This is a genomic window from Bacillus sp. C1, assembly GCF_054570475.1.
The window spans coordinates 57,672-115,342 of record NZ_JBTMZT010000008.1; the positions used below are offsets into that span (position 1 = coordinate 57,672).

Below are 57,671 nucleotides of genomic sequence, written 5' to 3' on the forward strand. Positions count from 1 at the left end.
ACACCGAAAGAAGCAGAAAAACAAATGGAGGAACTTGGATTCCACACTGTGCAAGGTGGCGAGCATACAAACTGGGGAACGTGGAATAGCTTATGTTATTTTGATTTATCGTATATTGAATTTTTAGCAGTGCAACATGAAGAAAAAGCAATACAAGCGGATAATCCACTCGTTCGAGAAACTGTAGAGAAATTGCAGAAGGGAGAAGGAATCCTTCAAATTGCTCTTCGCACGGATCATATCGAAGAGCTAGCTGTAAAGCTTGTGGAAAAAGGATTGCAAGTAAAAGGGCCACTCGAAGGAAAGCGGATGAGAAATGATGGACACCTTATAGAATGGAAAATGTTATTTGTGGAACAAGAAAGAGAAAATCCGAAATTTCCTTTCTTTATACAGTGGGAAGAATCTGATGAGAATAGAAGGTTAGATTTACAAAACGTAGGCGTCATTGCCCCGCACAGTAACAATACAAAAGAAATACAGAACATATATTACGCTGTGAAAAATGTGCGAGAAATTGTAGAGAGATGGAAGGAGATTCTTGAAGTACAAGTAAGCCATTCCGAAGTTCATAAGGAATGGAATGCACGTTGTCAAAGGATATTACTTAAAAATGTAAACATCCAATTTTGCGAACCAATCGGTGAAGGTTTTGTCCAGGAACAGTTAGTGAAGTATGGGGAATATCCTTTTGCGATTGAACTGCAAGGAGTGAATAAGCAGAAGAGTGAAAAACAAGTGTTAGGTAGTACGTACATATATTAACCGGGGGAATCTATATGAAAGATGTATTAAGAGCATTAGAAAAACAGTTAAATTGGCCTCGCATTGTAAAATGTACTGCTATCCCAAAAGGTTTTTCATTTGATGAAAAATATAAAATTGAGCTCGAAAATGATCAGCATTATTTTATAAAAGTATGCGATATTTCAACGAGTGAACGTAAGCGTGAAGAATATGAATATATGAGTCGTTTTCAATCATTCGGAATACCAATTCCCAAACTACTTCATTTTGTAAATATGATTAACTTAAATCGATGTGTACAAGTGTTTGAATGGATTGAAGGAGAAGATGGGGAAGATATACTTCGTACATTGACTGAAAAAGAGCAATATTTAGCGGGCAAAAGGGCGGGAGAAGTATTAAAGACAATTCATACCGTAAAGAAAAATAATGTAGAAGAGTCTTGGGAAACGTATCGGTGGAATAAATACGAGAGATACTTGCAAGCATTAGAAGAATATAAGACTGATTTTATCAATCTAAAGTCGGTGTTAAACTTTGCGGAAAATCATAAACATTTATTGCGCGGTCGTCCGATCGTATTTTTACATGATGATTTTCATCCAGCGAATATTATGATTCATCGGAAAGAATTTCGAGCTGTCATTGACTTTGCGAGATTTGATTTCGGAGATCCGATCCATGACTTTTACAAAATGTCTTTGTTTACAGTTGATATAAGTATACCATTTGCAGTTGGACAAGTTCACGGGTATTGCGGCGGGGAACCATCCCTTCACTTTTGGAAATTATATGCATTGTATGCGGCGATGATTTTTCCGGCGGATATTGTATGGGCAAATCGAATCACACCTAATTTGCTAGATGGAATGAAAATGAGGTTAAGAAGGATTGCAGAAGAACATAATGATTTTACGTCTTATATCCCAAGTTGGTATAAATCTTTTAATAAAGATATAATAAATATAGAATAATAGGAGGTGCCCATATGGATAAAATAGCAGTTATTTCAGATATTCATGGTAATATGCCTGCGCTAGAGGCAGTTCTTGAAGATATAAAATCAAGAGGGATAGAACAGATTATTTGTTTAGGTGATTTAGTAGGAAAAGGGCCACAGTCTAGTGATGTAATTGAGCGGATTCGGAAAGAATGTGAGCATGTTGTAATGGGAAACTGGGATGATTTTATCACAAAACCGACCGAATTTGAGACGCTGAAGTGGCATCAAAGTCAGCTGACAGAAGACCATGCGGATTATTTAAGAGGGTTACCATTTTCAATTGAGTTTATCATGAGCGGAAAACTCATTAGAATGTTTCATGCATCACCTCGAAGCTTATACGAAAGAATTCAGCCGTATGCTTCAAGAGAAGAACGCATAAGCATGTTTGAAAATAGTAATCTTACAGAAAATATAGAAGGTGAAAGAAAGCCAGATGTCGTTTGTTATGGAGATGTTCACCAAGCATATGTGCAAAGTTTTAGGGGGAAAACATTATGTAATGCTGGGAGTGTAGGGAATCCGCTTGAGATTACACAAGCTTCCTATTTGATTTTTGAAGGGGTATACGGCCAAAAAGAAGCAGCGAGTTTTTCCATTCAACTTGTTCGCGTTCCATATGATATTGAACTCGCGATACAGTTAGCGAAAGAAGTTGACATGCCGGAACTTGATGCATATATTCAAGAATTGACTACAGCTAAGTATCGAGGGTTCAAAAAATAGATTTATGTATTTGAGACGGTGTAAAAAGCGCTTCTAAAATAAAGAGTCATTTACAAAAGGGGTGAGTTTCTTTGTGGGAAGAAACAAATGCAGAAATTCTTGAAGTTGCATTTTCAAGGTATGTTTTCGGCAATGAGTTCACACAAGGAAATTATAGGAGAAGAATAAAAGTAACAATTCAATTCACCTTGAAAAACGGAGAAAAAGTAATTGCTACAAGGAAAGTTTGGACATATGCAAAAAATAGATGGATGTTTGAAAAGGGAAAGTGGGTATCTATTTTTTATAAAACGGATAATCCTAAAAATTTCAAATTAAAATATAACATTTAAAAGTGAATATTACCGTGTATGTATATATTTATTTTTAAATGTATCGTATAATTATTTTATACATAGAATTTTCTGGGAAATTAGGAGGTTATTGTATGAATAAAAACTTTAGGATCTTAATGAAAATCACACCGCCTCTAAGTATATTCTTCATCATAATTGGCGTAACCCTTGGAGTAATAGGAGCGTTGGATCATAATATAAAAACAATAACTGGATCACTATTTATCATTGCACAAGCTGTACTTGCTCTTGTATATACGAAGAATTTTAAGAAAATATGGGGGCAATAAAATCAAAAAGACTGGACTCATATCCAGTCTTTTTGATTAAGTACAGACTTATTTATACGCAAGCATTCTGTTCGTAAATTTGTTAGTTAATTTTCTGCTTATCCTGGCTATACACTTCAATTGTATACAAATCATTTTCAATCCATTTTTGTGCTTGCTTTGTTGTAAGTAAAGCATCAATTTCTTTTTCAATCTTCTTCCCGAATTCTTTAGCTTTTGAATCAGTATTATTTATAGGAGTATATATAACAAACGGAATAGGTTGGTCCAATTCTATATAAGCTCGCATTCCAAAATCTTTGTATCCTTTTTTCTGGAACAATTCCTCATAGATATAACTGTAAATATTGCTCCATCTGTTCTCTATTTTTACGATGTCCATATTTCTTTGACTAACGTTAATCGTATACGGTTTAATGTCTTGGTTCTTGAACTGAGTATTAATCTCTTTTTTTAACTGACGTACATTTACAGTATCAGCTATTTCTAGATATACGATTCTTGTTGTGTCCTCCATGGAAGCACTAAGAAAGTCTTTTTCATTCACCGAATTTACAACAATGTCCATCACTTTTGCATCTTCACTTTTTGGTTCTTCTAGTTCACTTTGTTGACAAACATATAATAAAAAGATTAAGGAAAGAAGCGAAAATAACCTTGTTCCCTTTTGCATCTCAATCCCCTTTCTGTTTATTCTTTTTATATTATTGAATAATATAAATCTAGTGTATAACCTTGATTCATCTAAAGTAATGAACCACTTTCAATTTAGAATTCTGCAATATAAATAAGAATCCTCTTTATTGTAAATGAATGTTTAAAGGCTTTGCTTCAGTCAAGAGGGAGAGCAACTAGCAAAAAGCAAAAAACGACTGGTGGGAGCTAATAATCAGTGAGGAGGAAAAATCCCCACTGGTTCATGTCTTACTTTATCTTTCACAAACCTTAAGAGCAGCGTGTAAACGAGAAATCCCTTCCTCAATTTGATTCATATCTACTTTCCCATATGATAAACGAATATAACCATCTTTTGCTCCGAAAATACTGCCAGGCATAAAGGCTACTTGTTGTTTTAAACTTTGCATAATCAGCTGTTTTTCGTTAATAGGGTCTTTTAATTTTCCCCATATGTAAATTCCACCATTTGGGTTTGAAAAAGAAATTTCATCTTGAAGATAGGAGTTTAAAGCATCGACAAGTGTATTTCTTTTGTGGGCTAATTGAGTTCGTAATTGTTTCATATGCACATCAAAAGGGACAGTTTCAAAAAATTGTTGCATGAGCCACTGAGGGAATATGCTCATTCCTAATTCCATTTGGTGCCGTGCATCTGACAACCTTTCTATTACTGACTGCGGGGCGACAAGCCAACCGATTCGAATCCCGGGCGCAATCATTTTGGATAACGAATGAACATAGATGACAGTTCCGTTCTCATCAATGGACTTCAAAGTTGGACAAGGCTGCCTGTTTTTTAGTGTTAGTAAACTGGATGGATCATCTTCAACGATTGGAATGCGTAAGTCTGCACAGAGTGATAACAATTTTTTTCTCCGATTCGGATGAAGCATTGTACCTGTTGGGTTTTGGAAATTTGGATTTAAAAAAATCATTTTAATTCGGTGCTTCCGATATAGCTCTTGTACGTCCTCTGGGTTGATTCCATGTTCATCAACAGGCAATGGAAAAATCCGAATCCCTGCTGATTGAAAGAGAGGTAATGAATAACAATGTGATGGGCTTTCAAAAGCAACTGCATCACCGGGATTTAATAAACATTGAACGATAAGATGAAGTGCTTGTTGTGCCCCAGAAGTAATCATAATCGACTGTTCGGTCGCTTCAATCTTTAAGTAATCTTTCATATATTGCGCTGCCGCTTGTCTTAATGGTAGATAGCCTTGTGGATGATCATAGCTAAGTGATTGCGTTAAAGGTTGCTTATGTAAAATATTTTGCAACTGCTCATGTGGAAATAGATTACAGCCAAGTTCTCCATTTGCGAAATCAATGATATCTTTATTTTGCTGTACTTGTTCGCGAATATGGCGAAGCAGTGGTAAATTCGGTAAAAAAGTACCGCCTTCTACGAATCCCCTCCAGTTTGGCGTTAATGTAGGAGAAACGCCCCACATATGTGTGCTCACACGTGTGCCTCTTCCAGTTGTGCTGTCCACAATTCCCATAGCACGCAGTTCATTATAAGCGGTTGTAATTGTACTCCGGTTCACATTCAGTTGGATCGCTAATTTTCGTTCCGAAGGGAGAAAACTACCAGGAGGAAGCTCTCCATACATAATGCGCCTTTCAATAAAATCAACAACTTGTTGATAAATTGGAATCTTACTGTCAGTATCTAACTTCCATTCCATGTATAACGTCCCCTTATTCTTTATCTAGTCTTATTATAACAAATTGGCTGGGTGAAAAAACAGCCAATTGGACGGTGTAGCATCCAGCCAATTTTACTATGCTAAAGTAGTGAAAGGGGAGATTCGGATGAAACGATGGCAAATGGAATGGCTCCTAATATCAGTTGCTTTAGTATGGGGAGCGAATTACACAATCGGAAAATATGGAGTGGCGTACATGTCATCCATTCAATTTAATAGCTTACGATTTTTAATTGCATCTCCGGTATTATTAGTGATTACATTTTTTATGGAACGGTCGTTACGTATTGAGAGAAAAGATTGGCTGAGGTTATTAGCCGTTGGAATAGTTGGCACAGCGCTGTATCAAACATTATTTATGTTATCTGTAAAATACACTTCAGCAACAAATGCATCTTTATTAATCGCAATGTCACCTATCTTCACCGGGATTTTAGCAGTATTACACAAACAAGAGCGTTTTTCGATGAAAATTCAAATCGGTTCTTTATTATCATTTAGCGGGGCAGCACTTGTATTGTTAACTGGGCAGACGAATCAATCTACATATGAGTATGCTTGGCTTGGAAACGTAATTGGATTAGTCGCGTCGATTGCTTGGGGCTGGTATCCGATTCTTGCGCAGCCGCTTATTACAAAATATTCAGCAATGCGAGTGACAGCTTGGTCTACATTCATTGGCATTGTGCCACTTGTAATATATTGTTTATGTAACACAAATACATTAACGTGGCCAACAGATACATTAAGCTGGGGGTCATTAGGTTATTCGATTTTATTTGCGACAGTCTTTGGACTAGCAATGTGGTATGTTGGTATTAGTAAAATGGGATCAACAAAAGTAATGGTCTATATGTATCTTGTACCATTGTTTGCAGTTATTGTTGCGGCTGTAACAATTGGAGAAAGAATCAATATGATGCAATTACTTGGCGGACTTGTTATATTTATCGGTTTATATGTTGTGAAAAAAGGAGCGGTAAAAAAGCCAGCTTTCAGTTTGAAAAAAGTGAGTTAATGTGAAGAAGGGGCTGTCCTAAAATAGAAAAATTCTTCTTAAGGTAGACAGATTAAAAAATCTGTTTTATCTTAAGAAGAATTTTTCTATGTCAAAGAAACGTTATCCTTCTGATTTTAAGTTAGAAGGATGACCACTTTACCGTCTAGATGCAGTGGGTAGAAAAAGGGAAGTAAACAAAAAATAACCCCAAAATCAACATGTATTGTATTTTGGGGTTACTTTACGTTTACTTTTCATCGATTAAATTTTTCAATTTGTCATTTTCATTTAAAACTAAATTTCGGTTTAAAATCACCTTTATAAGGTTCATGTTCAACGAATACAGTTATGTCTTTGCCATCTTTATCTTTACCAGTTCTTTTATACGTAAATTTATTATTATTCAGTTCGGTAAGTTCAAGAGCAGCACCATACTTATTCGTTCCAATTGAAACATGAGCTCTTATTTTATTTTCATGTACAATATCGAAGTAGCCATAATCACCGCGGCTTTTGCCTGTTTCAATATTGAAAAATTCATATTTATTAGTCTTTCCATCAAATTTTGCCAGACTTATAAAATTCGAATTATACTTTGTCACATCATTGCCATCTTCATCTAATACCTTTGTTCCGTTCCAAAGGGTGCTGCCTAAAATTTTATCTCCATCAACGTTTTTAACAATATTTCCTGTAGTAGTGTTCAACTGCTTGTCCGGATCAGTAAAAGAAAGCTCTTTTTCTTTATATGGAACATGTTCAACAAATACCTCTACATCGTTGCCCTTAGCATCTTTTCCCATTCTTTTATAAGTAAAAACATTTTTATTTAGCTTTGTCATGTCAACAATAGCTTGATAATTCATTGATTCTGAAATTAATATTCTTTTCTTCCCATCATTTGTGATAAAGAATGTTCCTTTATCGCCACGACTGTTACCTGTCTTAGCATCAAAAAATTCATATCTTCCTGATTTTACATCATATTTCGCTAGACCAATGAAGTTTGCATTCTCTTTTGTTAAGTCATTATTATATTTGTCATATACTCTTGTACCTTGCCAATTTGTACTACTAAGAGTTTTAGCCATTTCCTGTCCTTTGGTTAACCTATGTTCCTTTTTAGTCTCTTTAACACCTGACGCTTGCCCATGTTTACTATGATTTTCTTGAGCGCTAGCGCCGCTGTAACCTGTGAATACTAATGTGAATCCGAGTACTATTGATGATATTGTTTTTTTGTTCATTTTGTAGCCTCCCCATTTATATTTTGTATTTAGACTGTGTTATCTCGTCTAAACCTATAGTAGTACTTAATTGTAAACTCCCTCTAAACAATTTCTTAAAAAAAGATAAACTTATCTGTAATTTTTTTTATGTTTATCTAAAGAAAGGGGTTTTACGTGTTTCGTGCAAAATAACCTTAATCTACTGTTCCAGAATACCCGAAAAATAATTTTTTAGGTAAGCGTCAAATAGTAGGTTGATAGTAGTTGACGTTTATCCTCTAATAATTGCATGATGCAAGCGGCATTCCCGTGTTATGGACAGCTTTATTTCAAAATGAATGCATTGGAATGTAGTTACATTCATACGAGTAGCTTTAATGAATGAATGAATGAAAAAGAGACCGGATTAGTCATAAGAGTCGGTTCATCTTTTTTATCCTCTGTGATTTGCGACATTTTTGAAAATATGAAATAAGATATAATAATATCTTATTGATAGTTTCCCGTCGTTTGATCAGGGCTCATCGTTAGTAGGCGTAGATAAAAGAATGAAGAAAATGTAAAGTAAACCATACCACTGGTTCTAAAAAATACATATGCTGTGGACCTGTTAAGATACATATCGTTATGCAAAAATGATAACAAGGGGGTTAAGGAAGTGTTTCATGATTTTAAGCTTATGGGTGATCGTCCTGTTTATATTCAGTTAAAAGATTATGTAAAGAAAATGATTATGAAAGGACACTTGCTGGAGCACCAGAAGCTTCCATCTACCCGAGAATTTAGTAAATTATTGTCGGTCAGCAGAAATACTGTTCTTACTGCTTACGCAGATTTAGAACAAGAAGGTTTGATCTATGCAATTAAAGGAAAAGGAAATTTTGTAGGGAAAGTAAAAACATCCAAAACGCCATCCATTGAGTTGAACTGGAAAGAAAAGATAAATGAAGTAGCTTTGTTAGCTGATGAATTAGATTTAATGAAGCACGGTGTTCGCTGGGAAAAAGGGATGATTTCATTCAACAGCATTGCCCCAGATGAGAAGCTGTTTGATGTTGAAAATTTTAAAAGGGCTTTTCTGAATCGGATGTCCATTGAAGGAGATATCATTTTGAACTACGGCTATGCAAAAGGTTATAAACCTTTAATTGATTACCTCCTTCATTATATGGAAATGAAGGGAGTAGATATTTCCAATAAGGATATTCTGATTACGAATGGCTTTACTGAAGGGCTGGATATTTTATTGTCTGCTATAGGTAAAAAGTCCGGGCGTATTATTTGTGAAAATCCTACTCACCATGCCGCATTAAAGCTTTTTCGATTGCATGGATTTGATGTACACGGGATAGATATGAAAGAGGATGGGATTGATATTGAGCAAGTTGAGAAACGTTTATCGGAAATGGATTTTGACCTTGCATATGTAATACCGTCTTATCATAATCCGACCGGGATTGTTACATCCTCAGAAAAAAGGACTGAAATGATGAACCTTTTTTCAAAGTATCAAGTTCCTATCGTGGAAGATGGATTTAATGAGGAGTTACGTTATTCAGGTTCCCATTTAGCGCCATTATTGACTTTCGCTGGATGTGGCAACAATGTAATTTATATTAGCAGCTTTTCAAAAATTCTATTTCCAGGATTACGTGTTGGATGGGTTTTAGCAGATAAAGAATTAATCCACTATTTAGAAAGTGTAAAGAGAGCGCGAACGATTCATACATCTACGCTGGATCAGGCAGTACTGTATCAATATTTGCATGATGGGTATTTCGAGAAATATTTAAAGAAGGCGAAGTCAGTTTATAAGAAAAAATATGACATTGCTGCCCATGCTTGTCATCAATATATTCCTTTCCAAAGAATGACTGGAGATGGAGGACTTCATCTTTTTATAGAGTTAGAAAAAGGAATGGACGCGCGTACACTTTTGAAAAAATGCTATGAAAAGGGCGTCGTATTTTCTCCGGGAGACGTCTTTTATACGGATGGAAGGGGAAGTAATACGTTTCGATTAGGTTTTTCCCGTTTAAAAGAAGCGGATATTCTAAAGGGAATTAAAATAATTGGTGATACTTTGAAAAATGAAAGTGGGAGCTGAAAAAATGAGAGTTGGCGTAATTATGGGGGGCGTATCCTCCGAAAAGCAAGTATCCCTCATGACTGGGGAAGAAATGATGGCACATTTAGATAAAAGTAAGTATGAAGTTGTGCCGATTATACTACATGACAAAAAAGAGCTTATTGAAAAAGTGAAAAATATTGATATTGCTTTGTTAGCGCTCCACGGAGAATACGGAGAGGACGGTACGATTCAAGGTACATTAGAAACGCTAGGTGTTCCTTATACCGGAAGTTCTATGCTATCAAGCGGTATTTGTATGGATAAAAATATTACGAAAAAAATGATTCGCTATGAGGGTGTTCAAACACCAGATTGGATTCACGTTTCGAATAGGGAAGAACTTCAACTGGATGAATTAAACAAAATGGGATATCCGTTAGTAGTAAAACCAAATTCTGGCGGTTCTAGTGTAGGAGTAAAACTTGTATACGATAAAGATGCTTTATTATTATCGCTTGAAGATGTCTTTAAATGGGATTCTGAAGTCGTAATTGAAAAGTATATAAAAGGTGAAGAAATTACATGTTCTATTTTGGATGGGAATCTTTTACCGATTATTTCAATTCAGCATACTGCCGAGTTCTTTGACTATCATGCGAAATATGATGATGCTGCTACGATTGAAGAAATTGTAGAACTTCCAGTCACAACGCAAAAGCGCGTTGCTGAGGCTGCGATGGCATGCTATCAAGCATTAAAATGTAGTGTCTATGCTAGAGTGGATATGATGATAAAAGATGGAATTCCATATGTGATGGAAGTGAACACATTACCAGGGATGACAAAAAATAGTTTACTACCTAAAAGTGCTCATGCGGTAGGGATTTCCTATAGTAAGCTATTAGATATGATTATTGAAACGTCTGTAAAGGCGAGACGAAGTGAAGGTTTTTAATAGAAATATAATCAAAGTAAAATAGGAAGTTAAGGAGAAAGTATGATTTTTGACTTCAATTTTAAAGAGTGCGTTTTGATGAACTTTTTAAATAGACTAAACTAAAAAGAGGATATTATGTTCAATATATGAGCATATATCCTCTTTTCTTATACATATTAGATTAGTTATACAGATATTGAAAATATAGTTTAGTATGTATATAATATTCCGAAAAGTGCGTATACTCAAGGCGGAGGACGTAGCCCATAGCGGGAGGCGTAGTGAGGTCTTTAGACCGATCGTTAATATTTTTTAGGGGTGAAGTGCGATGAGGGTACAAGAGGTTCTCATAGAAAATAACAACAAAAGATACATATTACTGGATCAAGAAGGGTTCCCTGTAATGCCTGTTATGAAATATATGGTTCTAATTAACATTTTTGCACCAGAACCCGATTGTGGAATAAGAAAGGAGATTACATATTAGTCATATAAAATATGTAATCTCCTTTAATTTATTTATCTTTTTTTAATTTAGGTCTTGATAAAATCTTTTTTCAAAACGCACTCTTTTTTGTTTATTGATGCAATGTTCATGAAGCAGTACCCTAAAGCAACATGAAATATAGTCTCATTTTATTTGCGAGAGGCTATTTTTTTAGTGGCTGACTTAATAAAATCGAAAATAAAAAAGGAATATTAAGGAAGTGATCCAATACGATAAGTATAATGCTATGTGATTGGAGGAGTAGAAACATGATTAATCGAAAATGCTCACGCTGTAAGGAGATTACTGGAACAGTACATGGTGGGAAAAAGGTAAAAGATGAATTTTTATGTGAAGAATGTTTGCAAAAAGGAATAGAAAGCGGGGAAATTAATTTATCACAAGTAGAAGAAAAAACTTCGTATCTTTCTATAAAAATATTAAAAATACTGAGTGTGATCTATTTGCTAGCTTCTATTGGTACGACCTTTTTTTCAGGCTCTTTTATCCATAACACTCCCGGGCTATTTGAAGTTTCAGTCGCAGGATCGGGCGTAGTAGGAATCATTTTGATAGGTTCTATTCTTCAATCGTTGCTTATTTTTTGCGCAATTTGGGTATTTATCATTTTAGTAGAAACGGTGATTAAAATTTATGAAAATATGAAGTGAAGAGGTATATGGGAATGGTTTTTAATCCTCCAAGGCGCATTGATTACATAAAATGTGTTTTGGGGGATGTTTGTGATTGAAGTAGAAATTTCATTTTATGAAGACCTTACCTCAAGATTTAAAGGAAACGAATATGATAATAGCGTTTATCTATTATGTTTTCACCGGATTTTATGATTGTATGATTATTTCTATATTGATTACAGAACCACTACATTTAAAAATGTTTTTCAATTTATTTTAGCGTGAATGGTGTGTATATTATTTATAAGCTTTTCATGGAGATGAATATAGAATGATTTTGTGGACTAGTAAATATTTGTATGTACCTAGCAATTAGAAGTGTTGATAGATTGGGAAATAATAGAAAGAGAGGGATAGCAAAATGAAAGTCAGACATATCCAAGGGGAAGATTATGTAACGATTCATTCCGTACTTAATGAGTGGTGGGGCGGGAGAAATATGGCAGATATGCTGCCAAAGTTATTCTTCGTTCACTTTCGAGAAACGAGTTTTGTCATTGAAGAAGACGGAGAGATGTTAGGATTTTTATGTGGATTTTTGTCGCAAACGTATGAAAATGAAGCGTATGTTCATTTTATTGGAGTAAATCCAAATTATAGAAGAAAGGGAATTGCCTCAACACTTTATTCGTATTTCTTTGATGCGGCACGTGCGAATAACCGCCATGTTGTAAAAGCTGTAACATCACCAGCGAATAAAAGATCTATTCAGTTTCATCAAGAAATTGGATTTGAAATTGAAACAGGTGATGAAGAAATAGATGAAGTATCTGTGCATACAAATTATGATGGTGATGGCGGAAGTAGAGTATTGTTTGTGAAGAGAGTATAAATAATGATAAATGCTATAAAGGTTGTTTGAATTAAAACTCCTCAAATCAAGCTTCCATGCCCACTTCTAAAAGATTTTCTACATAATGTGATGCATGTCCATTCCAATCTGTTCGTTCTGAATAAAATAGTATGAAAAGATCCTTTGAAAAGAAATGGTCATGTTTCATCGCAGAAGAAGTGTGGGGGAAGGAATTGAAAAAATCTAAATCAGTAAGAGTAGAAAATCAAGTGTACTCAAATCGAGTGCTAAGATCAGAATTTGATCGTCACTAGAAAACTTGCCTTTCTGAAAGCGGCTATGTGATCTATACTGCTACAGCGGATGATGCGGAAGTAGAAGTTTTACTTTCCGATGGTTCGCGCAAACTACTAATATTCGAAAAGCACGGAGAAGTAATAGTAGGTGGCGGGGGAACGAGCCACTACAGTAAGCCACATGTTGCTATTAATTTGTAAGTTATGCTTAATGAAGTATAACTTACAGATTGAGAATCCTTTTGAATATTGTAGATGAAGAGAAGTGTTATGGTGGCTGGGATATGTTGTTTATGTTGAAGACAAATTACTTTATAAAGAAGCAATCTTGCTTTAACGATTGAATCGATGCAATATGCAAGAGCGAAAATAAAATCATTATTACTTAGAAAGAAGGTGGACGAAAGTTCACCTTCTTTCTTTCTGTTCAGTTAACGTTTTAAAGTTAATAAGTACGTATGTTTATTGTTGTAACAGGTCTTTGTTCGTTAACGAGGTGCTATCGCATTCTTTAACGGAGTATGAATAAAACAGCAGCAATTTTTTCATCATCCCGTAACTTTTTAAGTGAGAAAATCGTTAAATTAAATGAATGCTAATTTATAGATTATTAAAATGAATGGGGGAAAATTATGAAGGTCCTTATATTAGGAGGTACTCGCTTTTTAGGAAGAGCTTTAGTAGAAGAAGCGTTGAAAAGGGGGCATGAAGTTACTTTATTTAATCGTGGCACGAATAAAGAAGTATTTCCTGAAGTGGAACAACTAATCGGTAATAGGGACAGTGATGTATCAGTCTTAGAAAATCGAAAATGGGACGTTGTAATGGATACATGTGGATTTGCTCCTCATCAAATTAAAAAAATTGCTGCTGCACTTGGAGACAACATCGAACATTATACGTTTGTATCAAGTCTCTCTACTTATAAAGATTGGATTCCGCTTCATATTAAGGAAGACTATCATTTACAGCCTATGCCACCTAGTGATAAGTTGCAAGCGGTTGAGATAGGGGAAATATCTCCTTATGAACATTATGGAGCGTTGAAAGTTTTATGTGAGGAAGAAGCAGAAAAGCATTGGCCGGGGCGTGTTTTGCATATAAGGGCAGGACTTCTTGTTGGAGCATTTGATTATTCGGATCGACTCCCGTACTGGGTTCAGCGTGTAATGCAAGGTGGAAAGGTAATGGTACCGGGGCATTCAGACCGTCCTGTGCAATTGATTGACGTAAAAGATGTAGCAACTTGGGCATTCAATATGGCAGAAAACAGAATCGTAGGTAAGTTTAATGTAACAGGACCGAATGATGAATTGACGATAGAAAAACTATTAAATACTTGTAAAGCAGTAACAAATAGCGATGCTGAGTTTGTATGGGTAGAAGAGAAATTTCTACTGGAAAATAAAGTACAGCCTTGGACGGAGATGCCTTTATGGATTCCTAAATCTTTTCCGTTAGAAGGAGAAACAGAACCGTGGAAAGGTAGTTTTTTTATTAGTATAGAAAAAGCTGTTAACGCCGGGCTTTCTTTTAGACCGATTGAAGATACCATTTGTGATGTGTATCAATGGGGGAAATTGAGAGAAGATACAGAGCGAAAAGCGGGGATATTAAGAGGGAGGGAGCGGGAATTGTTAGAAATTTGGTTTCAAAAAGAGAAATTGTGATGAGGGTATATATGTATCAAGCAGTTTGTAATGAAAATTAGATTTGAAAAATTCACTTTTGCCCCGTTCTAAGATTAGGCGGGGTTTTACGTATTTCGGGATTTAAAACCAAATAAATGTAAAGTAGTTTTTTAATAAAGTTTAAATTTATATACTATTCCCAGACTAGGAGTCATTTTGATTGTATATAAAGAAAAGTCGAAAAACTCTAAATATATACTTGAATGAAGTATATATTTTTGTTAAATTTATCCTATGGACAGAACAAGCTTAATTAAAGGTCATTTAGAGATGTGTGTATTATCAATTTTGTCGAGGGGAAAAAGCTATGGATATGAAATTATGAAGGAGTTAGAAAAACACAATTTAAAATTGAAAGGAGTAGGGAGTATTTATCCTATTTTAACGAAGCTGAAAGAGCAAGAATGGGTTCATACGTATCGTGAAATGACAGAAAGCGGAAAAGTTAGAGTTTATTATGAAATGAACGAGAAAGGGAAAATACATCTTCAGAAAAAAATTAATGAGTGGCTGGAGTTACAACAGGATATAAAATCCCTATTGCAAAGTGGTTGGAAGGGAGAGGATTTAGAATGAATTTGAAATTAAATATGGAAGAAACACAATTTTTAAAGGAAGTTCTCGAAGAATTAAAACAATACAAAGTAAGCTCAAAGAACAGAAAAATGATTAAACAGCAAATTTTAGAACATATACAAGAATGCCGGGAACAAGGTCAAAATAGTATAAGTGACTTAGGAGATGCAACGACATTTGTTAAAGATTTTTTAGAAATGAATGGGATAGATCTTCATTCTGAAATAAAACAAATACGAAAATCGAAAAGTAAAAAAGGAAATTTATTTGTGATTGGATTCTTTACTTCCATTTGTACTTACTTCATTTCACAACTTCTACTCTCTATGTTTTTAACAGAGTCATTTCATCCATTACACACCAATCATTCATTTAATTATAATATCTTATATCAAATATCAGATGATTCATGGTGGAATTCTCTACTTATCATCATTAGCATGACTACCTCTGTGCTCATTTCTATGCTAGTAGTACTTTATATACGGAAAATTAATATAAGTAGGTGAAAGTTAATATGAAATTACTAAAATATAAAACTATTTTTATGTGCTTATTATGTAATGTATGTATTTTCTTTCTACTAGCCCCGAAAGTATCCGCAGAAAAAGATGTTAAGAACAAGATAGACAATTATGTAGAAACTTTTTTAGAAGAACAGGAAGTTCCTGGTGCCTCTATTGCCATTGTTCATGAAAATGATGTGTTTTATTCCAACGCATGGGGTGTAACGGGAGAGAATAAGGAAAAAGTAACTACTAAAACGCCATTTACTATAGGATCGATAAGTAAATCATTAACAGGTTTAGCAATAATGAAATTAAGTGAAGAAGGTATGATTCACCTAGAAGATCCAGTGCAAAAGTATATTCCATGGTTTACACTTCAAGATAAAGAAGCAGCTTCCAAAATCACAATAAAACAGTTACTTACCCATTCAAGTGGAATGAGTACGTATGTGGGTTTAGCAATTTCAGACAAAGGAGATAAAGGTTTTCGTGCAATAAAGGAGAACGTAAAAAGTTTATCCAACGTTAAGCTTACTGCTTTACCAGGAGAAAAACATCAATATAGCAATGCAAATTTCTTAATTCTTGGTGCTGTTATGGAAGAACTTACGAATCAAACGTATTCTGAATATATGGAGCAACAAGTTTTTGCGCCTTTAGGAATGGAACATGCAGCAGCAAACAATGACGCATCTTATAAAAATGGTTATGTGGCGGGCTATCAGTCATGGTTTGGAACGCCTCGGAAAAGTTTGGTAACGTATGACAATGGCGGGGCACCATATGGGTACATAACGGCCAGTGCAGAAGATATGGTTCAATACATAAAATTACTTAGTCAACAAGAGAATGAAACGTTTTTAACTAAAGAAACAATGAATCTTTATACTTCGCCGTATGTTCAAACGGGTGCAAATCGCTACTATGGATTAGGAATCAGAATCACAAATCCAAATTCTGATGAAAAAATGATATGGCATTCAGGTTCCACGCCTGATTCACATGCAGAAGTATTCTTTATACCGAAAACGGGCTGGGGCGGAGTCATTCTTACGAATAAAAATCATATTTTTGAAGAAGAGGCACTCTTGCACTTGAAACAAGGGATTATCAATATAGTAAACGGAGAGGAACCAAGTGATATCCCTTCTAATATTCCAATTGTGCAACTCGTTATAATGTGGATCATCTGCTTACTGCTTATCATATTCGTTTATGTGATAGTAAAGCTGAAATCGAGGAAAGTGCTTAGAAAAAGTGTTTGGTTCATGCTTGGTAGTATTTTTTTATTCTTATCTGTTGTGATCATTCCGGGACTCATTCATAGTACGGGTTCCCCGTGGCATGCGATTTATGTTTTTGCCCCTGATGTAGCTTATTTAGTAACTGGGGTCGTTATTCTTTTGGCCCTTAATGGATTCCTGTTTATTAGTATTGCTTGTAAACATAAAGTTCCTAATCATTTTAGTAGTTAAAAGGTTGCTTTCTTAATTGTAAATTTATAGTATATTAATTATATTATAAAATTTTAATCGATGATATAGTCGCAAGCTAATGTTCTTGAATGGTAGATAGATAGGGATAATGTGAAGTGGAAACCGTTTGTAGTGATTACATATTAAAGGTTCATCACTGAAACAAGGGGATGATTTTTTATAAATGAATCAATGTTAATACACGGAACGGAGAGTGGCGACTCCTGCGGGAATAGCGAGGGAAGTGAGACCCCGCAGGCTTGCCGAGGAGGCTCACTCTCGCCCGCGGAAAGCGTCCACTCGGAGTGGAGTGTAACATCTATCCACATGTCCCCCCCATCTTTTGGTATGAACTATAGTAAACAACATAAAGGTGGTATAGGATAATGGATCTTACTTTCAAACTAGACAAAACATGTTTTAATTACCGAGTTGGCGCAATATGTAAACATGATAATAAAATGTTAATGCTTCAAGATGAAGGTGAAGACTTTTGGTATGTACCAGGTGGGCGAGTGCAGATGCTAGAAAGCAGTGAAGTAGCTGTGAAAAGAGAATTAAAAGAAGAGTTAGGAGTAAATATTGATGTGAAAAGGCTCTTATGGACAGTTGAAAATTTCTTTACATATGATGAACATGAGTTTCATGAAATTAGTTGCTATTATGAAGTAGAGTTACATGAACTACCAGGAGAAGGTGAAGACTCCTTTGTATTTGAAGAAGATGGTAGAAGATATATATTCCAATGGGTGCCACTAGAGCAAGTAGGTGCTTATAATTTGAAACCTGATTTCTTAAAAAATAAAGTTAATGATCTGCCACTGTACCCGGAGCATATCATTAAGAGTGAATAAGTACAGCATAATTCCGCACTAATGATCTTGATAAACAAACAAAAAGAAAGAGTTTGTTTTGAAAAAACTGTAATCAAAACAAGCTCTTAATCTATTCTTTTATAAAAAAGTTTGATCATTTCCGTGATACTTCCCCCATTATAGTGTCAGATTGTTGGAAAAAATCATAACCATTTTCCCTCTGCAACAATAAAAATACGACCACCTATTTCGATTGAAAAATTCCCATTCATTTTTTCTGCTTTAACTTTCAATAGTGATGGTCTCCCTATGTAGTATCCTTGTTCGACACTATAATTTACTTTATTTTTATTAAAAAAGTTGTATTCCAATAAATAACCTGCTAAATTTCCATTCGCACTACCAGTTGCAGGGTCTTCTAGGTGACCTGATGTAAACATAAAAACTCTTGCATGTATATCATTTTTAGAATGTATTGTTTCTGTTGTAAAAACAAGAAGATTAGCATTTCCTACCTTCTTTAAAATTTCATTATATAGATCATGGTTTACTTGACATCGATTAACTGCATTCAAAGTCTTCAAATGCACAATAATGCTTGGGAAACCCGTTGAGACTACTTGAATTGGATAGGTGTTATGTATATCTTCCATACTAATTTGTAGCGTCTCGGCAATTGTTTCAATAGCAATTTCCGTTCCGAAAACAGGTTGATTTTGTTTCATCCAAACATATTGCTCTTCAAATACTACCGGAATTTGCCCAACTGTAAGATTTAATTTAATTTCAGCAGATCGATTATCTTGATACAAGTGTTGAATGATATAAGCAGTGCCAATCGTAGGATGTCCTGCAAATGGCATTTCTGAGTCGGGGGTAAAAATTTTCACATCATACCCACCGTTCTCTTGTAAACCTGACATAATAAAGGTTGTCTCTGAAAAATTGATTTCTTTTGCAATAGCTTGCATTTCCTCTTGTTTTATATTTCCATCAGGAATACAAACTGCTAATTGATTTCCTTCATATTTGTTTTCTGCAAAAACATCAACGATATAATATCTCATGTAAAAAGCCTCCTTTTCTGCTTATCATTTCGGTTCTCTTATTCAACATTCCTGCCTCCGATAGTCTATGTGTTTCTGTTGGATAAAAGGATAAAAATGTTCATAATCCGTTCAAAATGTACAAAGAAATAATATGAAATATTGCATTTTATATTGTTTTATAAAGATAATATGTTATTTTCTAGTTTGGAATATACAACTAGGGAGGATTTAACATGAAAAAGAATACAAAGTGTAATCCGATCATACTCGGCATGAGCAGCTTAGTATTATCATTAGGTGGGTTACAGACAGAAGTTTTTGCAGCAGAGAAAACATCTCATCATGTATTGCAAATGAAGCCAGTAGGGATAGAGGTTTCCAAAGATGAGATTGTGCATGCTACAAAGGCTGATGAAACATTATCATTTGAACAACGTTTAAAGGTGGGGGATTTTTCACAACGTCCAGCTCCAGTTGCAGAGCGTACGGCATCAAAAAAGTTGCAGGAAAGTTATTCACTGGAAGAGCTTAATAAAATGAGTGATCACGAACTGATTGATACACTAGCCAATATTCGCTGGGATCAAATTACTGATTTATTCCAATTTAATGAAGGTACGAAAGCTTTTTATCAAAATAAGGGTCACATGAAAGTGATGATTGATGAACTAGAACGAAGAGGGCGTACCTTTACGGCAGAAGATGACAAGGGAATTGATACGTTTATTGAAGTGTTACGTTCTGCTTTCTATGTTGGATATTATAATAAGGAACTTAGTTATTTAAATGAAAGAAGCTTTCATGATACATGTTTACCTGCATTAAAAGCAATGGCGAAAAATCCGAACTTTAAACTCGGTACATCGGAGCAAGATAAAGTGATATCTGCTTATGGAAAGTTAATTAGTAATGCTTCTAGTGATGTTGAAACAGTGCAGTATGCAGCAAATATTTTAAAACAGTATAATGATAACTTTTCTACGTATGTAAATGATCGTACGAAGGGACAAGCTGTGTATGATCTTATGCAAGGTATTGATTATGACATGCAGTCTTATTTATATGATACAAGTAAAGAAGCGAATGCTACGATGTGGTTTGGAAAAATTGATCGTTTCATAAATGAGGTTAGTAGAATTGCGCTTATAGGTAATGTAACAACGGAGAATAGTTGGTTAATTAATAATGGTATTTACTATGCTGGGCGTCTAGGGAAGTTTCATAGTAATTCAAATAAAGGGTTAGAATTGGTAACAAAGGCGATGCATATGTATCCACGCTTAAGTGAAGCTTACTTTGGTGCAGTGGAGCAAATAACAACAAATTATGGCGGAAAAGATTATAGTGGAAATAAAGTAGATTTACAACAAATACGTGAGGATGGAAAGAAAAAATATTTACCGAAAACCTATACATTTGACGATGGGGCTATCGTATTTAAAACAGGTGATCAAGTTACAGAAGAAAAAATTAAAAGACTGTACTGGGCAGCGAAAGAAGTGCAGGCTCAATATCATCGTGTAATTGGCAATGATCAAGCACTTGAACAAGGGAATGCTGATGATGTACTTACGGTAGTAATTTACAATACGCCAGAAGAGTATCAATTAAATCGCCAACTTTATGGATATGAAACAAACAATGGTGGCATTTATATTGAAGAGAAAGGAACGTTCTTTACATATGAGCGAACGCCAGAGCAGAGTATTTATAGTTTAGAAGAGCTGTTCCGTCACGAATTTACGCATTATTTACAAGGAAGATATGAAGTTCCAGGATTGTTTGGAAGAGGAGATATGTATCAAAATGAACGATTAACTTGGTTCCAAGAAGGAAATGCTGAGTTTTTTGCAGGATCGACACGTACAAATAATGTCGTTCCGCGTAAGAGTATTATTAGTGGTTTAGCACCTGATCCAGAGAGCCGCTATACAGCAAAGCAAACACTATTTGCAAAGTATGGTTCATGGGATTTTTATAATTATTCCTTCGCTTTGCAATCGTATTTATACAATCGTCAATTTGATACGTTCGATAAAATTCAAGATTTCATTCGGGCAAATGATGTAAAAAATTATGATGCGTATCGTGAAAAATTAAGTAAGGATACAGAGTTGAATAAAGAATATCAATCGTATATGCAACAACTGATTGACAATCAAGAGAAGTATAACGTACCACAGGTATCGGATGACTATTTAATAAAACATGCACCGAAACCTTTAACAGAAGTTAAGAAAGAAATTACCGAAGCTTTACATGTTCAAGATGCAAAAATTACAAAGCACAACTCACAATTCTTTCATACATTTGCATTGAAAGGCACATACACAGGTGGTGTAACAAAAGGCGAATCTGAAGATTGGAAAGCGATGAGCAAGCAAGTCAATCAAGCTTTGGAACAGTTATCTCAAAACGAGTGGAGTGGCTATAAAACAGTTACAGCCCATTTTGTTAACTATCGTGTAAATGCAGCAAATCAGTTCCAATATGATATTGTGTTCCATGGTGTTGCGACAGATGAAGCGAAGGAGCAAACATCTAAAGTAAGTATAAATATAAACGGTCCATATAGTGGGAAGCAAAAGGAACATATACAGTTTAAGAGTGAGGGAACTGAGAGTAAAGGTGGAAGTATTATTTCGTATCTTTGGGATTTCGGTGATGGTGCAGTAAGTACAGAAGTGAATCCTATTCATGCATATGAAAAAGAAGGAACATATACAGTAGGGTTAACAGTGAAAGATAATAATGGAATAGAAAATAAAATAAAAACTAAAGTGACTGTAAACAAAGAGGCACAGCAAGAGACAGGAGCTGAAAAAGAAAAGAATCTCTCTTTTAATACGCTCGTAAAAGGAAGTTTAATAGGATCTCATGATACAGATGTTTATACATTTGAGATTACATCTCCAAAAGAAATAGACATTTCTGTTATAAATGAGCAGCAAATTGGAATGACATGGGTACTTCACCATGAATCAGATAAGCAAAATTATGTTTCTTATGGTCAAGATGATGGCAATGTAGTGAAAGGGAAATATAAAGCGAAACCTGGAAAGTACTATTTGTATGTATATAAATTTGATAATGAAAATGGAGATTATGTATTATCAGTAAAATAAATTCATTGTTGGACAAAATATAGAGAGGCCTATAGATTGGAATAGTTTTTTAGTAATTGCTACGAGATAGGATCATTTTTGATATATACTACGGCGCGAAGTCTTTGTAAAAACAATGATATCCCTAAATATGGAATTATAGTATAATTGTAGTATAGAAGAGAAGCACAAGCATAATGGGGGATCCGCTATGATTACATTGGAGCAAAAGCTAGGGCAGTATACACACATATATGCACAATTGAAAGACAAACTAAAGTGGCAAACAAGTGATTCCCGGACAGGGATGATGATCGCGGCTATGTATGCAGGAAGTGATAAGCCATTTCATCTTGGGCGTTTTTTAGAGATTAGTAGCTATATTAAGGATCAAGTAGGGATGTTTTCATATTTAAAGTCTTATCATCGTTTTGTCGTTGCAGCGACATTAGATATTCACTTTACACATTATAAGAAAGCATTTCAGCAGTTTCTAGATTTATATGAACGATTGGTTGCTGGTGGCTTTAGCCGAAGTATATTCACTTATTTAGCAGCAGCAGCGCTTTTACCAGAAGAAAACGGACAATATGAAACACGTATTCAGCGGTCAATGCAAGTATATAAACGCATGAAAGAAGATCACTTCTTCCTTACAAGTACAGATGATTACCCGCTCGCTGTTTTATTAGCAGGACAACAAGAGAAAGTAGAAACACTTATGGATCGAGTGGAACGTCTCTATCGCAAGCTGGCAGCAGCTGGTTTTTATAAAGGGAATAATCTTCAATTTCTCAGTCATATTTTGTCTCTAAATAAAGATATGAGTGAAGATATATTAGTAGCACGCTGCAAAAATATATGGCATTTGCTGAAGCGAGAAAAGGTCAAAGTAAAACAGATGCATTACCCGGCTGTTGGGTTGTTGGCACTTTTTGAAGATGGAGAGAAAGAGGTTGCTTCTGTGCGAGCATTCATTGAGAAATTGCAAGGGGACAAGCTATTCCGTTGGCATACGGATACGAATATTTTAATTGCGATCCAACTGTTCGTAAGTCAAAAAGGTGCGGAAAGCCATGCTGCTAGCACAGGATTGCAAACGATGATAGAGGTGCTCGTGCAGGCGCAGCAGGCAGCTATGATAGCAGCAATTACTGCTTCCTCTGCAGCGGCTACCGCAAGTAGTAGTTCGTAATATGCAATTTACTGCATGAAGGAAAGTATATCGTCGCTATAGGTAAGCTTTTTTAACACGTTACCAGATCAGCACTCATTTTAACATGATAGCCCCCGCAATTACGAAAAGTTGCGGGGGCTATATTTAGTTGTTTTTAATATGCCCGAAGAACATGCAGTAAATAATCTTTCCGATTGAGTGGATTATAATCGACTCGTTTTCGCGTTGGAAAATTTGATTCGAGCTTATTATATCCGCACGGTCTAGCGAGAAAGACACCTTCACCTTCAGTAAAAGAATGGAGGCTACGCTTGAAAGTTTCCGTGTTGGCTACCGGTAATGTTCCCGTTAAGTGAAAGGAAACGTTATGCAATACAGGTTCTTTAAATGTAGCGTGTATGGCTGATAGCTTATACATTGCGGCGCTAATTGAACTTGTCGGTACGGTCAATTCAAATTCATTTACTGGTTCATAAACGGTTGTGCCAGCTTTTTTTAACGCATCCATCAATACGAGAGGTGTTAGCTTTCTGAAATCACCTGCTGTCGTAACTGGACTTGCATAGCCCGTATGAGTTAAAGTTACGACAATATCAGTGACTTCCCATCCATATAATCCTTGTTGTAACGTTTGGAAGACAGTGTCTTCTATTGCTTTATGAAAGGCTAAAGGCAATGAACCAAGTTCAACATCTAAATCGTATGTGATGCCAGATTTCGGAGCACCAGGTTCGATTTTAAAGCCAATTGTTGCATAGAAAGGGTTATCTGTTTCTCCCATTATTTCTAATGCATTTCCGATTCCAACTGGCTTTTCTACACATATAATTCTTGTATCCGAAAAAGAAACATTTAAATTATATTTTTCCTGTAGAGTTGTTTCAATCACCTCTTTTTGCACTTCACCAAAAAGTCTGATATAAATCTCATGATGAATATCGTCTTTCATTACTTTTATGAGCGGATCTTCCTCAGATAGTTCCACAAGCGCCTGATATAGGGCATGATTTTTCTCTTTTGGCCACGCTTCAATTGTTGATTCCATTTGAGGTTCGGCAAAGTGAATTTCTTTTCTTTTATTTGCCGATTCGCCGATTATATCTCCAATTTGAATATCGTTAAGCCCCCATACTTTACAAATTTCTCCCGTACTAGCAAGAGGGGAGTGGATCGTGCTACCGTTACGGAATATATGAAGCTTTTTAATTTTTCCCTTGTGCGCTAGAGATGTTGAATTACTTTGTTTTCTGGTGATATTAATATATTTTCTAACGTGTATACATCCAGAGAATAGCCGAACATAAGCAATTTTTTCGCCAGAAGCTTCTCTTTCTATTTTGAAAACAATCCCGGATAATATAGTATTGTCATAATCATTTTGAGGGATCATTACAGAAATATTTTCGAGTAACTCATTGACTCCAATTCCTGTCATTGCTGAGCCAAATAAGATTGGGTACATAGTTGCATGCTGAATTTGATCTAGCAATTCATTTTTTAAAGTAGCTTTTGTGAATACGGCGCCATCTACATAAGACTTAAGTAAAGATTCATTATGTGATGCCAATAATTCTACACATTCGTCATAATACAATTCATTTATAGTAGCGTTTAATTCGTTATACATGATAGATGCATGTTTTGTTCCTTCATCCTTTACTGTATAAAGAGGAAGAGCGGAATTTGTAAGCATTCCTTTTATTTGTTGAATCACTTTCAGTGTATGAGCACCACTACGATCAATTTTATTCACAAACAGTATCGTTGGAATACGAAGTTTTTGCAGTGTTTTCATTAAAATTTTCGTTTGGGCTTGAATGCCTTCTACTGCAGAAATGACTAAAATGGCTCCATCAAGAACGCCGAAAGATCGTTCTACTTCAGCAATGAAATCAGCATGACCGGGTGTATCAATTATGTTTACTTTTAGATCATTGATACAAAATGAAATGACAGATGCTTTAATGGTAATTCCGCGCTGTTTTTCTAACTCCATCGAATCGGTTTGCGTACTTCCTTTATCTACTTGACCAATCTCCTGAATGACATTTGTTTCATAAAGAATACGCTCAGTCAAACTCGTCTTTCCAGCGTCTACATGCGCTACAATCCCTATATTTATTGTTTTCATATATTAAAATCCTCATTTCGTTTTTCATGTTTATTTCCTCATTTCGTTTCGTAATAAATTGCCGCATTACAATCACTCTCCAGTCTTTTATAATGTTCTTATTATAGGATAATTCACATTATTTTCAAAGTGATAAATCTCCTTGTTTTTGGAAAAATAAGGAGGGATGTAAAAATATAAAACAAAATGATTGCATTTCAAATTAGTATCGGTTATATTATTTGATGTATCAATAATTGATATGTCAAATGTTTTAAAATCCTTGGTAAAGGGGGGACATAGGATGACAAATTCATGCTCAAAAGAAGCAATTATTTTATATAAACTACACTTCCTCAATAAAGAAGTGAGCTCAAAGTTTGAAGGGTGTACAGGTATGAGTCAATCTAGGCTTGAGCTTATCCTTCAGTTATATGAAGTAGATGAAATTAGCCAAAAGGCACTTCAACAAGAAGTGAATATTGATAACGCGGCGATTACGCGGCATTTAAAGCAACTTGAAGCAAATGGAATGATTACAAGACGTAAAAATCCAGATGATAACAGGATCACTTTAGTTTCTCTTACGACAGATGGACGAGATAAAATTCATGCGTTTCAAGAGGAAAAAGAACGTTTTGCAGCTTCTGCACTAAAAGGGTTAAGTGAGGAAGAACGCGACAATCTTTTAAATATGTTAAACCACATTCAAGAAAATATAAAAGAAGTTTAAAAAGGGAGAGTACATCTATGACTAACTTACAACAAACAAATGACTTTACAGAAATTTTGACAGGACGTCGTTCGATTCGTAAATATGATCCATCTGTAAAAATTAGTAAAGAGGAAATGACAGAAATCCTTACAGAGGCAACGCTTGCACCATCTTCTGTTAATATGCAGCCTTGGCGTTTTCTTGTAATTGATAGTGAAGAAGGGAAAGCAACACTTGCGCCGCTTGCGAAATTTAACCAACTTCAAGTAGAAACATCTTCCGCAATGATTGCTTTATTTGGAGATTTACAAAACTTTAATCATGCAGAAGAAATTTATGGCACAGCAGTTGAACGTGGATTTATGCCAGCTGAAGTGAAAGAAGATCAAATGCAAAAGCTTTCTGCTTATTTCTCTACCGTTTCTCAAGAGGTAATGAAAGATACTGTATTAATTGATGGAGGACTTGCTGCGATGCAATTTATGCTATCAGCTCGTGCTCACGGATATGATACATGCCCAATTGGTGGGTTTGAGAAAGATAAAATCGCTGAAGCATTTGGATTAGATAAAGACCGTTATGTACCAGTTATGCTTATTTCAATTGGAAAAGCAGCTGATAGTGGATATCAATCTGTTCGTTTGCCAATTGATAAAATTGCCGAGTGGAAGTAATTTTATAGAGAAAAATTGTTATTTTTGTAGAGATGAGAGGAGAAACAACATGATTATTATTCACGCAGAATTTCAAGTAAATCCAGTAAAAGAAGCAGCATTTTTAGAAGAAATTAGACCGTTAATTCAAGGATCAAGAGAAGAAAATGGAAATGTATCATATAACTTATATAAAGATACTGAAAAAGAAAGTGTCTTTACAATGGTTGAAATTTGGGAAACTGAAGAAGCAGTTGCTAGTCATAATAAGAGTGAGCATTTTACTTCTTTCGTGGCGCAAGCAAATCAATATTTAACTGCACCTTTAAATATTAAGGTGTATGCTGGGCAACAAGTAAAATAATCAATACCCCCTTGGTTACTCTACCATAGAGTTGCGGAGGGGGTATTTATTTCTTCTTTTTCAATGTTTTTTCTTCAGCTAAATCCACGATCTGCGCTTAAGTAAAGCGAGATAGTCCAGCTATAATTTTTTATCGTTTCATATTGTTTTGCTTGTAAACTTTGCATTTTAGCAGAGGCCTTCCAATGAATATTTCGAAAAGATTCCCGCTCATATTTCTTAATACCAACAATGGAAGATTCATCGTGAAAATAAGAAAAGTTTGTTCGATAGTCTCCGATTACTAGTTGGTGTATCTCTTGTAAACCAGTGACATGTGGATACACAATAATTTCTGTATGCAATTTATCTATAGTGGGTAAATGGACTGGAATCATATGAAAGGGATCACCAAGTATACATTTAAATTGTTCGACTTTAACAGTACCTCCAACAGAAGTCCTATTCCTCAAGCGCGTACAGGATATAGTCCAAATGATTTATTCAGAAAGTTAACGCAATAATATTTTTGTATAGAATAATTTCATTTTCAGTTGTATTTATTTGGAATACAATATACAATATCGATATACGATGTATCGTGAGCCGATATATCATATATCGATGTATCGGAGGTAGTTATAATGAGTGGAAAAGCACAAAAATATATTCCATTAACAGAGGCAACGTATTACATTTTGTTGTCTTTAGTGAAGCCTTTGCATGGTTATGGGATTATGCAGATGGTAGAAGAAATGACAAATGGGGAAGTAAAGCTTGGGCCTGGCACGTTATATGGAAATACAACAAAATTATTGAAGGAAAAACTCATTGTTGAAGTAGCATCTACAGATAGAAAGAAATGTTATGAGTTAACTCCGTTTGGGAGAGAAGTGCTGGAACTTGAATTTAAAAGGTTACAACGTTCTGTTCAAAATGGAACAAGTATTTTAAGGGTGGGAATGTAGGATGGAAATAAAAAAGAAATTTAAGTTTTTTGCGGTGTGGAGTCTAGAAAAAGAAGAAGCTTTTTTAAGAAAAATGCATCAAGAAGGCTGGGCATTGCAGAATTATAACTTTATGTATACGTTTAAGAAAACCGAACCGAAGGATGTTGTTTATAAAGCAGATTTTAAACTTGATTATCGTAATTCGTTAGCAAAGCAAAAAGAATATTTGGAAATATATGAGATGTCCGGTTGGAAGTATGTAACAAGTTTTACGAAATGGCATTATTTTTGTAAAGAAGTAGGAGAGGATAATGAGTTACCTGATATTTATTCAGAAAAAGAAACAAAGATTGAAAAACTTAGGGACCTATTTAGATTTTTGGGAGTTCTCTTTTTGATGGTTATTCCAGGCATATCTTTTAGTACTTTAGATCCTCAAGTTCCAATGTTGCTAAAAGGCGTAGCAGGATTTGTTGCTTGTATGTATATGTACATATTTGTAAGGTTATTTTGGCAAATTAGGAAGTTGAAAAACGAGATTTTTTAAAAATGCAGTAAGGGGATTGTTGAGATGATCATTTTGACCATATTGTTTATATATTTAATTTTAGGTGAGGGGATTTTTGGTAAGCTTTTATATACTAGATTGACAGAAAATATACAAATAAATCGAAATGCGCGCGTTTTGTTTTATATGAGGACAATGATTTTAATGTGGGGATTAACGATCATTATGCTAGTCACAACATATTTGATGGGTATTTCATTTACAGAATATGGGCTAAAATTACCTAATGTAAACTTTGAAAGTATGAATGATTTGGAAAAAATCGCAATTTCAGTACTCATAGGAGCGTGTATGAGTATGATAATTCAATTTATTGCTATGAAGAAAAGTGGGGATTTTCAAAGACATATTGAAAAACAAATGAGCAGCGTTTCAGAAATGCTGCCGACTAATTACCGAGAATCGCTACTTTGGATTTTAATTTGTATGACAGCAGGTATTACAGAAGAGTTGCTATTCCGTTCTTTCATGATGTATTACTTGGCACAATTGTTTCCTTGGCTATCGACAATGGGTGTATTAATGGTTTCTTCTATTATTTTTGGTGTAGCACATATTTATCAAGGCTGGAAAGGTGTAGTTGGAACAATGTTTCTAGGATTCTTATTGGGCTGGTTGTATATAACGATAGGATCTATTTATCCATCTATGCTACTACATATTATCATTGATTTGCTTGTACTCGTTCGATTATTTATATTAAAAGGGAAAGTGATTTTTCAAAGCGTTTAAAGAATAAAAATGAAACAGTTGCTTGAAAAACAAGCAACTGTTTTCATGAGAATGATTGATTTTGCGCAGGTTTAATAAATTGTTCTGGATTTTCAACAAGCCCACATACAGCACACTGGACGCGGTATGTAGGACCTTGATAGGCCATATGAAAAGCATTCAATGTTTCGTTTGAATATTCTTCTTCTACTTGACCCGTTTGTGGATTTAACTTGACTGGTTTTACTTGTTGCTCAAGAATATTAAAGCGAGAACGATTGGTTTTACAACTTGGACAAAGCATTGGTTCCATATGTATACACCTCCATTGATAGCATTTCTTGCATAGAGGGAATTTATGCAAAGATAATAGGATGTTATAGAAATTAGATAATGTTTGTACAATTGTTATGGAAAACTTTCTCAATATGAATCGCCAATTCTTATGTTTAAATTTCAGAAAAAATAAAATATAATCAAAGTATGAACTGGTTATGTCCAAACCAATCTCCTGTTTTATGCCAATATGTTTAAGGCCGAGAAATCGGCCTTCTTTTTTGTTTAACAAGGTTTTTCTTATTATTTGTCGAAATTTTAGATATAGGTTTGAGAGGGGGAAGAACCGTGAAATTAAAAATGAAATACATGATTTTGTATGTAGAGAAATATGATGAATGTCTTCGATTTTATAAAGATATTTTACGCCTGCCAATAAAGGGTGAACATGGTACATACATTGAATTTGATACTGGAGCAACGATTTTAGCATTGAATAGTAAAGAAGACGTCCGGGAGTTAACAGGATTATCTATTCCAAATGGTGCATTAGAATCTTCTAATTTTGAACTTGGATTTGTTGCGGAAGATGTGAACGAAACGATTTCAAAATTAAGAGAACAAGGTGTAAGAGTATTGGTGGAGCCAATCACGAAACCATGGGGACAGACGATTGCTTATGTTGCTGATCCAGATGGGAATTATATTGAAATTTGTAGTTCATTAGAGTAGAAGGAGAAAAAAGAATGGAATTTCCAATCCTAGAAACAGATCGACTAAAATTACGAGAACTCACGTTATTAGACGCTGAAATAATGTTTCATTATTTTGAAAAAGAATCCGTTATCCGCTATTTTGGTATGGACTCTTTTCAAAATATGAAACAGGTGAAACATACGATTCAGGCATTTCGAAAAAAATATGAGGAAGGGAGCGTCATTCGCTGGGGGATTGAGCTAAAAGGAACTGATCAATTAATTGGTACATGTGGTTTCCACTTAATAAACCAAAATCATAACCGAGCAGAGATTGGTTATGAATTAGATGATACATATTGGGGAAAGGGTTATGCATCTGAGGCGTTGCAAGCTATTCTTACATACGGATTTGAAAAGCTAGGGCTAATACGAATCGCAGCAGTTGTTTATACGGAAAATGAAGCTTCACATCGATTACTGAAAAGAGCTGGTTTTCAGGAAGAAGGATTACTTCGAAAATATATGCTGCAAAATGGTATAGCTCATGATACTGTGATCTATTCTTTATTAGAAGAAGAGTGGCAAAACTAATGAATATAAATAACTTAATAAAGGTGATTACTGAAAATACAAGTAATCGGTTTGTTATAGGGGTAGATGGTCTGAGTCGTTCAGGGAAAACAACATTCGTGAAGCGGCTAGAAGGTGAATTAAAACAAAAAAGTATTCCGTTTCATATTTTTCATATTGATGACCATATTGCGGAGCGTGATAAGCGTTATTTCGCGAAAGTGAGGAGACACAAAAACATCGTTCGAAATTTGAACGGAGATATTGGAAAGCGGAAGATTTTTATTTAAAAACAGAATGTCCAAAGCAACAAGCTGATTTGATTACGAATTGTACTTAAGTGGCTAGACATGATTAACAAAGGCTGATTTTATACAAAATCAGCCTTTGTTAAGGTTAGTCATTATTTAACTCAGTTATTTTACTTACTAAGCTCTCTTTGAGCTCCCATATAGCTTCCAATGATATTTTGATAACTTGGAAGATGTTTTGCTAGCAAGGCACCGAAGCCTTCGACGTCATTGCGCCAGTCGCGCTGTAATTCAGCTGCAACGCTAAACCAGTTCATTAATTGGACTCCTCCATGAGCCATACGCATAAGGGCAGCATCGGCAACTTGTTTACTAAACGTTCCTGATGCATCGGTTACAACGAACACCTCATATCCTGCGTTTATAGCAGATAATGCTGGGAACGCAACACAAACATCAGTCACAACTCCTGCGATAATGAGTTGCTTTTTACCTGTTGCTTCAATGGCTCTAACAAACTCTTCATTGTCCCATGCGTTAATTTGCCCAGGGCGAGCTATTTTTGGTGCATCAGGAAAAAGCTCAACCAATTCTTGCATAAGTGGGCCATTAGGTCCATCTTCAAAGCTTGTTGTTAAAATAACGGGTAAATCAAAAAACTTAGCGGTATTAGCAAGAGCTAACACATTGTTTTTGAATTCATCAACACCATAGTCACGTACTAGACTGGTAATAAGACCAGTTTGATGATCCACTAGAAGTACAGCAGCATCGTTTTTAGAAAGACGAGAATAGAGATCAGACATTTTGTAATCCTCCTTTTTAATTTAAACTTTATACTTTAAAAGGTATTTCATTTTCTGTAAATTGTAAATAATTTAAAAATATAGAAATATACGACTATTTATTCTGAATATTCAATTTAAATTCAACCATGTATATACTGATTAAGGAAAAAAGGGGGATCTATGCCCGGAATAAGATTGGAACGGGAGTAAACAAATAATAGTACTTAACCTATAGAAAAGGTGTATGGATTTTTTTGATCGATACGCCTTTTTTGTGCACGTTTAATGTATGGATGATTAAAAATTCTAAAAATATAGAAGGTTAAATTCTAAGTTTGTAGAATTTAATACATAACGAAATAAGGAGGGGAGAAAATGGAAGTATTTAATTTGGCAAGTAGACGAAGAGAGACATATGACGTTCAAATGAGGTATTCGTTACTTTTTGAATGTGCACTTGGAATTGCGGCGATTACACATAAACGACTCATTGATACGTTAGAGAAAGCAGAAAGAGAGTGGGAAGAGATACGAGAATCCTTTTCAAAGGAAATGCTAGAGCACTTACGTTTTGTGGAGAAACATAATACGTGGAAAGCATTGTTACAACTATTATACCAACAAGATTTTACAGATTTACCGGAGTTTATTCGATATATAAATGCAATACCAGAAGAGGATTTCAAGTATGTATGCCTTCCGTTTGTTGGCTATACATATCAAGAAAAAAGAAAGAAAGCAGCAAATGGAGAGATGGAAGCAGTACAAGAATTAAAAGAGATAACAAGTAATAATCCCTTTTTTCCTGATTATATAGATTTCATATGTAACGCGGATGTGCAGGTATTAAAACAACATTTGATCATTGTTATGACAGGTTGGTATGAAGCTGTCATTGAGCCTGAAATAGACAAGCTACTTGCGGCATTACAGAAAGATTATGAAACAAAGAATGAAATGAAAGAAAAGATGAAGCCGGAAGAATTTGTCGAATGGACAACAGGTGGTGTGACATATGTACCCGAGCCAAGTGTCCATCATGTTCTCCTTATCCCGCAATATACGTATCGGCCATGGAATATTGAGGCGGATATAGAAGATACAAAGGTGTTTCATTATCCAATCGCAAATGAAAGCCTGCACCCAGAAGATCCATATCAACCAAGCTATTTTCTTGTCCATAAACATAAAGCATTGGGGGATGAAGCGAGATTACGTATTGTTAAGTTATTATCCGAAAAAGATCGTACACTGCAGGAGATAACGGAGAAATTAAATATCGGGAAATCGACAATTCATCATCATTTGAAAATTTTACGATCAGCAAAATTAGTTGATATTCAATTTGCAAAGTATCGTTTGAAACGAAAAGCGTTAGAGGGAATATCGAAAGAATTGGAACTTTATTTAAAGCGATAATGAAGTACATGTAAAGTGAAGAAAATGGCTTTCATAGAACATGCTTAAGTAAGGAGAGATTATTAGAAAAGTTGGTGAAAGAGTGAAACATATATTAAAAAATCGGTCGTTTTTGTTTATGTGGATTGGTAGTGCAATTTCAGAACTAGGTGGTTCTTTTGGGACGTTATGTAATTCTATTCTTGTATATCAATTAACTGGATCGAAAACGGCGTTAGGAAGTATGTGGTTATTGTACCTGATTCCGTCACTTATTTTACAACTCATAATTGGACCTTTTATTGATAAGTGGAGCAGGAAGTGGATTATGATTTTATCGCAGTGGGCTCGTGGATTTGCTTTTTTATTTCCTCTTACCATGTTGATGACTGGCCATGTTGAAGTTTGGCACGTGTATGTAGTGCAAATTATAGTAGGGCTCATCACGCCTCTTTATGTACCGGCAAGTCAAGCAATTACACCAACAATTGTGAATAAGGAACAACTGCAAAGCGCTAATGCATATCTTGATGGAATGGCTCGGCTCATGATGTTTCTCGCTCCAGTATTAGGGGGCGTCATTATTAAAGTGGTAGGACTACAGTTCACTTTATTTTTTGTTTGTATGTTTCTTTTTATAAGCGGTGCATTGTTAGTATGTATTCAGGAACAACGGATGCAACAAGGAATTCGAAAAACATGGTTAGAACAGTTTCTTACAGGGGTCACATACTTTTTCAAACAACCGATTATTGTTTGGCTCGGGGTATTCCTTGCATTTGTCCAGTTTGGGGTAGGGGTAACGATGGTTACAAATCTACCATATATAACAGATGAGCTATCGGCAAGTTATGCTGAGTATGGTTACTTTATGGCAGGATTTCCATTAGGGTACATAGTTGGCTCTATGTTAGTAGGAAAAATAAAATATCAAAGTAGACGTGTATGGATGTTAGGGGCCTTATTAATAGGCGGATTGACGTATGTTGCGCTTAGTTTGAATGATAGTATCTTACTAGCTATTTTCATTGAAGTAATAGCTGGTATAAGTATGGCATTTTTCAATGTTCATAACACAACGATATGCCAACAAACCGTACCGAATGAAATGATAGGGAAAGTTTTTTCGGTAAGATTATTTTTAATTAGATCAGCCATGCCGCTTGGTGTACTTGCTGGAGGGATAGTAAGTGAAATCTGGGGCGTTAGGGTGTTATATTTCCTTATTGGTTCTCTTATCTGTGTAACTTCTTTAATAGGAATACTGCTCCCATATTTTAAATTTCTTGATGAAGCTATTCAAGAAAAATCAGCTTAAAACATTTTAATTGAAAGTAATTATCATAATCAATTATAATAAATGAATACGAATGTGATTTGTAAATAAAGGGAGTGGAATATATGTTTATCGAAACGAAAACAATTACAGTAAAAGAAGGAACTTCAGAACTTGTCGTGCAACGTTTTTCAGGTGAAGGCATTATTGAAAAATTTGAAGGGTTTATCGACTTAAGCGTTCTTGTTAAAAAGGCAAGAAGAGGGGACGAAGAAGTTGTAATCATGATTCGCTGGGAATCTGAAGAGGCATGGAAAAACTGGGAGACAAGTGAAGAACATTTAGCAGGACATCGAGCAAGCCGCGGTAAGCCAAAACCAGAACATATTTTGAAATCAGAGCATGCGGTCTATTATGTGAAGGCATCGAAGTCTGCATATCAGCAGTCTTAATTAGAAAAGGAAATAAAATGAGACTTCCGTTAGTGAATAAAATAACAAATGGAAGTGCCATGAAGTTTTTCGTCAATATTTTATCTATAATATATGAAAAGAGTACACCACTTGATATGTAGTGGTGTACTTTTTTATTTGGTTCTTTTCTGAAATATTGTTGCTATTAGAGATACGTTATTTTCAGAGCCAAAAGATGAGATTGCTAATATGGTTGGAGAAATTCGGGAAGTTCGTTTTAGCAATGATGTTGGAAGCTTGTAAGCAAGTGAATTTGATGACAACGGCAACATTACGGGCATAAAAAAAACAGTTGATTGAGAGCAACTGGTTCGATAAAGGTTTTATATTTGATATTCATTCAACCAAATTAATGCTTGTTCATAATTATCGAAAAATTTTACGGATTCTTTTGTATTGGATTGTTGTAAATAATTCATCATCTCCCCTTCTTCAAGGAGAACCGCAATTGCCTTACTGTGATTCAAAATGATTTCATTGAAGAACTTATCTTTTCATGCTTTTTGAACAGAAAAATGATCTGGCGTGTAACCTTTTCTATTCACTAACAATTTGTATTTCCGACCCTCGGAAATGAATTGCTGACAAACCTGCTCGAAGCCATTAAACCATTCATAAACATCATCTGTTTTAATCTTGCCAATTAGATGGGTAACAATTAAATCTCCTGAAACTGTTGTGCTGATATTCTGTTTACTCAACTTGGAATCATCTCCCTTAGTTACAATTATGCGTAAAAATCTCATAAAATCAATAAGGATAAAATTCTTACGCAATAAAGAAACATTATTTACGAAAAGAGTCTTTTATTTAGTTAGTACGTGTAAATGTTGAAACAAACACAAATAATACTAAACATGCGAGAAAGTCCTTTTTTGACGCAACCTTAAATAGGCGTTGCCAGTAGTTTGAAGAGCTATGCCTGAGAAAAATAGACATGAAATGATCATTCTATCCACATATACGGTGAATGTACATCCATCCAAATGATACAACCTGTCGCATGGTAATGCTAGATTCTATACAAGTATCTTGGAATTGTGATGACAAAACGCTTAAGTATAATTTTTTATAGAAAATGGAACAAAAGAAACTTTGATCTTGTCTATATAATGGAGTCAATGATAAAACATGAGGAAAGGTGTTTATGCTTATGCAAATAAGCTTGAGGTGTTGAGATGGAACATAAGGTTATTACAAATTGCAATCATGATGAAATTGATGATGTTATAAGAGAGCACTGGCAAGATGTATGGAATTATTCATTTATTATTACAAAAGACCCACATTTATCAGACGATATAACGCAAGATGTGTTTATAAAAGTATTTAAAAAGTGGGACTCATTTCGCAACGAGTCTTCTGTTAAAACGTGGTTATTAAAAATTACAAGGAATACAGCTTTAAATTATTTAAAGTCCTCCTATTTTAAGAGGATTTCTTTAGTAAGTTTCTTTCGAAATGATATGGAATATCCGTCAGCAGAAAAACAATTTCTTCAAAAAGAAACAATGAATGAAATTTGGGATAGTGTATTAAAATTACCACAAAAACATCGTGAAGTATTAATATTAGATGCAAAATATGAATTATCCTATGATGAAATTGCTGAAACATTAGGAGTGTCTATAGGAACGGTGAAATCTAGACTACACCGAGCTCGTACACGAGTTTCAAAAATAGTAGCGGAGGATGAATGATGAACAATGATAGAAAGCCGGATTGGTATAAAGAATTAAAAAGCGGACCAATGAAACAGCGGCAAGACGAAGATGAATTTATTTATAAAATAAAGCAATCTATATACCAAAATCAGGAGAGAGATTACCTGAAGTATAGACGACCACGTCGTATAAAGACACTCACTGTTGTAGTTGCTTTAGTTTTTACAGTTGTACTCTTTAATACGCAACAATTTTGGTTTGGAAAAAATGAACCACCTGTGCAAAGTAGCACCCAAATTGAAGTGAAGATGAAAGATGAATCTAATCAGGATCAATCACTAAAACAGTTTATGGATGAATTAAATCAATACACGAGCTTCAAAAATAAGAATGATGTATATAGCGTACTGGATGAAGAATTTGTTTTTAAGGGAGAACAATATAGTAAAAATGAATGGAAGTTTGATGATGGTATTTTTCACGATTTACAAGTAGCTCTTGCAATGGGGGGAGGATTTGTGAATGATACGAAAACGTTATATAAAATACCTGGTGGATTGGCAGAAAGTAATCAAACGAAGCAGGAACGTTATTTATACGCGACTGTTGTTGGTGAAAAAACGAAAATTTTAACTGAGCCAAAACAAGATTCACCCGTTGTATATCAAGTATCTAACGAAACTGTAAAAGCATGGATTCCGGAGAAAGTGAAGAATGATGGATATATAAAAATAACGACAATGAACGGTTATTATACAGGCTATGTGAAAGGGGACCATGTTTCAATAGATATTCAGTATTCTTTCATTTTTGAAAAACAAAATGATGGTATGTGGAAAATAAAGAGTATAGATTCTATATGGTAAAAGAGAAAGGTTCACTTCAACGAACCTTTCTCTTTATTTTTTATTCTCTTTTTGGAGAGCATCCCAAGCCTTTAAAATTTCCGCTGCAACAAGGGCTGCACTATTTGTTTCAGAATTACCACCAGGAATAATGACAGAAATAGCAATATCCGGATTTTTAGTAGGAGCATATGAAATAAATAGAGAATGATTGATAACTTTTTCTTGCTCGTTTGGAGAACCTGTTATTCCCGTCTTACCAGAAACATCAAAGGGCAAGTTTTTAAATTCTTGTATATTTTGACTCATTCCACTTTGTAAAACATCCCAGAAATTTGTAGGATAACGATTTGAACTTGTTAAGTTTGGTTTATATTCTTTTGTTCTTTTATCACCGTTTTCTATGATAGCATTCACGATTTGTGGTTTGTATTTGTCTCCTTTATTTGCAAGAGTAGCTGCATATTGAGCAAGTTGGAGAGTAGTATGTACTTCATTTGCGCCCCAAGAAGCATTCAATAAAGCTGAAATTCCACTTTCAAAATTACTAGCTGCATGTAACTTATATTGTCCGTCTTCTTCATAAGGTAAATCAACCCCAGTTTTCGAGCGAAGACCGAATTGTTTTAAATAGTTTGTCCACAAGGTTGCTACTTTTTCTAAATTCCCATTATTTTTGTTGAATAATGGAATAGCTACTTTTGCCGTCATAAATGTATTTGATGAATGAATGATAGCTTGACTCGGTGTAATTTCACCAGTTGGAGTTCCAGCAGCATTGGTGATGTTATTTTGATTATTATAATGAAAGCTCCCTTTATCTAAATACGTATCTTCAGGCTGAAAAAGCTTTTCGTTTAATCCAATTAATATCGTAAGCGGTTTTATAGTTGATGCCATATTGACATAAGAATCACCATACTTTAATTTTTGGATTGTTTTATTTTGAGCAAGTAATTTGTTGTTTTCTTTTTCAGACGATGATAAAGGTGTATTGAATATATTTGGATCAAAAACAGGCGAGTTAGCCATCGTTAATATTTCTCCAGTTTTTACATCAATTACAACAGCATAACCAGCAGTAGCATTAGGGGATTTCTGAATTTGAGATCGTAGTGCTTCTTCTGTTTTTTGCTGCAGTTTATAGTCTAGAGTTAGCTGAATATCTTTTCCTCTTTGAGGATTTTGTATGTTCCATAAGAACTTTTTATCTTTCACTTTAAAAGTGAGCGTTTTTCCTGGCTTTCCTTTTAAATCGTTTTCATATTGAAGTTCAATTCCGTTTTTACCAATAGGAACAGAATTAGAACCCTCAACATACCCAATTACTTGTGAAGCAATTTCGTGATGTGGATAAACGCGTATCAATTCATTTTTTACGATTACATTTTGAAAGTTATGTTCGTTTATAAATGTGAACTCTTTATCATTTAAGTTTGCATGTAATCGTATTTCATTTTGATTATGATGTTTACAAGTTTTTTGTAATTGTGAATGTATATCATCTACTGAAATTTTATGGTTAAACTTGGCTGAAAACTGATTTAAAAAGCTTGATAACTTCGCAACTTCTTGATTGGCTGGACAACCATTATTGACATAATACAAAGATTTTACTTTTTTATTTGTGGCTAATGCGACTCCATTTTGGTCAATAATTGTTCCTCTTTCAGCAGCAGAAGTTGTGATAGTAAACGAAATAAAATTCGTTTTGAATAAAAATGTCAAAACAACTCCTAACATGAAAAGAATCGTTACAATGATCCACTTCTTCGATTTTTTATGTAACATAAAATCCTCCCTTACCTAGACTATACTCTATATTAAAATTTATTATTTTTTTTGTAAATGTGGGAACAACTTTATCATTTGGATTGTCTATTAAGTGTAATAGCGTTTTTAGAGAAAAGAGCTGCTAAGAAAGGAGCAAGGATCATGAAAAAGAAAATGATATTAAAAGTAGGTTTATGTGTAAGTATATTGGGGGGGAGCCAATTTACTAATTCCATATTTTCAGTACAAGCTGCAGAAACAGTAGAACAAATAAATAATAAAGATCAAGAGAAAGATGTATCCATCTCACAGCTGCACCCAAAGGTATGGATGCATACAAGCATTGGAGTGGTCGATGGAACACGTATTCCGGCAAATGGTTTAATTCTTGAAACATCTAAAGGACTCGTACTAATTGATACACCTTGGAACGATGCTCTGACAGATCAATTGCTTCAAATGTTAAAAAAGCAATTTCCTACAAAAAAGGTTACAGATGCAATTGTGACACACGCACATGACGATCGTATCGGAGGAATGAAAACACTGACTAAAAAAGGCATCAAGGTACACAGTACGGCTTTAACTGCCGATTTAGCAGAGAAACAAGGTTTTGATAGACCACTTGGAGATTTGAAGAAACGCGATAATATGCGATTTGGTGATATAAACGTGGAAACATTTTATCCTGGAAAAGGACATACACAAGATAACATAACAGTTTGGTTACCAAAGTATAAAATCCTATTTGGAGGATGTTTAATAAAATCATTAGATACACAAGAGATTGTACAAACTCCAGGTTCATATGTAACTAATTGGTCAAAGGCAATTAAAAAAGTAGAAAAGAAATACAGCGATATAAATATGGTTGTACCAGGACATGGAGATCCAGGAGATAATCGATTATTTACTCATACGTTGAATTTATTAAAAAATAAAGAAAGTTAATATGACATGACAGCCATATCATATAGAGGAACAGTCTAATGTATTTATAAAAAATAAGGGAAACTGCTTATGATGGAATGTAGTTTCTCTTATTTTTTATGAAAAAGGAGACCGATTTCATCTTCATCTATTCATTTCATGTATTGAATGAAACACTACCTTTTCGGTTTCTTTGTATGGAGAGCGGATAACGTTACACAAATTTGCATATAAAACTGTAATCTGAACGGAATTTATGAAAATAAATATGGAGGATATATGAAAAAACAAACAGGAAAAAAGCAGAAGACATCGATATCGATTCGATTAAATATCTTATTTTTCGGCGTATTTATACTATTTTCGGCTATTATTGTTCAGCTAGGAAAAGTACAAATTGTTGATGGAGAGACTTATAAAAATCAAGTGAAAAAAAACGAAGACGCAACAATGAGTATTCCAGTTCCACGTGGGAAAATGTATGATCGAGAAGGGAAACCGGTTGTTGATAATAGAGCACTTCGTACGATTACGTATACAAGGTTGAAGGAAGCGAGCTCTGAAGACATTTTAAAAACTGCTACAGATATTGCAAAGATACTTGAAATATCAGAAGAAGAGATAAATAAATTAACTGAAGTAGATAAAAAAGATTTTTGGATGCAATTAAATAAAAAGCGTGCCGAAGCAAAGATTACGAAGCAAGATGAGGAAAAGTTTAGAGAAAAGGGTATAGAAGGGAAAGAGTTAGACAAGAGAATCGAAGAGTTAAGACGAAAGCGTATTACAGAGGAAGAATTAGGAGAGCTCACGTCACAAGACTTAAAAGTGTTAGCTATAAAAAGTAAAATGAGTTCTGGTTATCAAATGACACCACAAATTATTAAAAAAGACGTGACAGAGCAAGAGTATACGAGGATAAGTGAAAATTTAACGAAATTCCCAGGAATAGATGCGACCGTTGATTGGGAACGAAACTATATAAATGGTGATTTATTTCGTTCGGTACTAGGTAATATAACAAGTGCTGAAGAAGGATTGCCAAAAGAACACTTAGATTCTTATTTGGTCCGCGGATATAATCGGAACGATCGCGTAGGGAAAAGTTATATTGAACAACGGTATGAAGATGTTTTACATGGCACAAAAGAAGAAGTTAAAAATAATATGGATAAAGCGGGAAATGTTATTCAAACGGAAATAGTCTCTAAAGGAAAAAGTGGTAACAATTTAACTTTAACAATTGATATGGAGTTACAAAAGAAAGTAGAAGAAAGTATAGAAAAACATTTAAAAGCTTTTAAGAGTTCTGAACCATTACTGGATCGTGCTTTTGTTGTCATGATGGATCCAAAAACAGGACAACTTTTATCTATGGCTGGTAAAAGATTTGTAGAAAAAGATGGGAAAGCAGAAGTAGAAGATTTTGCATTAGGTAACATGGTAACTTCTTATGAGTTAGGATCAGCTGTAAAAGGTGCTACTTTATTAACTGGATATCAAACCGGAGCTATACAACCAGATACTCAATTTTATGACACGCCTATGAAATTTAAAGGCACGAGAGTTAAAAAATCATGGAATGTATCCGGATTTGGAAATGTTAATGATTTAAGAGCTTTACAAGTATCATCAAATGTATATATGTTTCATACAGCGCTACAAATAGCTGGAGTGAATTATGTACCAAATAGTTCATTGGATATTAAACAAGAAGCATTTGACACAATGCGTTATTATTTTAAACAATTTGGTTTAGGCGTCCCAACAGGAATTAATTTACCGAATGAAATAACTGGACAAACGAGGCAGAAAGATAGCCAACCTGGATTTTTATTAGATTTTTCGATTGGACAGTATGATACGTATACTCCATTACAATTGGCACAATATATTTCAACCATTGCAAATGATGGATACCGAATGCAGCCTCAAATTGTCCAAGAGATTCGAGAACAAACAAGTAAAAAAGAAGACATTGGGAAAGTTATACAATCGATAGAACCCGTTGTGTTAAATCGAGTGGATGTGAAATCGGAATATATCGATCGAGTAAAAGAAGGCTTTAGATGGGTATTTCAAGAAGGCGATGGGACGGGTGTGAAATATTTCAAAAATGCTTCGTACAAACCGGCTGGGAAAACAGGAACAGCTCAGACTGTATATGGAGGAGATAATAAAATTGGAAGGAATGAAAAGGGCGAACGTATGGAGTGCTACAATTTGACATTAGTTGGATATGCTCCATATGATAATCCAGAAATCGCATTTTCTGTAGTAGTCCCTTGGGTTCATAATGATAAAGGTGGTATTAATTCGTTAATTGGAAGGGATATATTAGATATATACTTTGATTTGAAAAAGCAGCGTATGAATGGTGAAGCTACTAATATAGTGAATTCTAGTCAGCAACAGTAAAATATCATTCTTTATCGGGAAGGGAATGTTTACTAGGATTCAAGTTATCTTATTTATCCCGCATTATCAGGCCGTAAAAATCTGATTGCATGGACGTATTAAAGTTTCATGTTATATAAGAAGCTTTTTGAATAAAAGAATGAAAGCATGTGGAATAGCAGATCGTACAGTTGCTATTCCACATAATTTTAATGATAACTGTATTACCAATATATTTAAAAGTAGGCTCTGTTTTAAATCAATGTTGAAATTTGATATAATTTCGTGAATACGCGATGATGTTGCTATAGTCAATGTAATATAGCCTATGCTTATACAAAAATAGCGGATTGTAAAGAAAGAGAGACAATATTTGTAAAGGAGATTGAGGTATGACAGAATTTTGGGAATCAAGTTTTATAGAAAATCAAATGATGTGGGGATTTGAACCTTCAGACTCCGCAATCTTAGCAAAGGACTTTTTCCTTGAAAAGAAAGTTAAGGATATATTGATTCCTGGTATTGGATATGGTAGAAATGCAAAGGTTTTTATTGATAACGGAATAGATGTAACAGGGATTGAGATTTCAAAAACAGCAATTGAATTGGCAAGGCAACATGAGCTTAATACTCGTGTTTTTCATGGTTCAGTAACCGATATGCCTTTTGATAACAAACTTTATGATGGTATATTTTGTTATGCGCTTATTCACTTATTGAATAAGCGTGAGCGAGAGAAGTTTATTGAAGATTGCTATAATCAGTTAAAACCAAACGGATATATGATTTTTACTACGATTTCAAAAGAAGCTCCGATGTTTGGAAAGGGGAAACAATTGGGGAAAGACTATTTCGAGATAATGGAAGGAATAAAAATGTTTTTTTATGATTTTGACTCGATCAAACAAGAATTCGGAAAATATGGGCTGATAGAATTTTCGGGAATTGTTGAGCCGCATAAGAATATGGAAAATAAACCGCCATTTAAATTTATAATGGTGAAATGTCAAAAAGAACTATAATTAAAATCGCATAAAAAATTTAAAATCGTCAATTGTTAATGGATAAGGCTTATGTGTAGCCTATTTACTAAAACCTTTAAGTGATTGCACATTATTTTGAAAAAGCAAATTAAGGGGAGCCAAAGGGCTTCCCTTAATTTTCAATACTTATAGTTAATGTTTCACCTCATCATACAATTCTAGTCCTTCTTTCACACTCAATCCATTTTTAACAATACCATGAATGGCTTGAATCATCGCAGCTGGATGTTCAGATTGCCAAATATTTCGGCCCATGTCAACGCCAATTGCACCTTCTTGCAATGCTTTGTATGTAATAGTTAAAGCATCTTCAATCGAATCTAATTTTGGTCCACCTGCAATGACAACCGGGGCAGGACATGTGCTTGTAATTTTCTCAAAACCCTCGCAGTAATACGTTTTAATAATATCGGCACCCATTTCAACGCATACGCGTGATGCAAGTGCTAAAAAGCGTGCTTCTCGTTTTTGGAGTTCTTTTGCTACGGCTGTAATACCGAGAACGGGTAAACCGTAATCATGCGCTTCAGAAACAACATGAGCTAGATTGCTAACGGTTTGTGTTTCGTATTCAGAGCCAACGAAAACAGATACGCCAACTCCGACTACATTTTGCCGAAGTGCTTCTTTAATTGGTGTAACAATCGTTTCATTTGCTAGGTCTTTACCGACGACAGTTGGACCACCTGAAACACGCAGTACCATTGGTGTTTTGCAGTCTTCAGGAATGCAGGAATTTAGTACACCTCTCGTTAAAAAGAGAGAATCTGTATAAGGAAGTAAATGTTTTACTGTTTCTAACGGCTCTTCTAATCCGTGAATTGGTCCTAAAAAGTAACCGTGATCAATTGCTAACATAACCGCTTTTCCATCAGGTAAAATTGTGTTTAATCGGTTTTGAAATCCCCAAGTCATTGTCAATCACTCCTTCGTTAATTTTGGATTTTCTGTTTGTACAGTATCTTTTTCTTGTAAATGTGGTGATTTAATAAAAACAGCTTTAAAGATTTGATCTGAGTGGTTAATCAAATAGTGAGATTCATGAGGACGAACTTGTAAGATGTCACCTTGTTTGATAGGTACTCTTTCATTATCAACATAGAAATCTATTTCACCTTCTAATGCATAAAAGATTTCCTCGCATGTTGTATGATAATGATTTTGAAATTCTTGCCCAGGTTGAATAACAACGATCCCAAGATCGATATTCGGGCCTTTTACTAAATATTTGGGGCCATGATTCCCAAAGCGATAGGGAAAATCTTCTTCATTTACTTTGAGCATATCGTTCACTCCTTTATATAATTGTTACAATGCGCCCGGCGCAATCCACATATGTGATGTGAATCCTTCATCAGCTAGTGGAAGTTGTTTTTCATAAACTGCCTTCCATGTTTTGTAAAATTGTTGATATTGTTTGTGATGTTCAGCATTCGGTTCATATGTGCGTTCCCACTTTACAAAATCTTGAGCGGTTCTTTCCATAGAGTCATATATTCCAGCACCAACTCCAGCGGCGATTGCTGTTCCTAAAGCAGCAGCTTCTTTTACGACAGGTACTTTGACAGGGATTCCGAGAACATCCGCAACAATTTGTGGCCATAGTTTGCCTTTAGCAGCACCGCCCGCAAATACGACTTCAGAAGGGAATTTTCCTGTTAAAGCTTCTATTAATTTTAAGTTTCCAAGTGTTACAAAGGCAGCATTTTCTTCAATCGCACGAAACAATTCTTTCTTGCCGCATGTTTCAGCGTCTAAATGTAAATTAATGAAAGAAGGGGCGGCGTGACGCCAAGAAATATAATTCATGACATTGGAAAAAATCGGCATAATGCCGTAAGATCCGATAGGCACTTGTTTAGCTTGTTCTTCTAGTAATTCGTAAGCATCTACACCAAGTTCATCTGCAAGCCGTTTTTCTTCTTGACAAAAGGCGTCGCGAAACCATCGCATAACAAGACCAGGAAAAAAAGCAATCGTCTCGTATTGCCAAAGCGTTGGGATAGCGTGGCAATTAACGCGAATATGAGCGCTCGGATCAGGTTGCGGACTTGTTATATTTACTTCTTGTTGCCAAAAGCTACCGCCGCAAATAAATGTTTGTTCCGGATGTACGACTCCTGAACCGAGCGAAGCCATCTGGGCATCTCCGCCCCCAGCAATAACCGGTGTTCCTACGTGTAATCCTGTTAACGCTGCACTTTGTTTTGTTACATGCCCGATAACTGTACCTGCTTCATTTACTTTTGGAGAGAATGATAGAGTGAGACCACATTTCTCAGCAATTGAATGATCCAAAGTTCTATTTTGTAAATTGAGAATACCGGATGTACATCCGTTTGAAGGGTCTATTTGCAACTCGCCGCATAATTTATAGAGAATCCAATCATTTAACATTGTAAAAGAATGGATATTTTTGTATATATTCGGCTGGTGTTTCTGAATCCAAAGTAATCTAGGTAAAGCACCTAGCGCAAAAGTCTGCCCTGATTTCTCATATAATTCTTCTTCCAGTTTTAAACGAATTTTTTTTAACTCACTTACTTCAGAGGAAGCGCGGCCATCAACGTTTGCACATGCCCATATCTCATGCCCATTTTTATCATATAAAACAAATCCTTCCCGCATGCTTGTTGCGCTGATCCCTTTAATAGAAGAAGCAGATACATTGCTTTTTTGGAGTACATCTTTCGTACATTCTTGAACGAGTTTCCAATTTTCTATCACATCAAAATTCATAGAATCAGGATAGCGAGAGTCTGATTTATGAACCCACTCCTTTTGACTTACGGCAAGCTGATTTCCTTGTAAATCAAAAAGAACAGCGCGGATACTACCAGTACCTGCATCATAAGCTAATAGAGTAGACATTATCTTCATTCCTTTCAACAATTGCCCGATGTTTTAAACATATGTGTTTCTTTTTTTGTTTATACCGATAGAAGTAGGAATTGTCCTGAAGAAAAATTTGTTCTAGATATGAAAAATAGGATATACAATGCTACAAAACAAGTAGAACAAAAAATCATTTTCTCAAAAATTGTTGCACAAATAGGGAGGTGATGATGTATGGAACCTATTTCGTTATTAAAGGTGAACCAGATAAGTAAGTCGTTTTCAGATCAGATTGTATTAAAAGGGGTTAACTTAGAGTTGCATTGCGGGGAAGTATACGCTTTAGTCGGTGGAAATGGTGCTGGCAAATCAACTTTAATGAAAATCTTAACAGGTTTATATTCGTATGATAGTGGAGAAATGTATGTGAAGGGAAAATTGCAACGTTTTTCTAACTCAGCAGAAGCACATTGTAAGGGGATTTATTTGATTCCACAAGAGCCGTTAATTTTTCCTCATATGACGATTGAAGAAAATATATGTATTGGAATAAAGGTTCAGAAGACAAAACTTCGTTCAAAGTTAAAAGATTTAATTAAGAATTTAGGTTGGGACATACAACTTAATGAAATGGGAGGTTCATTATCAATTGCGCAGCAACAATTAGTAGAAATATTAAGGGGATTAATAAGAGAAGCAGAGATTCTTATTTTAGATGAGCCAACATCAACATTAACAACTCATGAAATAAAGAGTCTTTTTGTGTTGATAAAAGACTTAAAAGAAAAGGGAATCGGGATGATCTATATTACGCATCGTTTCCCAGAAGTCTTTGAAATTGCGGATAAAGTGGCAATCTTACGTGATGGAATGATAATAAGTCAAGGGAACACATTAGACTATACATATGACATGTTAATGGAGGGGGTATCGCCAAAAGGTTATAAGCATGAAGAGAAGAAAGAGGCCCCTCAAGAAACAATGAATATTTCTAAGCAAGTATTAGAGGTAACACATTTGTCGAGCTATGCATTTCAAAATATATCAATAACCGTACATGCTGGAGAGGTTGTAGGCATTGCCGGTGTTGTTGGATCAGGTAGAACGGAATTAGCAGAAGCAATTTTCGGGCTAACGCCAGTGTTATCTGGAGCTATTTTATTAGAGGGGCTGCCGGTTACAGGGTATTCTACGAGAAGGAGATTAGATGAAGGGATGGTATATGTTCCGGAAGATCGAGCTAAGCATGGTATTTTTTCAATTGCGACAGTTAAAGAGAACGTAACGTCAGCATCTTTACACCAGATGAGTGCATTTTTTTTAAATCGCAAAAAAGAAAGCGTTTTAACAGAGGGGTATATCAATAAGTTTCGGATAGTTGCTTCTAATATAGATGAAAAAATGACATCTTTATCGGGGGGGAATCAACAAAAAGTTGTATTAGCAAAATATCTTGCCTGTGAACCTAAATTAATCATTCTTGATGAACCAACGCGCGGAATCGATGCAAAAGCAAGATTAGAAGTGTATGAGGTAATTCGACATTTAAAACAATCAGGACTTGCCATTTTACTCATTTCCTCAGATATAGAAGAAATTGTTCAATTAGCAAACCGCGTATATGTGATGAGGAATGGAACGTTTGTTTCTCATTTGGAGAAAGGAGAAGTTTGTATAGATGAAGTTACACGTCTCGCATATGGGGGAAGGGAAGGTATAACGGAATGAAACGCATTTCAAATCTATTTAAAATGCATGAAACATCCATTCTTATTTTATTACTTATTTACATAGCTCTCGTAGGAATGATGAATCCTAGTTTTGTTCAATTTAGTTCGCTTTCCTTAATTATGAAATCAAGTCTTATTTTAGTTCTATTAGTTATCGGTCAATCGTTCGTATTATTTACGAAAAATATCGATGTTTCAGTTGGCTCTACTATGGGGTTAAGCGCAGCAGTTTGCGGAATATTTTTGACAAATGGTCATAGTACCTTTATTTCCATCATTGCTGCAATCTTACTTGGAGTTGTCATTGGTTTGATAAATGGCATTGGGGTTACGAAGTTTCGTGTGCCGGCCATTATTATGACGTTAGGAATGTTAGGAATGATTAGAGGAACGATGTTGATCTATACAGGTGGTAAGTGGATTGAAGATATCCCTAATTCTTATAAACAACTGTCTTCTGTCATGATACTTGGCATTCCTGTTACAGTGTGGATCGTGCTCATTATTTTACTACTATTATATATTTTTTTAGCGAAAGCACCTTTTGGGAGATATTTTTATGCGACTGGAGACAACGAAGATGGAGCTAGGCTTATTGGGATACCGATAGATAAGGTGAAAATATATGCATTTATTATTTCTGGAATAAGCGCAGCACTTGCAGGATGCATATTTGTTATGAATATCGGTTTTGTACCAAATCAAACTGGTACCGGGATGGAGTTACAAGTTATTGCGGCTGCAGTTCTGGGCGGCATCCATCTTAAAGGTGGAACAGGATCTATCATAGGAGCAGCACTAGGTGCTATTTTTTTAGAAGTTATAAGTAGTTCACTAGTCTTTTTAAAAATACCCGCTTTTTGGAATAGTGCTATATCGGGATTTTTACTTTTACTTATTCTTATATTAGATAGCATATTAAAAAAATGGAAAGAAAGACGTCGTTTAGAAGAGAGGAGGATGAATCTATGAAGTATGCACGCGGATTATTAAGATGGGAAGGGGTTCTTATTGTATTACTTATGATAGAGTTCATTCTCTTTGGTTTATTAAACAGCGATTTTTTTCATATTAGCAATTTACTATTCAGTATGAATGACTTCATTTTTATTACGATTGCTGCGATTCCAATGACATTTGTAATTGTAACAGGTGGAATCGATGTATCGGTAGGATCGATTATGGGACTTACATCTATTTTGATTGGTGTACTCTGGATGAACGGAATCCCGGTTGTTTTCGCTGTAATCATCGCTTTACTTATTAGTTGTTTAGCAGGTTGTATCAATGGAATCATTATTAAAATGACAGATGTAGAACCTCTTGTTGTTACACTCGGCACGATGTTTTTGTATGCCGGAATAGCGCTTGTTATTTCCGGTGGATCCAATGCCAACGGATATGAGGGAATAAGCGGGTTACCAGACTCTTATGTGCAATTTGCAAATGGTAGTTTTATCGGAATTCCCAATTTATTATGGTTACTTTTATTTTTAACGGCGTTATTTACAGCGCTACTTCATCGAACAACATATGGTCGTTATGTCATATTGACAGGTGCGAATGAAAAAGCAGCTAAGTATTCCGGCATTCATACGAAAAAGGTAGTCGTTATCGCATATATTCTTTCCGGGTTAGGAGGTGGATTAGGAGGTGTTTTTTTAACCGCATATTTTGGATCAGCTCGAGCTGATATTGGAAACGAGACAATTTTGCCGGTTATTACGGCGGTTGTATTAGGCGGAACACTTATTACTGGAGGGAAAGGAAGCATTGTTGGAACAGTACTAGCAAGTATATTCGTTGGCATAATGCAGTATGGTTTACAAATGACAGGTTTAACGAATGAACAGTCAAATGTAGTGATTGGTATGATACTTATTCTCTCTGTTATTATGAGGCATTTCAAATTACAGAAACTCACGATGCGAAAGCAAAAGGAAAATGCATAAGGGGGAAATGTCATGAAAAGAAGCGTAGGGATTTTGATCATCATATGTGTTTGTATGATCGGTTTAATCGCTTGTTCTAACAAAACAGCAGACAAGAAAAAAGCAGATGATGCAAAATTTGCGTTCATTCCGAAGCTGACAGGAGTTGGCTTCTTTACATCAGGTGGTGAAGGAGCAAAAGAAATGGGAGATAAATTAGGCGTACAAGTAAAGTACGACGGACCATCGGAGGCGAGTGTATCGGGCCAAGTGAAATATATAAATAATTTTATTAATCAAAACTATGATGCATTAATGGTCTCATCAACATCAGTCGATGGACTTTCGCAATCATTACAACGTGCAAAGAAAAAAGGAATGACGGTTTTAACGTGGGATTCTGATGTGAACCCGAAAGATCGTTCGTTTTATATTAGCCAGGGAACCCCAGAGCAACTGGCAAATTTATTAATTCAAATGACGTCATCACAAATTGGAGATAAGGGAAAAGTAGCGTTCTTCTATTCTAGTCCGACTGTAACGGATCAAAACCAATGGGTGACAAAAGCAAAAGAAATGATTAAAGAAAAATACCCGAATTGGGAAATTGTAACGACGCAGTACGGAGAAAATAATGCGCAAAAATCATTATCAGTTGGCGAAAGTATTTTGAAAACGTATCCAGATATTAATGCGGTCATCTGTCCGGATGCAACGGCACTTCCAGCGATGGCGCAAGCCGCTGAAAATTTAAAAATGGATAAAAAGGTAGTCGTTACTGGATTTTCAACACCAAATGTAATGCGTGATTATGTAAAACGAGGAACGGTACAACAGTTTGGATTATGGGATGTAAAACAACAAGGAGCACTAGCGACGTATGTTGCAAATGAAATTGTAGTAAAAGGGAAGAAATTAAAAGTTGGTGATAGTTTTGAAGTTCCGAATATCGGGAAAGTAAAGGTGGAACCAAATTCTATTCAAGGTTATGATTACGAAGCTGAAGGAAATGGAATTATCGTATTGCCTGAGCGTGTTGTGTTTACGAAGGATAATATTGATAAGTATAATTTCTAAAGTAAAAAGTTCATTCCTATGTATACGGAATGAACTTTTTATTATTTTTGTTGGAATTTTTCATACAAAAGTATGAAAAGATTTTTATATCATTACCTACTTTTAGTAGAGGTGATTATAACGCTATGTTTATACAATTATATTATATAGAATGCAGAGGAGAGGTTTACATGTTATTTCATTACCATTTTTGGACACCTTATGTAGAAGAAATGGAGAACTTTTATAAAAGTTGTGGTTTTCGTATTTCTACACGAATTGGAAAGTATAATGGAGAATTTGAGCAATTTAATCCGCCATTAACGTGGGATGATTTTCGTGATAAACAGATACTTTTTCGGATTATTGAAGCTAGAAAAAGCACGATAAACATCACATTTGGCTATGGGAAAAAGATTATATTTGATCATATTGGTTTTCTCGTATCAAAAGAGGAATGTGAAACAATTTGTAAGCAAGCAGAAAAGCTACACTGGAAAGTAACTGGGGGAGAAAGAAGAACTTTTATTAGAACACCATACGGATTTCGAATTGAGCTCCAAACACATCTTGATGCAATAGATGATAATGAGAGTATAGAAGAGTTGCAGAAAATTATTATGACAACAAAACAAACTGGATTAGAACAGGACCTTTCTTTTTTATTTCATAAGGAAATAAAAAGTATTGAAACGATTCGTGATAATAAAACGGCATTAAAGCATGTATATGTGAATTCCTTATACGAAAGGAAACAAAAGGATCCGAACGGTGTGGAGATATATGTATAAAATTCATCTAAGATTTTAAGTGGGTAGTGTTGTAAAAATATACCACATCCAAGTTTTATGTTAGAATTATTCTGAATATTAAAACTTAAGGTTAGGAGGAATATAAATGCTTACACCAGAACAAATTTCTAACTTATTTAAAAATTTTTCTATAAAGGAATGTAAAGGATCAAGCGATTTATATGAACATGTATCATTACAAATTGCAGAGGATAAAGAGCTTCTTGCATTAGCCTCACATGCACAACTTGGTCAGCCAGCGCCCAACTTATTATTTGGTGCCGTTCACTATTTATTATTGAAAGGACATAATCATGTTTTAAAACAATATTATGCTAGTCTTGTTTCGAATCCGGAAAGAAACCTAACGCAAGCTTTTCATCATTTTAAAGATTTTTGTCACATTCATAGGGAAGAAATCATTCACCTTTTACAAACGAAGCTCGTACAAACAAATGAAGTAAGACGCTGTGCGTATTTATATCCGAGTTTTTGTTATGTATTTAATAAAGTTAACAAACCTCTAGCTTTAATTGAAATTGGGACAAGCGCAGGTCTGCAATTACTTTGGGATCAATATAGCTATTCGTACGGAACCGGAGAAGTCTATGGAAATATAGATTCTAATGTTCATTTAACGTCAGAAATAAAAGGCGATAATAAGCCATTTTTCTTACAAGAAAGTCCGCCTGTTACGGAAAGAATTGGTCTTGATTTACATATAAATGATGTGAGTAATGAAGAAGATTATTTATGGTTACGTGCGCTCATTTGGCCAGAGCATAAAGAAAGACTTGAAATGTTTGATCATGCAGCCGCTTATGTAAAAGAACAATCTGTGAAGCTAATAGAAGGCGATGGAGTAGCTCTTCTTTCTGAAATCGCAGAACAAATTCCAGAGGACTCGGTGATCTGTATTTTCCATACACATGTGGCGAATCAAATACCAGAAAATATAAAACGTGAATTAATAGAAAAAGTGAAAGAAATTGGTGCGAAACGTGATGTTTTCCACCTTTATAACAACATGTGGGATCGAGATCTTCATCTTGATTATTTTATAAATGGAAAAGAATATAATGAAACAGTTGGAGAAACAGATGGTCATGCACGTTGGTTTAGTTGGAGATTAGATTATAAAGCATTATGTTAACGAATAGATTATTTTTAATACAGTTATCCTGCTATTTGCAGGAAGTAAAATTTAGCAGGAACAAAGAAGTTAAGCGTGAGATAAATAAACTGCCAATAAAAGTTTGATTGGTGAGGATAAAGAAGCTTTCTACTGATTAAAGTTTCATTTTATATGAAAAAACCTAGATGGTGAATTTTTCTAATTCAGCCATTTAGGTTTTTTGTTTTTTTGAAGGTATGAAAATTTCGTCAAAAAGTAGTGTAATATTTCTAGGTGCTTATGAAATGGGCTCGTTTCAAATGTTCTAAAGGCATTTAGGTGTCATATTACATATTGTCTGCATTTACTATATATTGAAATCTTTTTATAAACTTGTTGGGAGGTGAGATAGTGTCTAAATATAAAAGGTCAAAAAACATGGGGAAAGAGACAAAATTAGATGCTAAAAGTCTCAATCCAAATTTAATAGGTCCCACATTCCCACCTATCCCTCCAATAAATCTTCCAACTGGTCCAACAGGAGCCACGGGTGCAACGGGAGAAACGGGTGCAACAGGAGAAACAGGCTCAACGGGAACAACCGGCTCAACGGGAGTGACAGGTTCAATAGGAGAAACGGGTGCAACGGGAGCAACCGGCTCAACGGGAGTGACAGGCTCAACAGGCTCAACAGGTTCAACGGGAGAAACCGGAGTTACCGGTCCAACGGGAGAGACGGGTGCAACGGGAGTGACAGGCCTAACGGGAGAAACAGGTGCAACGGGAGCGACAGGATCAACAGGAGAGACGGGTGCAACAGGAGAAACAGGCCCAACCGGCTCAACGGGAACGACAGGTGTAACGGGATTAACCGGTCCAACGGGTGTAACCGGAGTTACCGGCTCAACGGGAGAGACGGGTTCAACGGGAGCAACAGGCTCAACGGGAGCAACAGGCTCAACGGGAGTGACAGGTGTAACGGGAGTGACAGGAGAAACGGGTTCAACGGGAGCAACCGGAGCTACCGGCCCAACGGGAGAAACAGGTGCAACGGGAGCGACAGGATCAACAGGAGAAACGGGTTCAACAGGATCAACCGGAGCGACAGGCTCAACGGGAGCAACCGGTCCGACGGGAGCAACAGGATCAACCGGTTCAACAGGAGCGACAGGATCGACGGGAGCAACCGGCCCAACGGGAGAAACGGGTTCAACGGGAGAAACGGGTTCAACGGGAGCAACAGGTTCAACGGGAGAAACGGGTTCAACGGGATCAACAGGTCCAACCGGATCGACAGGTTCAACGGGTTCAACAGGAGCAACAGGAGCGACGGGAGCAGCAGGATCAACGGGAGCAACTGGTTCAACGGGATCGACAGGTTCAACGGGAGCAACCGGTCCAACGGGAGTGACAGGTTCAACGGGAGTGACAGGTTCAACCGGAGTTACCGGCCCAACGGGAGCAACCGGCCCAACGGGAGAAACGGGTTCAACGGGTGTAACTGGGGCAACAGGAGCAACCGGTCCAACGGGTGTAACTGGGGCAACAGGATCAACGGGAGTGACGGGTCCAACGGGTGTAACTGGGGCGACAGGATCAACGGGAGAAACGGGTTCAACGGGAGAAACCGGTCCAACCGGAGCGACTGGTCCAACGGGAGCAACTGGTTCAACGGGATCGACAGGATCAACGGGCCAAACGGGAGCAACGGGTCCAACCGGGACGACAGGTCCAACGGGAGAAACGGGTTCAACGGGATCAACAGGTCCAACGGGCTCAACTGGCCCAACGGGAGAAACGGGTGTAACCGGAGCGACGGGAGAAACCGGGGCTACAGGAATAACTGGAGAAACAGGAGCAACGGGATCAACAGGTTCAACAGGTTCAACGGGAGAAACGGGTTCAACGGGATCAACAGGTTCAACAGGTTCAACGGGAGAAACGGGTTCAACGGGATCAACAGGTCCAACCGGATCGACAGGTTCAACGGGTTCAACAGGAGCAACAGGAGCGACGGGAGCAACCGGTCCAACGGGAGTGACAGGTTCAACCGGAGTTACCGGCCCAACGGGAGAAACGGGTTCAACGGGTGTAACTGGGGCAACAGGATCAACAGGATCAACCGGTTCAACAGGAGCGACAGGATCAACGGGCCAAACGGGAGCAACGGGAGAAACGGGATCGACAGGTTCAACGGGAGCAACAGGTTCAACCGGAGCGACAGGATCGACGGGAGAAACAGGCCCAACCGGAGCAACAGGTTCAACGGGAGCAACAGGTTCAACGGGAGCAACTGGTTCAACCGGAGCGACGGGAGAAACCGGGGCGACAGGTATAACAGGAGCGACCGGGGCAACAGGAGAAACCGGCCCGACGGGATCAACCGGAGAAACGGGTCCAACAGGTCCAACGGGAGAAACGGGTTCAACAGGAGAAACAGGCCCGACGGGATCAACCGGAGAAACGGGTCCAACCGGGGCAACAGGAGAAGCCGGGGCGACAGGTGTAACAGGATCGACAGGCCCAACCGGAGAAACGGGCTTAACCGGATCAACCGGTCCAACGGGAGAAACCGGGGCAACAGGATCAACCGGCCCGACGGGATCAACCGGAGAAACGGGTCCAACCGGATCGACAGGTTCAACAGGAGCAACCGGTCCAACGGGAGAAACGGGTCCAACCGGGACGACAGGTCCAACTGGTTCAACGGGTGTAACTGGGGCGACAGGCTCAACTGGCCCAACGGGTTCAACAGGTGTAACCGGGGCAACCGGTCTAACCGGATCGACCGGTCCAACAGGAGAAACGGGTTCAACGGGTGTAACTGGAGCGACAGGAGAAACGGGAGCAACCGGTTCAACAGGAGCGACAGGAGCGACGGGAGCAGCAGGCTCAACGGGAGCAACGGGTTCAACAGGTTCAACGGGAGCAACCGGTTCAACGGGAGTGACAGGTTCAACCGGAGTTACCGGCCCAACTGGTTCAACGGGTGTAACTGGGGCAACAGGAGCAACCGGTCCAACGGGATCGACAGGATCAACGGGCCAAACGGGAGCAACGGGAGCAACGGGAGCGACAGGATCAACGGGAGCAACAGGTTCAACCGGAGCGACAGGATCGACGGGAGAAACAGGCCCAACCGGAGCAACAGGTTCAACGGGAGAAACGGGTTCAACAGGAGCAACAGGCCCAACCGGAGCGACAGGTCCAAAGGGAGAAATGGGTGTAACGGGAGCAACTGGTTCAACGGGAGCGACGGGAGAAACCGGGGCGACAGGTATAACAGGAGCGACAGGCTCAACAGGATCAACCGGCCCGACGGGATCAACCGGAGAAACGGGTGTAACGGGAGCAACTGGTTCAACGGGCTTAACCGGATCAACCGGTCCAACGGGAGAAACCGGGGCTACAGGATCAACCGGAGAAACGGGTCCAACCGGGGCAACAGGAGAAACCGGGGCGACAGGTGTAACAGGATCGACAGGCCCAACCGGAGAAACGGGTGTAACGGGAGCAACTGGTTCAACGGGCTCAACAGGAGCAACGGGCTTAACCGGATCAACCGGTCCAACGGGAGAAACCGGGGCAACAGGAGAAACCGGGGCTACAGGATCAACCGGAGAAACGGGTCCAACCGGATCGACAGGTTCAACCGGAGCAACGGGACCGAATATTCTTAGCCAAGGATATTCAGCCTTTCTTTCCACATTCTCAACAGCTACTGGTACACAGTTAACAGGTTGGAGTGTAGCAAATCCATATTTTCCTGATGCATCATTTAATCCGCTGACAGGGAATTTTACAGTTCCTGCAACGGGTAGATATGTATTTGAAGCTACGATTAATTATTCAACAACTGCAACAGTAACTGCTGGAATAGGTCAAGGGATAAATCCATCATTTGTTATTCGTAGAACATCACCTAGTATTACAGATCTACTAAGTGGGGTAGTGCCAATCTTAAACGTTAATATTTTGGCAGTATTGAATTTGAGAACAGTACTCGGAGATGGAACTGTCACAATGACAGGAGATCTTGCGTTAAATGCTGGAGATGTAATTGGTTTATTCTATGTATCTGATGGATTAACCATTTCACTTAGGTTAGGTGGAAATAATAATGCAGGTATTGTTTGGTCGTGTCATCGAATTGTTTAGTTTCTATATTTTTAGTGTTTTGAAAGTTAATTCCAATTCAAAAGTTTCATAGAATGAAGAAGGCCACTCAAAAAAATGAGTGGTCTTTTATGCTGTTAAGCAAGGGGGTCATAGTCATCAAGTTTACAAAAAATAATAGAGACCTTCTTTTTATTGTAATAAATAAATTTTCATGTGAAATGAACTTTTTGTGAGAAACGAGCGAATATAGTGTGAAAGATTGTTT

49 protein-coding genes and 7 pseudogenes (1 of these 56 only partly in view) are annotated in these 57,671 nt (G+C 36.2%); 43 read left to right on the forward strand and 13 right to left on the reverse strand.

Features of this window, described 5'->3' with window-relative positions:
* From ACX5JI_RS19275 to ACX5JI_RS19295, 5 genes are all read left to right on the forward strand, one after another.
* On the forward strand, positions 1-765 hold the 3' portion of the coding sequence (locus tag ACX5JI_RS19275; RefSeq protein WP_459502642.1) for a VOC family protein. The gene continues 39 nt to the left of window position 1, outside the view; 765 of the gene's 804 nt are visible here — the last part of the coding sequence; the start codon falls outside the window, past its left edge; the stop codon is at positions 763-765.
* Between the two features lie 14 nt (positions 766-779).
* Complete coding sequence (locus tag ACX5JI_RS19280) at positions 780-1,721, forward strand: aminoglycoside phosphotransferase family protein (RefSeq protein ID WP_459502643.1); 942 nt, start codon at positions 780-782, stop codon at positions 1,719-1,721.
* A gap of 14 nt (positions 1,722-1,735) precedes the next feature.
* Positions 1,736-2,476, forward strand: coding sequence for a metallophosphoesterase family protein (locus ACX5JI_RS19285; RefSeq protein WP_459502644.1), 741 nt, complete (start codon positions 1,736-1,738; stop codon positions 2,474-2,476).
* 71 nt (positions 2,477-2,547) lie between these two features.
* The gene (locus tag ACX5JI_RS19290; RefSeq protein ID WP_459502645.1) at positions 2,548-2,808 is read left to right on the forward strand and encodes a hypothetical protein; all 261 of its coding nucleotides are present in this window, start codon (positions 2,548-2,550) and stop codon (positions 2,806-2,808) included.
* Positions 2,809-2,903: 95 nt separating this feature from the next.
* Entirely contained in the window at positions 2,904-3,101 is a 198-nt protein-coding gene (locus ACX5JI_RS19295) for a hypothetical protein (RefSeq protein ID WP_459502646.1), read from the forward strand.
* An 82-nt stretch (positions 3,102-3,183) separates the two neighbouring features.
* On the opposite strand, the gene ACX5JI_RS19300 is transcribed toward ACX5JI_RS19295, so the two are convergent.
* The gene (locus tag ACX5JI_RS19300; protein WP_459502647.1) at positions 3,184-3,774 is read right to left on the reverse strand and encodes a DUF4030 domain-containing protein; all 591 of its coding nucleotides are present in this window, start codon (positions 3,772-3,774) and stop codon (positions 3,184-3,186) included.
* 256 nt (positions 3,775-4,030) lie between these two features.
* Positions 4,031-5,473, reverse strand: coding sequence for a MocR-like pyridoxine biosynthesis transcription factor PdxR (pdxR, locus tag ACX5JI_RS19305; protein ID WP_459502648.1), 1,443 nt, complete (start codon positions 5,471-5,473; stop codon positions 4,031-4,033).
* Positions 5,474-5,600: 127 nt separating this feature from the next.
* Between pdxR (ACX5JI_RS19305) and ACX5JI_RS19310 the strand changes: the two genes are divergently transcribed.
* The gene (locus ACX5JI_RS19310) at positions 5,601-6,512 is read left to right on the forward strand and encodes a DMT family transporter (RefSeq protein WP_459502649.1); all 912 of its coding nucleotides are present in this window, start codon (positions 5,601-5,603) and stop codon (positions 6,510-6,512) included.
* Between the two features lie 266 nt (positions 6,513-6,778).
* Here the strand turns inward: ACX5JI_RS19310 and ACX5JI_RS19315 are convergent, their stop codons facing one another.
* Positions 6,779-7,741 carry a DUF4822 domain-containing protein gene (locus tag ACX5JI_RS19315; RefSeq protein ID WP_459502651.1) on the reverse strand — a complete coding sequence of 321 codons (963 nt, stop codon included), beginning with the start codon at positions 7,739-7,741 and terminating at the stop codon, positions 6,779-6,781.
* Between the two features lie 640 nt (positions 7,742-8,381).
* Here ACX5JI_RS19315 and pdxR (ACX5JI_RS19320) point away from each other — a divergent pair.
* The 11 genes and pseudogenes from pdxR (ACX5JI_RS19320) to ACX5JI_RS19370 all read left to right on the forward strand — a co-directional run bounded on the left by pdxR (ACX5JI_RS19320) (position 8,382) and on the right by ACX5JI_RS19370 (position 18,107).
* Positions 8,382-9,830: a MocR-like pyridoxine biosynthesis transcription factor PdxR gene (gene pdxR, locus ACX5JI_RS19320; protein ID WP_459502652.1), complete on the forward strand. Its 1,449-nt coding sequence runs from the start codon at positions 8,382-8,384 to the stop codon at positions 9,828-9,830.
* A 4-nt stretch (positions 9,831-9,834) separates the two neighbouring features.
* The gene (locus tag ACX5JI_RS19325) at positions 9,835-10,749 is read left to right on the forward strand and encodes a D-alanine--D-alanine ligase (protein ID WP_459502653.1); all 915 of its coding nucleotides are present in this window, start codon (positions 9,835-9,837) and stop codon (positions 10,747-10,749) included.
* 310 nt (positions 10,750-11,059) lie between these two features.
* Positions 11,060-11,188, forward strand: a pseudogene (locus tag ACX5JI_RS19330) (tyrosine-type recombinase/integrase); the annotation flags it as partial.
* A 299-nt stretch (positions 11,189-11,487) separates the two neighbouring features.
* Positions 11,488-11,889, forward strand: a complete 402-nt coding sequence (locus ACX5JI_RS19335) for a DUF3980 domain-containing protein (RefSeq protein ID WP_459502654.1) — start codon at positions 11,488-11,490, stop codon at positions 11,887-11,889.
* 385 nt (positions 11,890-12,274) lie between these two features.
* Positions 12,275-12,745: a GNAT family N-acetyltransferase gene (locus tag ACX5JI_RS19340; protein ID WP_459502656.1), complete on the forward strand. Its 471-nt coding sequence runs from the start codon at positions 12,275-12,277 to the stop codon at positions 12,743-12,745.
* Positions 12,746-12,939: 194 nt separating this feature from the next.
* A pseudogene (locus ACX5JI_RS19345) lies at positions 12,940-13,203 on the forward strand (hypothetical protein).
* Between the two features lie 431 nt (positions 13,204-13,634).
* Positions 13,635-14,672 carry an NAD-dependent epimerase/dehydratase family protein gene (locus tag ACX5JI_RS19350; protein WP_459502657.1) on the forward strand — a complete coding sequence of 346 codons (1,038 nt, stop codon included), beginning with the start codon at positions 13,635-13,637 and terminating at the stop codon, positions 14,670-14,672.
* 255 nt (positions 14,673-14,927) lie between these two features.
* Entirely contained in the window at positions 14,928-15,269 is a 342-nt protein-coding gene (locus ACX5JI_RS19355; protein WP_459502658.1) for a PadR family transcriptional regulator, read from the forward strand.
* Entirely contained in the window at positions 15,266-15,778 is a 513-nt protein-coding gene (locus ACX5JI_RS19360; protein WP_459502659.1) for a hypothetical protein, read from the forward strand. The genes ACX5JI_RS19355 and ACX5JI_RS19360 overlap by 4 nt, the downstream gene beginning before the upstream one ends.
* 8 nt (positions 15,779-15,786) lie before the next feature.
* A complete protein-coding gene (locus ACX5JI_RS19365) occupies positions 15,787-17,253 on the forward strand; it encodes a serine hydrolase (RefSeq protein WP_459502660.1) in 1,467 nt (488 codons plus the stop codon).
* Positions 17,254-17,639: 386 nt separating this feature from the next.
* Complete coding sequence (locus tag ACX5JI_RS19370) at positions 17,640-18,107, forward strand: NUDIX hydrolase (protein ID WP_459502662.1); 468 nt, start codon at positions 17,640-17,642, stop codon at positions 18,105-18,107.
* A 164-nt stretch (positions 18,108-18,271) separates the two neighbouring features.
* On the opposite strand, the gene ACX5JI_RS19375 is transcribed toward ACX5JI_RS19370, so the two are convergent.
* Positions 18,272-19,135, reverse strand: a complete 864-nt coding sequence (locus ACX5JI_RS19375) for a PhzF family phenazine biosynthesis protein (protein WP_459502663.1) — start codon at positions 19,133-19,135, stop codon at positions 18,272-18,274.
* A 215-nt stretch (positions 19,136-19,350) separates the two neighbouring features.
* Here ACX5JI_RS19375 and colA point away from each other — a divergent pair, with 215 nt between their 5' ends.
* Entirely contained in the window at positions 19,351-22,242 is a 2,892-nt protein-coding gene (gene colA, locus ACX5JI_RS19380) for a collagenase ColA (protein WP_459502664.1), read from the forward strand.
* 190 nt (positions 22,243-22,432) lie between these two features.
* Entirely contained in the window at positions 22,433-23,416 is a 984-nt protein-coding gene (locus tag ACX5JI_RS19385; RefSeq protein WP_459502665.1) for a DUF4003 domain-containing protein, read from the forward strand.
* A 136-nt stretch (positions 23,417-23,552) separates the two neighbouring features.
* On the opposite strand, the gene tet is transcribed toward ACX5JI_RS19385, so the two are convergent.
* Positions 23,553-25,529: a tetracycline resistance ribosomal protection protein gene (gene tet / locus ACX5JI_RS19390; RefSeq protein WP_459502666.1), complete on the reverse strand. Its 1,977-nt coding sequence runs from the start codon at positions 25,527-25,529 to the stop codon at positions 23,553-23,555.
* A gap of 283 nt (positions 25,530-25,812) precedes the next feature.
* On the opposite strand from tet, the gene ACX5JI_RS19395 reads away from it, so the two are divergent.
* From ACX5JI_RS19395 to ACX5JI_RS19405, 3 genes are read left to right on the forward strand one after another with little or no spacing between them, the layout of a single operon-like run.
* Positions 25,813-26,241: a MarR family winged helix-turn-helix transcriptional regulator gene (locus ACX5JI_RS19395; RefSeq protein WP_459502667.1), complete on the forward strand. Its 429-nt coding sequence runs from the start codon at positions 25,813-25,815 to the stop codon at positions 26,239-26,241.
* A 17-nt stretch (positions 26,242-26,258) separates the two neighbouring features.
* Complete coding sequence (locus ACX5JI_RS19400) at positions 26,259-26,897, forward strand: nitroreductase family protein (RefSeq protein ID WP_459502668.1); 639 nt, start codon at positions 26,259-26,261, stop codon at positions 26,895-26,897.
* Positions 26,898-26,946: 49 nt separating this feature from the next.
* Positions 26,947-27,240, forward strand: a complete 294-nt coding sequence (locus tag ACX5JI_RS19405; RefSeq protein WP_459502670.1) for a putative quinol monooxygenase — start codon at positions 26,947-26,949, stop codon at positions 27,238-27,240.
* A gap of 80 nt (positions 27,241-27,320) precedes the next feature.
* Here the strand turns inward: ACX5JI_RS19405 and ACX5JI_RS19410 are convergent.
* Positions 27,321-27,659 (reverse strand): annotated as a pseudogene (locus ACX5JI_RS19410) (DUF58 domain-containing protein); the annotation flags it as partial.
* Between the two features lie 204 nt (positions 27,660-27,863).
* Here ACX5JI_RS19410 and ACX5JI_RS19415 point away from each other — a divergent pair.
* From ACX5JI_RS19415 to ACX5JI_RS19425, 3 genes are read left to right on the forward strand one after another with little or no spacing between them, the layout of a single operon-like run.
* Positions 27,864-28,187 carry a PadR family transcriptional regulator gene (locus ACX5JI_RS19415; protein WP_459502672.1) on the forward strand — a complete coding sequence of 108 codons (324 nt, stop codon included), beginning with the start codon at positions 27,864-27,866 and terminating at the stop codon, positions 28,185-28,187.
* Between the two features lies 1 nt (position 28,188).
* Positions 28,189-28,716: a DUF2812 domain-containing protein gene (locus ACX5JI_RS19420; RefSeq protein ID WP_459502673.1), complete on the forward strand. Its 528-nt coding sequence runs from the start codon at positions 28,189-28,191 to the stop codon at positions 28,714-28,716.
* Between the two features lie 24 nt (positions 28,717-28,740).
* A complete protein-coding gene (locus ACX5JI_RS19425) occupies positions 28,741-29,469 on the forward strand; it encodes a CPBP family intramembrane glutamic endopeptidase (protein WP_459502674.1) in 729 nt (242 codons plus the stop codon).
* Between the two features lie 43 nt (positions 29,470-29,512).
* Here ACX5JI_RS19425 and ACX5JI_RS19430 read toward each other — a convergent pair whose 3' ends face one another.
* Positions 29,513-29,761: a DNA alkylation repair protein gene (locus tag ACX5JI_RS19430; RefSeq protein WP_459502675.1), complete on the reverse strand. Its 249-nt coding sequence runs from the start codon at positions 29,759-29,761 to the stop codon at positions 29,513-29,515.
* Positions 29,762-30,072: 311 nt separating this feature from the next.
* Here ACX5JI_RS19430 and ACX5JI_RS19435 point away from each other — a divergent pair, with 311 nt between their 5' ends.
* The 3 genes and pseudogenes from ACX5JI_RS19435 (at position 30,073) to ACX5JI_RS19445 (ending at position 31,332) form a co-directional block, all read left to right on the forward strand.
* Complete coding sequence (locus tag ACX5JI_RS19435; protein ID WP_459502676.1) at positions 30,073-30,456, forward strand: VOC family protein; 384 nt, start codon at positions 30,073-30,075, stop codon at positions 30,454-30,456.
* A 14-nt stretch (positions 30,457-30,470) separates the two neighbouring features.
* The gene (locus ACX5JI_RS19440) at positions 30,471-31,013 is read left to right on the forward strand and encodes a GNAT family N-acetyltransferase (protein WP_459502678.1); all 543 of its coding nucleotides are present in this window, start codon (positions 30,471-30,473) and stop codon (positions 31,011-31,013) included.
* Positions 31,013-31,332, forward strand: a pseudogene (locus tag ACX5JI_RS19445) (P-loop NTPase fold protein). Before ACX5JI_RS19440 ends, ACX5JI_RS19445 begins: the two are co-directional and overlap by 1 nt.
* Before the next feature lie 81 nt (positions 31,333-31,413).
* Here the strand turns inward: ACX5JI_RS19445 and ycaC are convergent.
* Complete coding sequence (gene ycaC, locus ACX5JI_RS19450; protein ID WP_459502680.1) at positions 31,414-32,049, reverse strand: isochorismate family cysteine hydrolase YcaC; 636 nt, start codon at positions 32,047-32,049, stop codon at positions 31,414-31,416.
* Between the two features lie 357 nt (positions 32,050-32,406).
* Here ycaC and ACX5JI_RS19455 point away from each other — a divergent pair, with 357 nt between their 5' ends.
* The 3 genes from ACX5JI_RS19455 (at position 32,407) to ACX5JI_RS19465 (ending at position 35,157) form a co-directional block, all read left to right on the forward strand.
* Positions 32,407-33,450 carry an ArsR/SmtB family transcription factor gene (locus tag ACX5JI_RS19455; protein WP_459502681.1) on the forward strand — a complete coding sequence of 348 codons (1,044 nt, stop codon included), beginning with the start codon at positions 32,407-32,409 and terminating at the stop codon, positions 33,448-33,450.
* Between the two features lie 82 nt (positions 33,451-33,532).
* Complete coding sequence (locus ACX5JI_RS19460; RefSeq protein ID WP_459502682.1) at positions 33,533-34,747, forward strand: MFS transporter; 1,215 nt, start codon at positions 33,533-33,535, stop codon at positions 34,745-34,747.
* Between the two features lie 83 nt (positions 34,748-34,830).
* Entirely contained in the window at positions 34,831-35,157 is a 327-nt protein-coding gene (locus ACX5JI_RS19465; protein WP_459502683.1) for an antibiotic biosynthesis monooxygenase family protein, read from the forward strand.
* A 344-nt stretch (positions 35,158-35,501) separates the two neighbouring features.
* On the opposite strand, the pseudogene ACX5JI_RS19470 reads toward ACX5JI_RS19465, so the two are convergent.
* Positions 35,502-35,924 (reverse strand): annotated as a pseudogene (locus tag ACX5JI_RS19470) (STAS/SEC14 domain-containing protein).
* Positions 35,925-36,356: 432 nt separating this feature from the next.
* Here ACX5JI_RS19470 and ACX5JI_RS19475 point away from each other — a divergent pair.
* Together ACX5JI_RS19475 and ACX5JI_RS19480 are read left to right on the forward strand one after the other, a co-directional pair.
* Positions 36,357-36,878, forward strand: a complete 522-nt coding sequence (locus tag ACX5JI_RS19475; RefSeq protein WP_459502684.1) for an RNA polymerase sigma factor — start codon at positions 36,357-36,359, stop codon at positions 36,876-36,878.
* Entirely contained in the window at positions 36,878-37,708 is an 831-nt protein-coding gene (locus ACX5JI_RS19480; protein ID WP_459502685.1) for an SH3 domain-containing protein, read from the forward strand. Before ACX5JI_RS19475 ends, ACX5JI_RS19480 begins: the two co-directional genes overlap by 1 nt.
* Before the next feature lie 11 nt (positions 37,709-37,719).
* Here ACX5JI_RS19480 and ACX5JI_RS19485 read toward each other — a convergent pair.
* Positions 37,720-39,478, reverse strand: a pseudogene (locus ACX5JI_RS19485) (peptidoglycan D,D-transpeptidase FtsI family protein).
* A gap of 144 nt (positions 39,479-39,622) precedes the next feature.
* On the opposite strand from ACX5JI_RS19485, the gene bla reads away from it, so the two are divergent.
* The 3 genes from bla to ACX5JI_RS19500 all read left to right on the forward strand — a co-directional run bounded on the left by bla (position 39,623) and on the right by ACX5JI_RS19500 (position 43,809).
* A complete protein-coding gene (bla, locus tag ACX5JI_RS19490) occupies positions 39,623-40,411 on the forward strand; it encodes a subclass B1 metallo-beta-lactamase (protein ID WP_459502686.1) in 789 nt (262 codons plus the stop codon).
* 258 nt (positions 40,412-40,669) lie between these two features.
* Complete coding sequence (locus tag ACX5JI_RS19495; protein WP_459502687.1) at positions 40,670-42,808, forward strand: peptidoglycan D,D-transpeptidase FtsI family protein; 2,139 nt, start codon at positions 40,670-40,672, stop codon at positions 42,806-42,808.
* 371 nt (positions 42,809-43,179) lie between these two features.
* The gene (locus ACX5JI_RS19500) at positions 43,180-43,809 is read left to right on the forward strand and encodes a class I SAM-dependent methyltransferase (protein ID WP_459502688.1); all 630 of its coding nucleotides are present in this window, start codon (positions 43,180-43,182) and stop codon (positions 43,807-43,809) included.
* A 153-nt stretch (positions 43,810-43,962) separates the two neighbouring features.
* Here ACX5JI_RS19500 and lsrF read toward each other — a convergent pair whose 3' ends face one another.
* The 3 genes from lsrF to lsrK are packed head-to-tail and all read right to left on the reverse strand — an operon-like array spanning position 43,963 to position 46,701.
* Positions 43,963-44,745 (reverse strand): 3-hydroxy-5-phosphonooxypentane-2,4-dione thiolase, encoded by a 783-nt coding sequence (gene lsrF / locus ACX5JI_RS19505; protein WP_459502690.1) that lies wholly within the window; start codon positions 44,743-44,745, stop codon positions 43,963-43,965.
* 6 nt (positions 44,746-44,751) lie between these two features.
* Positions 44,752-45,114 carry a cupin domain-containing protein gene (locus tag ACX5JI_RS19510; RefSeq protein ID WP_459502692.1) on the reverse strand — a complete coding sequence of 121 codons (363 nt, stop codon included), beginning with the start codon at positions 45,112-45,114 and terminating at the stop codon, positions 44,752-44,754.
* 24 nt (positions 45,115-45,138) lie between these two features.
* Positions 45,139-46,701 carry an autoinducer-2 kinase gene (gene lsrK / locus ACX5JI_RS19515; protein ID WP_459502693.1) on the reverse strand — a complete coding sequence of 521 codons (1,563 nt, stop codon included), beginning with the start codon at positions 46,699-46,701 and terminating at the stop codon, positions 45,139-45,141.
* A gap of 198 nt (positions 46,702-46,899) precedes the next feature.
* Here lsrK and ACX5JI_RS19520 point away from each other — a divergent pair, with 198 nt between their 5' ends.
* The 7 genes and pseudogenes from ACX5JI_RS19520 to ACX5JI_RS19550 all read left to right on the forward strand — a co-directional run bounded on the left by ACX5JI_RS19520 (position 46,900) and on the right by ACX5JI_RS19550 (position 57,445).
* On the forward strand, positions 46,900-48,393 hold the full coding sequence (locus ACX5JI_RS19520) for a sugar ABC transporter ATP-binding protein (RefSeq protein ID WP_459502695.1): 1,494 nt from the start codon (positions 46,900-46,902) through the stop codon (positions 48,391-48,393).
* Positions 48,390-49,367 (forward strand): ABC transporter permease subunit, encoded by a 978-nt coding sequence (locus tag ACX5JI_RS19525; protein WP_459502697.1) that lies wholly within the window; start codon positions 48,390-48,392, stop codon positions 49,365-49,367. The genes ACX5JI_RS19520 and ACX5JI_RS19525 overlap by 4 nt, the downstream gene beginning before the upstream one ends.
* Positions 49,364-50,363 (forward strand): annotated as a pseudogene (locus ACX5JI_RS19530) (ABC transporter permease). Before ACX5JI_RS19525 ends, ACX5JI_RS19530 begins: the two are co-directional and overlap by 4 nt.
* Complete coding sequence (gene lsrB / locus ACX5JI_RS19535) at positions 50,360-51,403, forward strand: autoinducer 2 ABC transporter substrate-binding protein LsrB (RefSeq protein ID WP_459502699.1); 1,044 nt, start codon at positions 50,360-50,362, stop codon at positions 51,401-51,403. Before ACX5JI_RS19530 ends, lsrB begins: the two are co-directional and overlap by 4 nt.
* Positions 51,404-51,573: 170 nt before the next feature.
* Positions 51,574-52,173 (forward strand): VOC family protein, encoded by a 600-nt coding sequence (locus tag ACX5JI_RS19540; protein WP_459502701.1) that lies wholly within the window; start codon positions 51,574-51,576, stop codon positions 52,171-52,173.
* Between the two features lie 106 nt (positions 52,174-52,279).
* On the forward strand, positions 52,280-53,326 hold the full coding sequence (locus ACX5JI_RS19545) for a DUF2332 domain-containing protein (RefSeq protein ID WP_459502702.1): 1,047 nt from the start codon (positions 52,280-52,282) through the stop codon (positions 53,324-53,326).
* A 372-nt stretch (positions 53,327-53,698) separates the two neighbouring features.
* Complete coding sequence (locus ACX5JI_RS19550) at positions 53,699-57,445, forward strand: collagen-like protein (protein WP_459502703.1); 3,747 nt, start codon at positions 53,699-53,701, stop codon at positions 57,443-57,445.
* Positions 57,446-57,671: the final 226 nt, after the last annotated feature.

What these genes read in the sequence shown, in the direction of transcription:
- lsrF (WP_459502690.1), bottom strand. Translation starts at nt 44,745, where the DNA reads ATGACTTGGGGATTTCAAAACCGATTAAACACAATTTTACCTGATGGA.
- pdxR (WP_459502648.1), bottom strand. Translation starts at nt 5,473, where the DNA reads ATGGAATGGAAGTTAGATACTGACAGTAAGATTCCAATTTATCAACAA.
- ACX5JI_RS19475 (WP_459502684.1), top strand. Translation starts at nt 36,357, where the DNA reads ATGGAACATAAGGTTATTACAAATTGCAATCATGATGAAATTGATGAT.
- ACX5JI_RS19480 (WP_459502685.1), top strand. Translation starts at nt 36,878, where the DNA reads ATGAACAATGATAGAAAGCCGGATTGGTATAAAGAATTAAAAAGCGGA.
- tet (WP_459502666.1), bottom strand. Translation starts at nt 25,529, where the DNA reads ATGAAAACAATAAATATAGGGATTGTAGCGCATGTAGACGCTGGAAAG.
- ACX5JI_RS19340 (WP_459502656.1), top strand. Translation starts at nt 12,275, where the DNA reads ATGAAAGTCAGACATATCCAAGGGGAAGATTATGTAACGATTCATTCC.
- ACX5JI_RS19510 (WP_459502692.1), bottom strand. Translation starts at nt 45,114, where the DNA reads ATGCTCAAAGTAAATGAAGAAGATTTTCCCTATCGCTTTGGGAATCAT.
- lsrB (WP_459502699.1), top strand. Translation starts at nt 50,360, where the DNA reads ATGAAAAGAAGCGTAGGGATTTTGATCATCATATGTGTTTGTATGATC.
- ACX5JI_RS19420 (WP_459502673.1), top strand. Translation starts at nt 28,189, where the DNA reads ATGGAAATAAAAAAGAAATTTAAGTTTTTTGCGGTGTGGAGTCTAGAA.
- ACX5JI_RS19495 (WP_459502687.1), top strand. Translation starts at nt 40,670, where the DNA reads ATGAAAAAACAAACAGGAAAAAAGCAGAAGACATCGATATCGATTCGA.
- ACX5JI_RS19425 (WP_459502674.1), top strand. Translation starts at nt 28,741, where the DNA reads ATGATCATTTTGACCATATTGTTTATATATTTAATTTTAGGTGAGGGG.
- ACX5JI_RS19365 (WP_459502660.1), top strand. Translation starts at nt 15,787, where the DNA reads ATGAAATTACTAAAATATAAAACTATTTTTATGTGCTTATTATGTAAT.
- ACX5JI_RS19500 (WP_459502688.1), top strand. Translation starts at nt 43,180, where the DNA reads ATGACAGAATTTTGGGAATCAAGTTTTATAGAAAATCAAATGATGTGG.
- ACX5JI_RS19455 (WP_459502681.1), top strand. Translation starts at nt 32,407, where the DNA reads ATGGAAGTATTTAATTTGGCAAGTAGACGAAGAGAGACATATGACGTT.
- ACX5JI_RS19360 (WP_459502659.1), top strand. Translation starts at nt 15,266, where the DNA reads ATGAATTTGAAATTAAATATGGAAGAAACACAATTTTTAAAGGAAGTT.
- ACX5JI_RS19405 (WP_459502670.1), top strand. Translation starts at nt 26,947, where the DNA reads ATGATTATTATTCACGCAGAATTTCAAGTAAATCCAGTAAAAGAAGCA.
- ACX5JI_RS19315 (WP_459502651.1), bottom strand. Translation starts at nt 7,741, where the DNA reads ATGAACAAAAAAACAATATCATCAATAGTACTCGGATTCACATTAGTA.
- ACX5JI_RS19440 (WP_459502678.1), top strand. Translation starts at nt 30,471, where the DNA reads ATGGAATTTCCAATCCTAGAAACAGATCGACTAAAATTACGAGAACTC.
- ACX5JI_RS19310 (WP_459502649.1), top strand. Translation starts at nt 5,601, where the DNA reads ATGAAACGATGGCAAATGGAATGGCTCCTAATATCAGTTGCTTTAGTA.
- ACX5JI_RS19400 (WP_459502668.1), top strand. Translation starts at nt 26,259, where the DNA reads ATGACTAACTTACAACAAACAAATGACTTTACAGAAATTTTGACAGGA.
- ACX5JI_RS19280 (WP_459502643.1), top strand. Translation starts at nt 780, where the DNA reads ATGAAAGATGTATTAAGAGCATTAGAAAAACAGTTAAATTGGCCTCGC.
- ACX5JI_RS19545 (WP_459502702.1), top strand. Translation starts at nt 52,280, where the DNA reads ATGCTTACACCAGAACAAATTTCTAACTTATTTAAAAATTTTTCTATA.
- lsrK (WP_459502693.1), bottom strand. Translation starts at nt 46,701, where the DNA reads ATGTCTACTCTATTAGCTTATGATGCAGGTACTGGTAGTATCCGCGCT.
- ACX5JI_RS19350 (WP_459502657.1), top strand. Translation starts at nt 13,635, where the DNA reads ATGAAGGTCCTTATATTAGGAGGTACTCGCTTTTTAGGAAGAGCTTTA.
- ACX5JI_RS19525 (WP_459502697.1), top strand. Translation starts at nt 48,390, where the DNA reads ATGAAACGCATTTCAAATCTATTTAAAATGCATGAAACATCCATTCTT.
- colA (WP_459502664.1), top strand. Translation starts at nt 19,351, where the DNA reads ATGAAAAAGAATACAAAGTGTAATCCGATCATACTCGGCATGAGCAGC.
- ACX5JI_RS19325 (WP_459502653.1), top strand. Translation starts at nt 9,835, where the DNA reads ATGAGAGTTGGCGTAATTATGGGGGGCGTATCCTCCGAAAAGCAAGTA.
- ycaC (WP_459502680.1), bottom strand. Translation starts at nt 32,049, where the DNA reads ATGTCTGATCTCTATTCTCGTCTTTCTAAAAACGATGCTGCTGTACTT.
- ACX5JI_RS19395 (WP_459502667.1), top strand. Translation starts at nt 25,813, where the DNA reads ATGACAAATTCATGCTCAAAAGAAGCAATTATTTTATATAAACTACAC.
- ACX5JI_RS19415 (WP_459502672.1), top strand. Translation starts at nt 27,864, where the DNA reads ATGAGTGGAAAAGCACAAAAATATATTCCATTAACAGAGGCAACGTAT.
- ACX5JI_RS19335 (WP_459502654.1), top strand. Translation starts at nt 11,488, where the DNA reads ATGATTAATCGAAAATGCTCACGCTGTAAGGAGATTACTGGAACAGTA.
- ACX5JI_RS19375 (WP_459502663.1), bottom strand. Translation starts at nt 19,135, where the DNA reads ATGAGATATTATATCGTTGATGTTTTTGCAGAAAACAAATATGAAGGA.
- ACX5JI_RS19520 (WP_459502695.1), top strand. Translation starts at nt 46,900, where the DNA reads ATGGAACCTATTTCGTTATTAAAGGTGAACCAGATAAGTAAGTCGTTT.
- ACX5JI_RS19540 (WP_459502701.1), top strand. Translation starts at nt 51,574, where the DNA reads ATGTTATTTCATTACCATTTTTGGACACCTTATGTAGAAGAAATGGAG.
- ACX5JI_RS19295 (WP_459502646.1), top strand. Translation starts at nt 2,904, where the DNA reads ATGAATAAAAACTTTAGGATCTTAATGAAAATCACACCGCCTCTAAGT.
- ACX5JI_RS19300 (WP_459502647.1), bottom strand. Translation starts at nt 3,774, where the DNA reads ATGCAAAAGGGAACAAGGTTATTTTCGCTTCTTTCCTTAATCTTTTTA.
- ACX5JI_RS19355 (WP_459502658.1), top strand. Translation starts at nt 14,928, where the DNA reads ATGGACAGAACAAGCTTAATTAAAGGTCATTTAGAGATGTGTGTATTA.
- ACX5JI_RS19285 (WP_459502644.1), top strand. Translation starts at nt 1,736, where the DNA reads ATGGATAAAATAGCAGTTATTTCAGATATTCATGGTAATATGCCTGCG.
- ACX5JI_RS19430 (WP_459502675.1), bottom strand. Translation starts at nt 29,761, where the DNA reads ATGGAACCAATGCTTTGTCCAAGTTGTAAAACCAATCGTTCTCGCTTT.
- ACX5JI_RS19385 (WP_459502665.1), top strand. Translation starts at nt 22,433, where the DNA reads ATGATTACATTGGAGCAAAAGCTAGGGCAGTATACACACATATATGCA.
- ACX5JI_RS19370 (WP_459502662.1), top strand. Translation starts at nt 17,640, where the DNA reads ATGGATCTTACTTTCAAACTAGACAAAACATGTTTTAATTACCGAGTT.
- bla (WP_459502686.1), top strand. Translation starts at nt 39,623, where the DNA reads ATGAAAAAGAAAATGATATTAAAAGTAGGTTTATGTGTAAGTATATTG.
- ACX5JI_RS19465 (WP_459502683.1), top strand. Translation starts at nt 34,831, where the DNA reads ATGTTTATCGAAACGAAAACAATTACAGTAAAAGAAGGAACTTCAGAA.